Consider the following 56,947-nt stretch of genomic DNA (forward strand, 5'->3'; position numbering starts at 1 on the left):
CGCCAGGGCAAAGTCGCCTTTGCCCGTTTCCAGCGCAATCGCCGTGGTCAGCACCCGGGTTGCATGGTCAATATTGCCCCCCACAATCATGATCGCCCCGACCTCGCCAATGGCGCGGCCAAATCCGGCCAGTGATGCGGTCAACAATGCCCGCCGACAATCCCACAACAGCGTGCGGATTTTCTGGCCCTGGGTGACGTTCATGGAAATCAGCAAGTCATGATATTCCTGCCAAAGGTCGCGGATGGATTGATGGGCAATCGAGGCGATCAACGGCACAATGATAATGACCTGAGCAATCACCATCGCGGTCGGCGTGAACAACAACCCCAGCACCCCCAACGGCCCGGAGCGCGACAGCAAAAGATAGACGATCAGCCCGACCACCACCGGCGGCAATCCCATCAAGGCATTGAGCAGCGCAATCACCGTGCGGCGATAACGAAAGCGGCGCACCGCCAGAAATGCGGCCAGCGGCAAAGCGATCACCGAAGCAATGGCCAGCGCGATCCCGGTCACCTGCAAAGAGCGCAGGGCAATTTCCAACAGGTCGCTGTCGCGTGTCACCACCAGCCAAAACGCCTTGGTCAGCCCGCCCCAGAGAGTGTCCATTCTGCCCCCATCCGATTGCGCCCAGACCGTCCCGGCGCGGCGAATGCCGGAGGTCTATCAACGCGGTCCCGGTTTGAAAACCGCCGCAAGGGTCGAATATTGGCCCATGGGCAATTTCCGGCCCGAGATCCGGCCCGAGAATCGGCAGGCCCGCCTTGTCTCGGCCCGATCCATCCGCAGGACGCGGCGCGCCGCATGGCCCGTGATCGAAGCCATCAATACGCGCCGCTTTCTTGGGTGTATGTGTTTAGCCCCGACTGCTATCACTGGCCAAGCAACACCCCTGCCCCACCTAATTTGCGCGCGCGAGGATAAAACCCGCAAGATGCGATCAGCGCCTTTGACAGCCGTGCAAACCTGTAAATCTACTTGTTTTCAATGCCTTACATGAGATCCTGAAATAAACGATGCCTTTTCAGATTGTCAGGACACCGCAAATGGCGCTAGATCTTGCGCATTGGCTTTGATCTTTCGCTATCCATTGCGCCAACACCCACTCTGGCCCGCGAACGCCGTCGGCAAATGGCAAGAGCAATAATCGTTGTTAAGACTCATTTTTCCGTGTAGATAACACTTTAACAAGCGAATTCGCTGAAAAAGCGATATTTAGAGGGCGGCACATGCAGGACAGGTCTTTTGAGGCCGACACGAAGGATCTTTCCTTCGATGAGATCATCCTCCAGCAAGGAGAGCTGATCTCGGATCAACTCAATATGTTGCGGCAGGAACAATATCCCCCGAACGCCCAAAAAGGTCTACGCCAGTTTTCACTGGCCGAGGTCGCCTATTATCTTGGGGTCACGCAATCGACGATCAAGAAGCTGCATCTCGAAGGTAAGGGGCCCGAACCGGAAACCTCTTCATCGGGTCGGCGCAGCTATTCCGCCGAACAGATGCTGGAATTGCGCGCCTATCTGGACAAACATGGCCGCCCGGGAAAGCGGCGCTATGTGCCCGACCGGCGCGAAGGCGAAGAGCTGCATGTTGTGTCGGTCGTGAACTTCAAGGGCGGCTCGGGGAAAACCACAACCGCCGCCCATTTGGCGCAGCACCTTGCGCTGAAAGGACATCGCGTTCTGGCAATCGATCTCGACCCTCAGGCCTCGTTGACCGCGCTGCACGGCATTCAACCAGAACTCGACAATGTGCCGTCGCTCTATGAAACGCTGCGCTATGACGAACACCGCAAACCCATCGCCGATGTCATCCGCCCCACCAATTTCCCCAATCTCGACATCGTGCCGGCCAGTCTGGAATTGCAGGAATATGAATACGACACCCCCGTCGCCCTGACGAGCGCCGATCCCCACGAAGGGCGGTTGTTCTTTACCCGGATTTCCCGCGCGCTCGAAGAGGTCGACGATCGTTATGATGTGGTGGTGATCGATTGCCCGCCGCAGCTTGGCTATCTGACGCTCACTGCATTGACCGCCTCGTCCTCGGTCATTGTCACGGTTCACCCACAGATGCTGGACGTCATGTCGATGAGTCAAGTTTTTGCTGATGCTTGGCGGCATCATGAAAACGATACGCGACGCCGGGGCCGATATGCGGCTTAAATGGTTTCGGTACCTGGTCACCCGGTTCGAACCCACCGACGGCCCCCAGAAGCAGATGGTCGGTTTCCTGCAAGCGATGTTTCCAAATCAGATGCTGACCGCGCCGGTTCTGAAATCGACGGCGATTTCCGACGCCGGGATTACCAAGCAGACCCTTTATGAGGTCGAGCGGTCGCAATTTGTACGCACGACCTATGACCGGGCAATCGGTTCCTTGAACGACGTCAACGACGAGATCGCCGACCTGATCCACAAGGCATGGGGGCGGGAATGAGGACCGTTTTGACAGCCGTGCAGATTGCCGGGTTTGACAGCCGTGCAGAGCGCTGTTTGCCCCGTGACGTGACCGCCAGGATCACCCAGAAGGAGACGGTTTGATGGCGCGCAAAGACCTTTTGAAAAATGTGATGGCCGGTTCGTCGGACCAGCCAAAGGACGCTGGGCGCTCTGGCTATGCCATGCGGGGCGCATCGAAGTCGATGAAGGTGTCGATCGACAGTCTCGCCGAGAATTCGAAGCGTCTGCTCGAAGGGGAAACCATCGTCGAAATCGATCCGCAATTGATCGACGTTTCCTTTGTGTCGGACCGCCTCAGCGATGATGATGCCGCCTTTGATGAGCTGAAGGAAACCATTGCGGCCGGGCGCCAGGACACGCCGGTTTTGCTGCGTCCGCATCCCACCGCGAACGGTCGCTATATGATCGTGTTTGGGCACCGGCGCGTTCGGGTCGCGGCGGCACTGGACCGCAAGGTTCGTGCCGTTGTCAAACCCATGGATGACGTCGCACATATTCTGGCGCAGGGTCAGGAAAACACCGCGCGGGCCGATCTTTCGTTTATTGAAAAGGCGCTGTTCGCCAAGAACCTTTTGGACATCGGGCAGGCCAAGGATGTGATCCAATCCGCGCTGACCATTGATGGCACGCTTTTGTCGCGCATGCTGTCGGTCGCGCAAAATGTCCCGCGTCACGTGATTGAACGGATCGGACCGGCCAAACAAATTGGCCGCGACCGTTGGGAAGATTTCAAGAAGCTGGCCTCGGAACCGGCAAATGAAACCGTGCTGGATGGCGCTTTGGCATCCGAGGCCTTTCAAGACCTCGACAGCGATGCACGGTTCGAGTTTCTGCACAGCAAACTGGCCGAGGCGGGCAGGGCGCCCAAACGTAAGAAAGCCCGCGCCCAGCCCAGGAAACGGACATGGACCGCTGGCAAGGGCCGCATCAAGGGCGTCGTTGGCCGGTCGGGAAAAGCATATAATATTTCGCTGACAGCACAGGATTTAGCCGCCTTCGGGGATTTTCTCTCTGGGCAGCTGGACAAGCTTTACAGCGATTTCCTCGCAACAAAAGAGGAGCAATCGGGCCAATGATTTAGGCAAAAGAAAAGCCCCCAAGCGGTGTGGCCTGAGAGCTGATCTAATGGTTTGGTCGCCTTTAAGATAAGTCTCACAGCATGCACTGTCAACGAAGAACGCTTCTGAGCGAACGGCTTTCTTTTGCCTCCACATAACCGGAGGTGAGATACAGGCATGAAACATACAGGTTGGCGCAAGCCGACACCGGGTCTTGGGGTTGCAGAGCAGCATGCCCAAGCCGGTGAACGGGTAGGTGTACCCAAAACAAAGGCCTTTGTGGCCGTCAAACGGGTTGGGGCGTATATCGGTCTTAAGCCGGGCGATATGCTGCTGCTGGATACGCTGGCGGCCTTCACCCAGACGCAGGACTGGGAAGAGGGGCGGCGGCCGATTGTCTGGGCGTCAAACGCCTATCTTATGGAACAGACCGGGTTTTCCTTGTCTGCACTGAAACGTCATGCCCGACGTTTGGCAGAAATCGGTGTCATCTGTTTCAAAGACAGTCCAAATGGCAAACGCTGGGGGCGCAGGAATGCGGACGGCATCATTGTCGAGGCCTATGGTTTCGACCTCTCGCCCCTGTCCGCCCGCGTCGAAGAGTTCGAGCAGTTGCAAGCCGAATTGCGGGCCGAACGTGAGCTTTGCCAGCAGTTGAAACGCCAGATCACCATTGCACGCCGCATGATCCGTACGCGGATCGAAACGGCCGTCACCGGCGCGCTCAGCGGCCCTTGGGCGCAGTTGAACCAGCTTTTTGAGGGTCTGCTTGCCCAGCTCCCGAAACGCAAAATCGCGTCGGACCACCTGGCAAAGATCCTCCACCGGTTCACCGATCTACAGACGCATGTCGAAACCGCCTATCTTGGCGCGACAACCGTGATCGAAACTGAAGAAAACACTGAAAGGACCGTCGGGACAACTTCGGGACAACTGTCTAAAAAGCCCCAAGAAATGGCCCCCAAGCGGGCCATTTCCGGCCCCCACATACAAACTACAAATCAACCTAAATCAGTAATCGGTAATCGCTTGGAAAACATCCATCACGCCCCGATTGACGTTCATACAATTCCTGAGAAGCAAGCGGTCAGTGAAGAATGCGTTTCGCTTGGCCAAACGCAAAAAACGCCCAAGGCCCTGGATCTGGCAACGATCTTGCAGGCCTGTCCGGAATTTGCATCCTGGGCGCGAAATATCGGCGGGTTCCTGCGGGACTGGACCGATTACAACCGCATTGCAAGCCAATTGGCCCCGATGATCGGGGTTTCGGAACGCGTCTGGAACCTCGCCAAAGACCAGCTGGGCCCCCAATTGGCCACAACCGCCTTTGCGCTGGTCTTCGAAAAACATAACGCCGGAGAGGTGACCTCGCCAAGCGGATATCTGCGCGGAATTGTCAGGAAAGCCGGGGTAGGGGAGCTGCATCTGGAGCGTAGTTTCTATGGCAGGCTGAACAGAAAGGCTGCCTGATCAGATTCTGTTTGGGTGAAGGTTATCGGACGTAAATGTGGCCGCCGAGATGGGGCGCTTTCTCAGGGAATTTTGTGGTGAAAGCGCCGTGGCGATCAGGGCTTTGATCGCTACTGATCCGACGATGCCCCAAACCTAACCCAAGTCCCAAGCTCGGTCACTTCTGTATCAACAGAAACTCCAGCCAGTGTGGCGTTTTGGTCAGATGGCTGGCGCACCCGTGAATGCGCCCATTCAGCAAGGCCGCGCGCCAGGAATATCGGCCCGGGTGGGCACCTTATCCAGAAGCAAAACTTGGGCTACGAGAAATTCTTATTGATATTATGTTTGCATCTGAGGTAAGAATATCGGTAAAAGAGGAGATTACCGATGTTATCCCAGAGCCAGAGATCACAAGCGGCAGAAGCGCTGTTTCAGGCCGAACAAACCCGGGTTCAGGCCGAACGGCTGTCCGCCACCTATCCCCAAATCGAAATCGAAGACGCCTATGCCATAAGCCGCGAAGTGGCCGCCAACCGCGCCAAATCAGGTGATCGCTTGATCGGCCACAAAGTGGGGCTGACGTCCAAAGCCATGCGCGCGGCTTCGAAAATCGACGAACCGGATTATGGCCATGTCTTTGCCAGCATGCTGATCGAAGACGATGCCACGGTGGCGCATTCCGATTTCTGCGTGCCCCGGGTCGAGCCGGAATTGACCTTCATCCTGAAATCGCCGTTGCGCGGGCCTGGTCTGACGTTGGACGATGTGCTGGCGGCGACCGAATTTGTTGTGCCCTCGATCGAGATCATTGACGCGAGGGTGACCGAGCCCCGGCGCATCTTTGACACCGTTGCCGACAATGGCGCGGCGGCCGGATTGGTTTTGGGAACCAAACGGTTCCGCCCGGACGAGATTGACTGGCGCTGGGCCGGCGCGTTGTTCCGCCGCAATGGCGAGATCGAAGAAACCGGTATTGCCGCCGGTGTCATGGATCACCCGGCCAATGCGGTTGCATGGCTGGGCAACAAGTTGGCGACTTACGACGGCGGGCTGGACGCCGGGCACATGGTGCTTTCGGGCTCCTTTACCCGTCCGGTCTGGGCCGATCCCGGCGACCGGCTTGAGGCGGATTTTGGTCCGCTTGGCACCGTTTCTCTTTCCTTTTCTTGACCTTTCAGGAGCATATAATGTCCGCACAACAACCCAAATATCTTATTGGTGACACTTGGGGCACGGCCTCGGATTTGCCGCCGATGGCCGTGGTCAACCCCGCGACCGAAGAAACCCTTTATGATGTGCCGTGCTGCAGCCCCGATCACGTGGCGCAGGCGCTGGCCTATGCCGAGGCCCGCTTTGCCGAATGGTCGGCATTGCCCGGTTGGAAGCGTGCGCAATATCTGCGACGCATTGCCGAAGAGATTGTCAAACGCCGCGAAGATTTCGGCCGTGCCATCGCCACCGAAATGGGGCGGGTGCATTCCATGGCCGTCGGCGAAGCCGATTCCGCAGCCGAGCAATTTGTCTGGATGGCAGGCGAGGCAGAGCGTATTTTCGGCCAGACCATCACCTCGCGGTTTGGCGGGCATCTCAGCATCACGCCGGAGCCTGTGGGAATCGTCGCCGCGTTCAGCCCGTGGAACTTCCCGCTTGGCCTGCCCGCGCGCAAGCTGGCACCGGCGCTTGCGGCCGGGTGCGTGGTCATCCTGCGCCCGTCGGAACAGACGCCGTTGGTCGGCACCATTCTTGGCGAATGTTGTCAGGCGGCGGGGCTGCCCACGGGGTGGTTCAGATCCTGCAAGGTGATCCACAGGGGGTTTCGCCTGCATTGATGGACTCGGATGCTGTGCGCAAAATCTCGTTTACCGGCTCGACGCGTGTCGGGCGGTTGTTGATGGCGCAATCGGCGAAGACAGTGAAACGGGTGTCGATGGAATTGGGCGGCCATGCGCCGCTGATCATTTGCCCCGATGCTGACGTGCCTGCGGCGGCGAAACTGGCGGCGAAATTCAAATTCATGAACACCGGCCAGATTTGCGGATCGCCCAGCCGGTTCTTTCTGCATGAGGCCGTGGCAAACGAATTCACCGATGTCTTCATGGCCGAGGCCGAAAAGGTGCAGATGGGCGATCCGATGTCCGCGGCAACAACCATGGGTCCGATGGCCAGCCCGGCGCAGCTGGACAAACTGGAACGGCTGGTATCCGACGCGGTAGAGCGCGGCGCAACGCTGTTGCTTGGCGGCACGCGGGCGCGGGAACAGAACAAGGGCTTCTTCTTTGCGCCCACGGTTCTGGAAAACGTCACCGACGACGCCGAAATCATGTCAGAAGAACCCTTTGGCCCGGTCGCGTCGCTGACCACCTATTCCGATCTTGGGGATGCCATCACGCGGGCCAACAGCACGCAATACGGGCTTGCGGCCTATGCCTTTACCCGGTCCGAAGTGGTTGCGCGGCGGCTCTCGGCTGAGTTGCAGTCGGGCATGGTGGGGATCAACAATTTTCTGCTGTCGCATTACGAGGCGCCTTTCAGCGGCGTCAAACACTCTGGTGTTGGCATCGAAGGCGGGCAGATGGTGATCAACGAATATCTGACGTTCAAAACGACGCACGCCGAATTCGAAGTGCCTGCCGCCTGATCCGTTTCGGGTCTTTGGGGCAGGGGGGGATACCGCAGTGATGCGGTATCCCTTTTTTGTTTAATCCTTTAGCGGCAACCAGACCGCCATGGTGTTGTCGTCGCGGTTGTTCCACGCGAAGTAGGGGATCAATGTCGTGGTGACCGTGGCCTTTGGCGGTGTCGCCAGCGGGGCATAAAGCGCGTTGCCGGTCCAGGGCGCGCGCCGTGGCAGGTCCGCCTGCAACAGGGTGTTGCCCTTGAACAGCCCTTCGCCCGCAATGGGCGTCAGTTGGGTATGCGCGGTTAGCGCGACCTCGTCGATGCTGGTCCCGTCGGGCAGATCCGCCCCTTCAAGACAGTAGACCACCGGCCCCGCCATGATCGCCGCCTGACTGCGGGTTTCTTCGACCTCCGGGCGGGCGACCATGATGCGCGGTGTGATGTCGAGCACCATTGTGATGACGTCGCCCTTGGACCAACGCCGGGTCAACGGCAGGTATCGCGGCCCCTGTCCGGGGGTGGCAATCGTCTCGCCATTGATGGCCACGGCGGTGGACTGGCTCCACCCGGGAAGGCGCAAATGCACGGTGCATTCGTTTTCCGGCGCGGCATCCACCGTGATGCTGACATCACCCGACCACGGGAAATCCGACACTTGCGACAGCGCGAGGTGCCCACCGGCGACTTCGGCTGCAAGTGTGTTGGTACCATAGAGATGCACCCAAACCGCATCCGGGCCGGTGGAATAGGCCCAGCGATGCAGCCCGGCGATGGTGCGTGTGACCTGGGGTGGGCAACAATAACAGGTCCAGCGGGTCCAGCGACGTGGTGAATTGTTGTTGCCGATGAATTGCTTTTCACCATTGAACCGCAGCGGGTTGGAATAGGTGAAATGCGTGCCGGACAGCGACACACCGGACAGGCCGGTGTTATACATCACCTGTTCGATCACATCCCCATACCGCGCGTCACCGGTCAGTTGCAGCATCCGCCAGCTCCACATCGCGTTGGCGATATTGGCGCAGGTTTCATTATAGGCTGTGTCTGACGGCAGCTGATAGGGGCGACCATAGGATTCGGCGATCTGCTCGTATCTGGGGTGGCTGCGTTCCGATGTGCCTTTGTGCAACGCGCCAATTCCGCCGGTGATGTACATTTTGCGATAGGTCGAATCCTCCCAGATGCGGGTGATTGCCTGCATCAACGGCGCTTCGTCGGTTTCCATCACCAGATCCGCAGCCCCGGCCCAAAGATAGGGGCCGGTCACGGCATGGCCCACGGCCTCTTGTTCCTCAAGAAGCGGCACACGCGCCTGGCTTTGATCGCCGTTGTTGCCGGGCATGTCGGGATGCGCGCCCCGGTTTTCCACAAAGATGCGCGCCAGTTCGAGATAGCGGGACGTGCCGGTTTCACGAAACAATTCCACCAACCCCATGATCTGTGACGGGTTGAAACCAAACCGTGCCAAATCAGGGTCGCGGGTGATGAAACTGTCATAAAGATTGTCGGCGGCGTGAATGGCGATGTCCATCAAACTGTTTGCGCCGGTGACCTGGTGATGCAGGCAGGCCGTGGTGAAGAGATGGCCGAGGTTGTACATCTCGTGATGTTCGATGTCGGTCCAGCGGCCAAGATCGGTCAGGCTGATCTGTGTATTGAGATAACCGTCCTCCTCCTGTGCGGCGGCGATGATTTCGATGTAGCTGTCGAGCCGTTCGGTCAGCGCGGCGTCGGGGGAAACATCGGTCAGCAGCAGAATCCCGGATTCGAGCGCCTTGTAGCAATCGCCATCGCTCCAATATCGGCCGTGAAAGGTGCCGCCGCCGGCGGCCACGGCGCGGAAATTACCGAAATATGCTGCGTTTTCCGGGTCTTCCATGGCTTCCAGCACGCTGATGATCGACTCATGTCGGATCAGGTCCTGTTTTTCGGCCCAAAAGCCGCCGGTCCAGCGAACGTCTTTGTCGGCTGGTCGTTGCAATCGCGCGTGGGGGCTGATCGCTGTGACGGGTTTTCCATCCATATCCTTGGTCTCCAATGATTTTTGGCCGTTTCGGCCGGTGGTTTGGGCTGCTGTGCAATCGGGCAGGTCCGTAGAAATTGCATCCCAATCAAGCTTGACGGATGATGCATAAACATAATATGTTTGTTTTTATCGACAAAGCGCAATAGCAACGACAAAATTAAACGGAGGAGAACAAGATGAAGAATTTGAAGCAGAGCGTGGCAACCTTTTGCCTCAGCCTGCCGCTGGCTCTGGGTGGGTTGACCATGACCGCCGCCCCTGTCGCGGCAGAAGGTGTGGTTCACCTGTTCCACCGCTCGGCCGCAGAACCGATGCGGGTGCCGCGGATGGCGATGTGGGGGGCATGTGCCGAACAGCTGAATATCGAGATCATCGAAAACTTCTCTCCGCCCAAGCAGTACGAAGTGCAGCTGCCTGTGCAACTCTCCAGCTCGACCCCGCCAGACATCTATGCCTATTGGGCAGGCGGTCGGTCGCAGTTTCAGGCCGCCACCGGCAAGATCCGTGCGATGAACGACATCTGGGAAGAGATCAAAGACAACTATCCAGCGGGCGTTCAGGCCACCAGCACAGAGCCTGACGGCAATGTCTACACCATCCCGACCACGTTCCAGCCCAATGTTTTCTGGTACAACAAGCGCGTCTTTGCCGAACATGATATCCAGCCGCCACAAACCTGGGACGAGTTCGTTGCGGTCGCGGCCAAGCTGAAAGAGGCCGGTGTCACGCCCTTCCTTCTGGGGTCGAAATCCGGCTGGGAGCCGCTTTTGTGGTTCGACTACATGGTGCTGCGGGTGGCAGGATCGGAATTCCGCAGCGGGCTGATGGCCGGCACCGAGAGCTATCTTGATCCCCGCGTGATCGAGGCGATGGAACTGTGGAAGGATCTGCTCGAGGCGGGTTATTTCAACGACCGCACCTCGTCGCTGGGTTGGCAGGAAATGGCCACCAAATTCGTCAACGGCGAAGGCGCGATGGAGCTGATGGGCACATGGACCGTCGGCAACTTCATCACCGCGGGTCTAGAGCCGGGCACCGATTTCGACGTCTTCGATTTCCCGCCAATCACCGAGGGCATCGAACTGGCCGTCGAAGGTGCGGTCGAAGGTTGGGCCGCCAGTGGCGCGGGTGAAAACACCGAAAACGCGCTGGCGATGCTGAAATGCGTATCCGAACGTGGCCCGCAAGAGCTGTTTGCCAAACAGGCCCAGCGGATGGCTGCGAACAAGGATGTCCCGGTCGATATCTACGAACCGGCCTCGTTTCAGCCGACGATCGAGAAGTTTCAGGACATGCTGAATGCACCGTTCCACCAAAACCTGGAACTTGCGACACACCCCGGCGTGACCGAGGTGGCGAAGCGTGAATTGCCGCGGTTCCTTGCCTATCCGGATCAATACATGACCGTTTTGGAACTGCTGGAAGATCGCCGCACAGACGTGTTTGGCGGCAATTAAGCAAAGATTGGTCGGGCGGGGCACAGCCCCACGCCCGACCATACGCAAGAGGAGGACACTGCCATGAACGCCCGGCTTACGCCCTGGCTATTCCTGATGCCCGCGATTTTGATCTACGGCATCTTCGGCGCCTATCCGATTTTTCAGACCTTCGCCATCAGCCTGACGGATCAGGTTGGTGTTGCGGCACCGGGAAAATTCGTCGGGCTTCAGAATTATGCGGATCTGATCGGGGACGCATATTTCCTTAATTCCCTGAAAAACACCGGCATCTGGGTGATCATGTTCCTGATCGTGCCCAATTCGCTGGCCATCACCATCGCGCTTCTGGTCAAACAGACGTTCTGGGGATCGAGCCTGATCAAGACCGTGTTTTTCCTGCCTTTGGCGCTGTCTTTTGCGATTGTGGGTGTGGTCTGGGGCTGGATCTATGAACCGGATGTCGGCCTGCTGGACCAATTGTTGATCAGCCTGGGACTGGAAGGTCTGATTGTGGAATGGTTGGGCCCTGATGCGGCGACCTATTCGGTGATCGCGGCGGCGGCCTGGCGGCAGACGGCGTTTGCCACGGTGGTGTTCCTCGCGGGTCTGTCGGCCATCCCGCAAGAGCTGATCGAAGCGGCCAAGGTCGATGGCGGCACGCGGCGCCAGATCTTCTTCCGCATCATGCTGCCGCTTTTGAAACCGGCCAGCACCATTGCGGTATCATCGGCGTTGATCCACGCGCTTCTGGCGACAGAGATCGTGTTGACCATGACCGAAGGCGGCCCGTTCGGATCGTCCGAAGTGGTGGGATACCGGATGTATATGGAAACCTTCTGGAACTACAAATTCGGCTATGGCGCTGCGATTGGTGTGATTGTCACGCTGATGACAGCCATCATGGTGGTGCCCTATGTGCTCCGCATGGCCAAAGCCCAAGAACGAGATTGGAGCTGAGGGTCGGACCATGACACATGTAACCACAGAAATGACCAATGGGTCGGATGCCGCCCAGGCGATTGACCGCGGATCTCTGCGCGAACGGTTCGAAGAGCCGGTCGTGCGGGGGAGCCAGATCCTCTTGCTGTTGCTCTTGGCGCTGGTGTTCTTCCTGCCGGTGATGGGCACGCTTCTGACCTCGGTGCGCACCATCCCCGACATCACCCAGAACGGCGCCTGGGCACTGCCTTCGACCTATGAATGGGGCAACCTTGGCCGCGCCTTCATCGAGATGCTGCCCTATTTGCGGGCCTCGGTGATCATCACATTGCCCTCGGTTGCGGGCACGTTGATGGTGGCGATGATGGCGGGATATGCGCTGAGCCGGATGCAGTTTCGCGGCCGGATCTGGATGTTCCTTGTGATCGTCTCGCTCAGCTTCGTACCGATCCATACCCAGCTGATCCCGGTGTTCCGGTTGATGTCGGATCTTGGCCTGCATGACACTTTCATCAGCCAGATCATCGTGCACATCATGCGCCAGATCCCCTTTGCCGTGCTGATCATGACCAACTTCTTCAACACGGTGCCCGGTGAGTTGCGCGAAGCGGGTCGCATTGACGGGGCCAGCGAATGGACGATCTTCCGGCGGATCTATGTGCCGGTGGCACGGCCTGCCTTGTCGGCGCTGATCGTGCTGGAATTCACCTGGATCTGGAACGATCTGCTTTGGGGGCTGGTGCTGACCCAGGGCGCGGGCAAGAAACCCGTGACCGTCGGTATCCTGTCGTTCGAAGGCGAATACGAGATCGCCTGGAACATGGTGGCCTCGGGGGCGGTTGTCGCCGCAATCCCGACGCTGGCTGTCTTCCTCGCCTTCCAGAAACACTTCATCCGCGGGATGACAATGGGATCGGTCAAGGGCTGAGGCCCGGATCCGAATAGGAGATAAAAAATGGCACATGTTACCATCAATCAGGTGATCAAGAACTATGGCGCGGTGCAGGCGATCAAGGGCATCGACGTCGGTATCGAAGATGGCGAATTCGTCGCGCTGGTCGGCCCGTCGGGCTGTGGCAAGACCACGCTCTTGCGGATGATTGCCGGGCTGGAGGACATCACCGGCGGCACCATCGAAATTGGCGGCAAGGTGGTGAACAACCTGCAACCCAAGGCACGCGATATCGCCATGGTGTTTCAGAACTACGCGCTTTATCCGCATATGAAAGTGGCCGACAACATGTCGTTTTCGATGCAGCTTGCCGGCGCTTCGAAAGACGAGATCAAGGAAAAGGTCGAGGATGCCGCGCGTATCCTGAACCTTGAACCCTACCTCGATCGCTATCCGCGCGAACTCTCTGGTGGGCAACGCCAGCGGGTCGCCATGGGCCGCGCCATCGTGCGCAATCCCAAGGTGTTCCTGTTCGACGAACCCCTGTCCAACCTTGATGCCAAGCTGCGCGTTTCCATGCGGGCCGAGATCAAATCGCTGCACCAGCGGCTGGGCACCACGGCGGTCTATGTCACCCACGACCAGATCGAAGCCATGACCATGGCCGACAAGATCGTGGTGATGAGCGCGGGGCGGATCGAACAGGTCGGCACCCCGCTGGAACTGTACGACGAACCGGCCAATCTGTTTGTTGCGGCCTTTATCGGCTCGCCTTCGATGAACCTGCTCGAGGCCGAGATCTGTGACGGCGGTCTGCGGTTCGGCGATGGCACCATCCTGGCCGCGACCGATACCGGCGAATACGGAACGGGCCGCTCTGTCATTGCCGGCATTCGCCCCGATACGTTCGAGCTGGCCGAACGGGGCTTGACCGTGCAGGTCAATGTGACCGAGCCGACAGGCGCGGAAACCCAGGTGGTGGGCCAGATCGGCGACTCCCCCGTAACCTGTTTGATGCGCGAGCGGATCAGTGGCAGATATGGCGATGTGCTGCACGTCATGCCGCAGGGGCCGGTGCATTTGTTTGATCCCGACACCGGGCTGCGGTTGGGCACGGCCCGTACGGCCGCGATCAATTGACCAACGGTTGCCAGACATCCACGGGGGCGGCCTCGGTCGCCCCTGATTTGCCGCTGAATGCGCCAACGCCCCCCGCCGCGACGCGGTCGATGATTGCGGGCATGGGGCTGGTGGCGCTGGCGGGGTGCATTCTGGCCAGCCAGGATGCCGCGATCAAGGAAATGACGGCGCGGCAATCCCCGATCCAGATTTCCTTTGTGCGCTACTGCTGGCATGCGGTCTTTGTGGCGATCTTCCTTTGGGCGACCGGACGGCGGCGGATCTATCGCACGGCCCGTTTGCCGCTGCATGTGGCGCGCGCGGTTTTGTTGCTGACGGCGTCGACCGCGATGTTTATCGCCATTGCCTTTGTCCCGCTGTCACAGGCCACGGTGATTCAGTTCCTGAGCCCCTTGGTGGTCACATTGCTGTCGGTGGTGTTCCTGGGTGAACGTATCGGATGGCGGCGGATCACCGCATTGGCGCTGGGCTTTGCCGGCGTGTTGGTGGTGATTGGTCCGCAACTGGGTGCAGAGGCTGGATTTTCCGCGATCTGGCTTTTGCCCTTACTGTCGGCCTTTGCGGCGGCGGGTTACGTGTTGATGACCCGGCGTTTGTCGGAACCGGCGGAAACCGTCCCGGCGATGGCGCTGATGCCGGTGATCTGTGTGCTGGTCCTGCTGCCCGTGCAGCCGTTTTTCTGGTCACCGATTTCGGCGATGGATTTTGCGGTTCTGACGTTGCTTGGCTTCACCGGAACACTTGCCCATGTGGCCATCCAACTGGGGATGCAGGCCGCCCCGGCCTCGATCCTGTCGCCGTTTCTCTACAGCCAGGTGATTTTCGCCAGCTTGCTCGGGATTGTGTTTTTTCGCGAACCGATGAGCATCGGGTTTGTCCTTGGCACATTTTTGATTGTCGGGGCCGGGCTTGCGATCTGGTGGATCGAACGCCCCCCCGCGACATCTTCAACCAGGAAAGTAGCGCAATGACAGCCAGGAACATCATTCTGTTCATCACCGATCAATGGCGTTGGGACACGTTGAACCAGCCGGGGCATCCGTGCAAGCTGCCCAACCTCCAGGCGTTTCGCGCCGAGGCCACCAATCACGTGAACGCCTTTACCTCGGTGCCGCTGTGCACGCCCGCGCGCGGCAGCCTGTTCACCGGCACATGGCCGCATCAAAACGGCACGATGGACAATGTGCAGGGCTCGTCGTTTTATCCACATGGCAAGCTGCACCCGAGCCACAAAACCTATATGGAGCGGTTGCAGGACGCCGGATATGCGGTGTCGTTCATCGGCAAATGGCATCTGGGCGCGGGCACATTGACCGAACGCGGCATCGACGCCCCGCTGAGCGATGGCGGCGCCGAGGCGCTGATCCCGGCCGATGATCTGGAGTTCGCCACCCCGCGCAAGACACCGTTTTACGGCACGATCACCAAAGGCACGCATATGGACGAAAAGCGGGTCATGGCGGGGATCGAACGGCTGGAGTCGCTTGCGGCCGGCGACAAGCCATTTTGCCTGATCGTCTCGCTGCCGGGGCCGCATTTCCCGCATCACGTTCCGGCGGATTGGGTGGCGCTGTATGATGACCTGCCCGAAGATTACATGCCCGACAATTTCATCCCGCAGTTCACTGAGACCGGCAAACCCCAGGCCCAGGGCGCGCCTTACTGGCCCTGTCAGGACACCCGGGGGCTGGATCAGGCCGACTGGCGCCGCACCGCGCAGCATTATTTCGGCTTCTGTTCCTTCATCGACGATCTGTTTGGCCAGTTCCGCCGCAAGATGACCGATCTGGGGCTGGACGACAGCACCTCGCTGAGCTTCACCGCTGATCACGGCGAAATGCTGGGCGCGCATGGCTGGTTCGACAAGGGGCCGTTCTTCTACGAAGAGGTGATGCGCATCCCGATGCTGATCCGTGACGCGGGGCAGGCGGCGGCCAAGGTCGACGACGGTTTTGTCAATTTCCGCGATCTTTTCCCGACCATGGTGGCGAGCAGCGCGGGCGCCGGAATTCTGACCGAGGCAGAGACCGCACGCCGGTATGGCGCCACCCGGCAGGACCATGCGACCTATGGCTATGACGCCTATCAGGGCCGCCAGTTCAAGTTCCGCGGCATCCGCGAGGCGCGCTACAAATACGCCTGGAGCCCGCATGACATCGAAGAGCTGTACGACCTCGACACCGATCCGGGCGAACGGACCAACCGCGCCGACGACCCGACCCTGGCCGAGGAAAAAGCCCGGCTGAAAACCCGGCTGTTCGACTGGATGCGCGCCGAAAACGACGCCCTCGCCCATGGCGGTTACCAACTGCCCGTCGGCAGCTACATCGACGGCCGCCCCGCAAACGAACAACACGACCACCAACAACACCTAAACCCAGCGTTGAAACAATGAAAATCACTGAAATCAAAACTTATATGCAGCGGGTCGATGACCGTCCTCGCGTGCTTGTCGCCATCAAGACCGACGAAGGTATCACCGGCTGGGGCGAGACATATGCCCATGGTCCGGAACGTGCCGTTGCGCCGATCCTTGACTATTTTGCCACGCATCTTCTGGGCGAAGACCCGCGCCGGGTGACGTTTTTGCATGAAAAACTGATGCATGTCGCACGTTTTCCGCCCGGCGCATTGGGGCTGGCGGCGTTTTCCGCGGTCGATCATGCGCTTTGGGATATTGCTGCCAAGGCGATTGGCGTGCCGGTTTACCAGATGTTGGGCGGCCATATGCGCGACAAGGTGCGGGTCTATTGCACCGCCATCGGCGCGCCGGACAATGGTGTCGAGGTTCTGTCGAATCTGCACGCGGAATTCGGCTTTACCGCCTTCAAACTTTCGCCGTATCGCAAACATCCGTTTGAGCATCGCTGGGGCGAGGTCTGCGCCGCGACAGCTGATTATTTCCGCACCCTGCGCGAAGGCCTGCCTTCGCATTTCGAGATCGCCTTTGACGCCCATTCGGTGCTGATGGAGGGGATTGATGCGGTGCGTCTGGCGCGGGCGATCGAGCCTTATGATCCCTTCTTTCTGGAAGAGCCATTGCGCCCGGAACATATGCCGGCCTGGCGCGACATGAAGGCCAAGATGAACATCCCGCTGGCCACCGGCGAGGCGCTATATAATCGCCATCAATTCCTGGCGCTGCTTAATGCGGGCGGGGCGGATATCGTCCAGCCGGACATTGCCGTGGTCGGGGGGTTGACCGAAATGCGCCGCATTGCCGAGGTGGCGGATGCCCATTCCGTTCCGGTGGCGCCGCACAATCCGATGGGGCCGCTGGCCACCGCGCATAACGTGCATTTTTCGGCCGCCTGCACCAATTTCAAGATCCTTGAGTACAAGGTGCACCGCGATGTGCCGTGGATCAAAGATCCCTATATTCCGGTTGATGGCTATCTTGAGCTGCGCCCGGATCGCCCGGGTTGGGGTGTCGAGATCATCGAAGAGGCGTTGCAGACCGATGAATATACCCATTGGTCCCGGCCATTGATGCGCAAACCGGACGGCGCAACCAGCTACGCCTGACCCCGGTGCTGGCGCGGGGCAATGGCCCCCGCGCTTCACCCGCCTTAATGATTTTAGCCCTGCATCGCCTTGACCGCCGCCACTGTCGTCAGCTCGATATGGCGGGCGGTCAGCGCGCAGGTCGCGTCGATATCGCGCGCGATTGCCACCTCATAGATTGCGGCATGTTCGGCGGGGGTATCGCGCCCGCTGGGGCCGAAATTGCGCGACAGGTGGCGATAGCGTTCGTGATGGGCATAGATCTGGTCGCGCAGATCCAAAAGCCAGTCCGAGTTGGCCGCCGAAACCAGCGCATCGTGAAACGCCCGGTTGCGCGTTTCGATTTCCTGTAGGCTGGTGTTGCGGTCTTCGGCCAGCCGCAGACTATGATAGGCGGCGACAAGCTGCGCCTCCCAAGCGTCGTTGCCCCGGCTCAGGCTGTCGCGGATCGCTTCGTTTTCCAGCAGGATACGCACCCGGCCCAGATCCTCGACCTCTTCGGCGGTGGCGCTGCGCACATAAAAGCCGCGGTTGGAATGTTGCACGACCGACCGCTCGCCGATCAACCGCGACAGGGCCTCGCGCAGGGGCGCGGCCCCAAAGCCAAATTCGGCGCGCAGTTCCGCGATCTTGAGCTTGCGGTCCGGCGGAAGATCGCCGGTGACGATGGCCTGCCGCAGCGTGGCATAGGCGCTTTCGGCATCGGTGATAAAAGCGGGCTTTTCCATTGAGCGGCTGACAGGTCCATAGTTTAAAGGTGCCCTTATGTACGGGCAGGCGTGTTACAAGCCAAGCCCAAGCGCGCGGGTCGAAGTTTGTCGTAATAAGCTATTATAATTTCTGACGTTTTGCAGCACTTCAATCCGCCGCTTGCAACTGCGTCACATATTTGTCGACGCCGCGTATCGGACACTGCGCTGACCACCGCTTTCCTCAGCCATGACGCGATGGTGTGGCCCGTGCCGGTGCCCGTGCCTGGGGCGGCACGGGCGCAGTCCTTTGGTCCGATCCGTGTTAGCGAAAGGCCGCCATCCGGTCCCGAGTGTTGAAGTTCGACGCAACCAGCCATTCCAGCATCACGTCTTTCAATCGGGCCTTTTGCGCGCTGTGATCGGGGTCGTCCCACAGATTGCGCATTTCATCCGGGTCGGATTCCAGATCGAACAATTGACCCTCTTCACAGCCCAGAAGATGAACCAGCTTCCAGCGTTTTTCCCGCACCATGGTGATGAAATCCGCCCCGGTCATCACCATGTCGCCGGCTTGTTCACAAAACACATGTTCGCGTGGCGTGTGATCGGTTTCGGTCAAGGCCGGCAGCAGGCTCTGCGCCTCCATATCCGCCGCCGGGGTGACCCCGGCAAGTTCCAGGATCGTCGGCCCAAGATCGAACAATTGCACCAGATCATCGACCGTGCGATCGCCCCTAAACCGTTGCGGCGCCCAGACAATCAGCGGCACCCGCGTCACCACATCATACATCGACCATTTCTGCGACAGCCCGTGATCGCCCAGACAATCACCGTGGTCCGAGGTAAAGATCACCACCGTGTCATCCATATAATCGTTGCGTTCCAGCGCCTGCATGATGTCACCAACGGAATTGTCGATCATTTCGACATTGGCGTAATAATAGGCGCGCATGCGGCGTTCGTCTTCGGTGCTGCGATCCGGGTTCCAGAGGATGGAATCGTGGTCGACCTGACCATCGTGAACGCGCTTTTCCTCAAGGTAAGAGGGTTGCCCGGCGCGGTCTTCGACCGAGTCGACCGGCAGAGGGATATTGTCCTTTGCCATGTATTTTTCGGCCAGCTCGGGCGTCGGATCATAGGGCGGGTGCGGTCCGGGAAAGCCGACCTGCATGAACAGCGGCGCGGATTTGGGTTTGGTATCCAGCCAGAATTTCGCGAAATTGCCGACAAACATGTCGGAATGCAGATCCTCTGGCAAATCCCATTCAAACGCGCCAAGCCGCTGGCCGTAATCGTCGCGTTTGCGGTAATGTTCGCGCTGTTGCTTGACCAGACCATGCGCGGCCAGTGCCTTGTCCCATTCATCCAGATAGTGACGCCCCTGAAGGTAGCGATCCTTGTTCTCGACGTTGAAACGTTCGGTGAACCCGGCCTCGGCCAGAAATGGATTGGTGTGCATTTTGCCAACATTCACACAGGTATAGCCAAATCCCGCAGGCTGCTGACCCATGTTTTTGACCAATCTTGTTCATTCTCCATCACGCCGGTCACATGCGGATAATACCCGGTGAACAGGCTTGCCCGGCTGGGCACGCAGCTGGGGGCGGTGATGTGGCATTGGGAAAACGAAACGCCCTCTTTGGCAAGCCGATCAAGGTTCGGCGTGTCCATATGGGCGTGACCATGGGCGCGAATGGTATCAAAGCGCTGTTGGTCGGTGATGATCAAAAGAATGTTCGGTTGTTTTGGTGCCGTCGAATTGGGTGCTTTGGTCATGTGGCGGCCTGACGTTGGTATGAAAAGTTGCGCCCAAGGATAATTGGCAGGACCAAAATGTCAATGTTTCGTAACTGGTTTTTGTTGTGGTCTGGTGTTTTTCTGTATTGGCCCAACCAGCCAGCGAAGGGGCGATGACCAGTTAAGATGCTGAAACTGCGCGGTAAGTGGGTGGGTCATGGCTTGATCTGGCCGAGTTTGGCGATTTGCCCAATGATTTGGATGGACCAATATTGGGAATTGGGCTAGATTTGGATCAACCAATATGGATGGGGCCCCTTGACCGAAACCCCGCCGGGCATTGGAGGATTCTGATGACGCATTCTGACCTCGCGCCCTGGCCGCTTGCGGTTTTTGACTGGGGGACATCCAATCTTCGCGCCTATGCGGTGCAGGAAGATGGAACCATTTTGGGCCGGGTCGCCGGGCGCGGCGCCAAACAGACCGAGCGCGAGGAATTTTCCCGAGCCTATGATCGCACCTTGATGCGGTTGCGTCGGAAATATGGCTGTGAACAGGCGCTGCTTGTCGGCATGGTGGGCAGCAATCTGGGTTGGGTGGATGTCGACATGTGCACGGCCCCGCAAACGCGCGCCACGGTACAGGCGCGGCTTGTGCCGGTGGCCGGAACCGGGGCGCATATCGTGCCCGGCGTCAGTGCGAAATCCATCGGTGGCTTTCCCGACATGATGCGCGGCGAAGAGGTTCAGGTTTTTGGCGCCTTGGCACTGGCGGCCCGCGACGACGCGCTTTTGTGTTTGCCGGGCACCCATAGCAAATGGGTCACCTGCGAACAGGGGGCGATTTGCCGGATTTCCACCGCGATGACCGGAGAGATCTTTGACCTTCTGTGCCATGCCAGTGTGCTGAAAGGGCATGTGACCAGCGAATTGGGCGGAACCGGCCTTGCGGGGTTTGACGACGGGATCGAGGCGGCGAAATCCAATCTCGGTGTCTCTCTGTTGGCGTTTTCCACGCGACCGCGCGCCTTGCTTTCGGGGGCGGTCAATCCGGTTGATGGGCGCGGCTATCTGTCGGGGGTGTTGATCGGATCAGAGATCCTGTCCATGCAGCAGGCCAGCGGCGCGCAGGACGTGCTGATCGTCGGAGAGCCAGAGCTGGCGCGATTTTACGCGCGGGCGGCGGGCGCGTTGAACATGACGGCCCGGGTGATTGACGGCGCGGCTGCCATTGCCGCCGGTGCGGCGGCGATCCATCGCGCGCGGCTTGCGGCGGTCTCCGGGGTCAATAGCTGAGAAAGCGGGAAATCATCCAGTCGATGTGCCGTTGCATTGCGGTACGTGCGGCCTGGGGGCGGCGGGCGACGATGGCGTCGGTGACTTCCTGATTGTTGGCCAGCACGGCCAGCCGGTTTTGGCGCGACCGGGTGCCAGCATACCAATTTTCCCAAAGCGGGCCGCTTTTTTGGTCCCACAGATATTCCAGCAGCTCCACGAACAGGCTGTTTTCCGACCCCTGCGCAATGCTGAGGTGAAACTGTTTGGTGGCTTCGTGAAATTCCGGCGTGTCATTTGGCGGCACTTCGGCATTGGCGATATTGGCATCGACAATCGCGTCAATCGCCCGTTTCGATCCGTTCAGGGCCACCAGAAAACAGGCCTCGCCTTCGATCAGACGCCGCATCTGCAGGACTTCATGCGGGCCTGGTGTCGCTTCGATGGATTGCAGGACGCTGGCACTTTTACTAGCGGTAGGAAGGACATAGGCCCCCGAGCGGTCCTTGATCTTGATGACGTCCGCGGCCTCCAGCACCATCAGCGCTTCGCGAATTGTGGTTCGGCTGACTTCGAATTGCGCAGCAAGATCGCGTTCGGCCTGGCAGGCGGCTCATGGGTTTCAGCTCGCCTGACTGGATCATTTTTTCCAGGTCGCTGGCAATGCGTTGATAGACTTTCTGACTCATTCAACTGCCCTACATCGGTTCAGGGGACGATACCGTTTGGCTGGACCAGTATCCAGCCGAGAATTTAGGTTAGACCAAAATCCGCCCCTATTTCGTTTTGGACTAGACAAAAACCATACCAATTGATATTGGTTGGTCCAATTACTGGTACACAAGCCAGGTGAATTATCATCAAGGGAGGACTTCATGACATTCATTCAAGCCATGGTGCGCGGGATTGGCGCGGCATCCATTGCAGCAACGCTCGGGACGGCGACGCTTTTCGCCAGCGCGACCACCGCAGTGGCGGAATTTCCATCAAAGCCCATTCAGGTCTATGTCGGGTATCGCCCCGGTGGGCGCACCGACACGGTGGCGCGCAAGATCTCTACTCATATCAATGAAAACAACCTGTTGCCGCAGCCCTTGGTGATCGTGAACGTGCCCGGCGCGGCGTCGGCGAATGCCGCGCGCGAGGTTCTTGCAGCTGCGCCTGATGGCCATACCATCATGATGTGGTCGCACAGCATTCTGGTGTCCAATGCGCTTGGGGTGAATGAAATCCACCCCAGTGACTTTACCTCGCTGGGCTTTACCGGCGGCGGCAGCCCGGTTTGGACGGTGCGCGATGATGCGCCCTATCAATCCCTGGAAGAGCTGATCGAGGCGCTGCGCGCCGAACCCAAAAGCCTGACCGAAGCGGTTGGCATCGGCACCGTGCCGCATATCGTCGGCCTGATGCTGGCGGGTGAAGCCGGGTTTGAAACTCGTCTGATCGGTGCCCCGGGTGGGGCCGACCGTTTGGCGCGTCTGCTGGGCGGCAATGCCGATATCGCGCTGTTTTCGGGGTCTGAATACCTGAACTATCAACCCAACGGCATTCGCGCGCTGACCTATTTCGGGGCCAGCCGTCTGCCTGCGATTGGCGATGTGCCCACCGCCAAAGAGCTGGGATATGACGTGGTTTGGGCCAATCCGCTGTATTGGCTGGCGCCTGCCGGTCTGGATGCCGACGCCGAAGAAATGATCACCACCGCATTGCAAACCGCCGTTGAAAGCGATGAAATGCAGGCATGGTTCACCGAAAACACGCTTGAACCCTATTGGACGGATGGTGCTGCGGCGCTTGAAAGCTCGATCGAAGTGCTGGGTCAACTGGATGCTGTGGCAGAGAAGGCCGGGCTTAAGAACTAAGCCGGGTCATCCCGAAATCTCGCCTGCGCGCCCACCGCGCGGGCGAGGCCAACTTACAGGTGAGAGCATGGAAAAATCTGTTGCAAACCCCAAGGTCGAATTGGCGCTTGCGCTTGCGTTGATCGGCTTTTCCGGGGTGATCTTTGTCGGCGCATCGGGCCTGCCGGAACCACGGTTTGAACCGTTGGGCTCGGCGGCGGTGCCCCGGATGCTGGCCGGTCTTATGGCCTTTCTCTCGGCGATCTGGGTGGTCCGTATCCTGTCGGCCCTGCGGGACATCCCCGCCGTGCCGCAGCAACCGGTGGCGCGCGATCCCGAAACGCCCAAACCCCACCCCGGATTGGCGGTTGCGGTGTTGGCGTCGGTCTTTGCCTTTGTCGCGGTGATGGATTTCGGATTGGCCAGTTTCAAGGTCGCGGGGATTGGCTTTGTCATCCTTTGCGGGTTTCTCATGACCCACCGCGATCTGCGCAAACTGCCCTGGATCATCGGCTATGCGGTCGTTCTGGTCCTGGCCTGCGATTTCGCGTTCACGCGTCTTTTCTACATCAACCTGCCTTAAGCAGGAGGAACCCAAATGCCGTTTTTTGATGCGCTTTTCTATCTGTTGACGCCCTTGCCGTTTGCGCTGGTCTTTCTGGGGGTCGCTTTGGGCATTGTTGTGGGCTCGATCCCTGGTCTGACCACAACCATGCTGATCACCCTGACCCTGCCGCTGACCTTCTTCATGGACAGCGTGAATGCGATCATGCTGCTGGTCGGCATGTATGTCGGCGGGGTGTCGGGCAGCCAGATTTCGGCCACGCTGTTGCGGATGCCGGGCACGCCTTCGTCGATCATGACCACCTTTGACGGCTATCCCATGACGCAACAGGGAAGGGCGGCCCGCGCCCTGGGCCTTGGCATCACTGCGTCTTTTGTTGGCGGCATGATTTCCTTTCTCGTGCTGGCGCTGCTGGCGCCGCCGTTTTCGCGGCTGGCAATCACCTTTGGCCCTTGGGAATATTTCACCATGGTGTTGATGGCGCTGGTCATGTTGTCCAGCCTGAGCCAGGGATCGCTGCTCAAGGGGTTGATCGCCGCCTGTCTGGGCATGCTGATCCATATGCCGGGGATTGATCCGTCTTCGGGCACGCCGCGGCTGACCTTTGGCATTGACGCGTTTGAGGGCGGGTTGAGCCTGCTTCCGGTGCTGATCGGGGCCTTTGCCATCAGCCAGATCATCAAGGATATCATCAACATTGACATGCGCCCGCCAATGGCCGATTTGGCCGAGGGCCGGATGTTGTTGTCCTTTGCGGATTGCAAACGTCACAGCGGAAATTTCCTGCGCTCCAGCCTGATCGGGACGTGGATCGGCATTTTGCCGGGGATCGGGTCGAACATTGCCTCGATGCTCAGCTATTCCGCCGCCCGCAGCGCGTCAAAAGAGCCGGAAAAGTTCGGCACGGGGCATGAGCCGGGGGTCGTTTCGGCGGAAACCGCGAACAATGCGGCGGTCGGTGGCGCGTTGATCCCATTGATCACGCTGGGCATTCCCGGATCAGTGGTGGATGCCATCCTGATCGGCGCGCTGATCATTCACAACCTGGAACCCGGCCCGCTTCTGTTCATCAACGCGCCCGAGGTGGCCTATGGCGTGATCGCCGCTTATCTGGTCGGCAATATCATCATGTTCGCCATCATGATGCTGGCCGTGCGCCACATCGCCAAGGTGCTTTATGTGCCGCGTGCCTTCCTGCTGACCTCGATCCTCGTGTTCTGTGTCATCGGCATCTTTGCCGTCGGCAACAGCTTCTTTGATGTCTGGGTGATGCTGGGGCTGGGTCTGTTGGGCTTTGTGATGGAGCGGGCGAAAATGCCGCTTGGGCCCTTTGTCATCGGCTTTGTCCTGGCTCCGATCGCCGAGGAACATCTGCGCTCTGGTCTGATGTCCACCGGCGGCAGCCTTGAGCCGCTGTTCACCCGGCCCTTTGCCGCCAGCTTCCTGGCGATTTCCATCGCGTCCCTGTGCTGGCCGATGGTCAGTGGTTGGATCAGAAACCGCAAGACTGTGCGGACGGCCAATTGATGCCGGCGGAAAACCAAGAGGCGAAAACGCCAAATATCCTTTGGTTTTGCGCCGATCAGATGCGCTATGATACGGTTTCGGCATTGGGAAATGCCGAAATCCGCACGCCGAATATCGACCGCTTGATTGCGCGCGGCACGGCCTTTGAAAACTGTTATGTGCAAAACCAGATTTGCACGCCCAGCCGGGCCAGCTTTCTCACCGGGCGGTATCCGGCGGCGCATAATGTCTATCGCAACGGCAATGCCTTTTTCCCGACGTCGGAAAAGCTGGTGACGCGGACCTTGGCGGATGCGCGCTATGATTGCGGGTTGATCGGCAAATTGCATCTTTCCACGGCGTCAAAGCTGGAACAGCGGGTCGATGATGGATACCGACTGTTTGAATGGTGCCAGAACCCCGGTTGGGAACGGGTGCCCGACAGCAACGCCTATTGGCGGTGGTTGCGTGACAAGGGTGTCGATCCGCAGGAAATGTTCCCCGGCAAGCCGCAATATCTGTCCACCGGCACCCCGGCAGAGTTGCATCAAGCGGCCTGGATCGCGGAACGCACCATCAATTTCATTGACGAGGCCCGCGATGGTCCCTGGATGCTCAGCCTCAATCCGTTTGACCCGCATCCGCCGTTCAATCCGCCGCCCGAAGCACTGGCGCGGTTTGGCGGTGGCCGGGATCTGACGCCGCCCCTGTTTCGGCAAAGCGACATTGCCCATCAGGCGCGGTTTTTCGATGTGCGCACGCAAAAACGCCGTGCGGTGAACCCGGTCCTTTCGGCCGCCGAACGCGCGCAACATATCATCCCCGAAGGCGATGCGCGCGGTGCAAAACCGCCAGAGAATTTTGACGGTATGGCCGTCAAGGCCGCCTATTACGCGATGATTGAAAATCTCGACACCCAGTTTGGTCGCATTCTCGATCATCTTGAGGCAACCGGCGAAATCGACAATACGATCATCGTCTTCACCAGCGATCATGGCGAAATGCTGGGTGATCATGGTTTGCTATACAAAGGCTGCCGGTTCTTCGAAGGTCTGATCCGGGTGCCGTTGATCATGGCGGGCCCCGGCATTCCCGCCGGCCAGCGGTCGCGGGCCATGGTGGAAAGCATCGACATCGCCCCGACCTTGCTGGATCTGATCGGTCAGGATGTGCCCGACGTCATGCAGGGGCAGAGCTTTGTCAAAACCGTCTTTGCGGGCGCATCGACGCATAAGGAAACCGTTGTCACCGATTTCAACGATTCCCTTGGCAGCAGCGAGGTCACCCATGACACCCGCGCGACGATGACCTGTGATGGGCGGTACAAGCTGGCGATCTATCATTCCCATCCCGGTCTGGGTGAGTTGTTTGACCTGCAAGAGGACCCGGACGAATTCAACTGCCTGTGGCAGGATCCGGGCTATACGGCGTTGAAGGCCGATCTTGTCGCCCGGCATCTGGACCGCATGATGGGAACCATCCCGGCGGGCCCGCATCGGGTGGCGGTTGCCTGACGATCTGGCTTCGTCGTCGCTCTACCTGTCTTTGTTTCCGCGTTGTTTGATGCTGAGTTTGTCGACGAGGTGTTGTCCTGCGTCGGAGACGTGTTTGTAGAGGGTTTTTGCGGTTGCGTCGGCGTCTTGTTTTCGGATGCAGTCGATCAGGGCGCGGTGTTCGGCGAAGATGGCGTCGCGGCGGCCGATGGAGACGGGGACGCGGGTCGAGATTGCCCAGAGGATTTCGCGGTGTTGTTGCCAGAGCTTGAAGGCGACGCGATTGTAGTGGTTCTGGTACATCGTCATGTGGAATTGTTTGTCGAGCCTGGCGTGGGCCTGTTTGTCGGCAAAGTTGAGGAATTCGATCTCGTCCTGGATCCGCACCAGCTGGTCGATGTCTTCCTGGCTGACGGTTTCGACGAAATAGCGCACCAGATAGGGTTCCAGCTGCTGGCCGACCTCGCTGACGTCGCGGACGAAATCGGTGTCGATAGAGCGCACGCGCGCCCCCTGATTTGGCACGAAATACACCAGCCCCTCGCCGCGCAGCTGTTGCAATGCTTCGCGCACCGGGTTGGTCGACACGCCGAACCGCTTGGCCAGATCGCTGACTTTCAGCCGTTCGTTGTTGTCCAGCTCTCCGGCCAGGATTTCGTGGCGGATCTGGTGAAAGATCGTGTTGCTGCCGGGATCATCGTCTTCGGTCACCACGCTGATCGTAAGGGGAAGGTTCGAAGCTGTCATCCTGGGCCATGTCGTGTTGCGCGATATCGGGGGCAATCGCGGAGTTTTCGGGGGCGGTTCAGATCGTGTATCATAACCCGGTGATTTGTACAAATGCGCTGGTGCGGGTGGCGGATTGGGCCGCTTATGCCGTTTTGAAACATATTATGAATGCGCGCGACAAGGCAATCGTTGACAGAATAGGCAGATATCGTCACATACATACTACACACAGTATCATGTATTAAAGTTGATCTTTAGTGTGCAATGCCGTTCGGAACGCAAAAGGGGCCGCCTGTGACACGCAAACCAAACATCATTCTGATTTCGACCGACCAGCAGCGCGGCGATTGTATCGGCCCCGAAGGGCGCGGGGTGAAGACGCCGGCGATTGACCGGATTGGCCAGTTGGGCACCCGGTTTTCGAAATGCATCACGCCGCATCCGATGTGCCAACCGGCGCGGGCCTCGATCCTGACGGGCAAGCTGCCCTATAGCACCGGCGTGCGCGACAATGGCCGGGATCTGGATTATGGCTTTGGAGAGCAGGGGCTGGCGGGGATGCTGGCCAGTGCCGGCTATGACACGCATTTCATCGGCAAGGCGCATCTGTCGAGCCAGCAAACCTTTGCCCCGACGGGGCGGCCGGAATGTTATTCCAGCGCCAAGGATTATCCGGCGGATTGGAGCGGCAGCTATTTCGGCTTCGACAATGTGCAAATGATGCTGCGCCCGCATCACCACACCAAATGGTATGACGCGCCGGAAACGCTGCATTATGAAAACTGGCTGGATCAGGATGGTCAGGGGCGGGCGCGCTGGGATCTGGCCAAGGAACATCTGCCGCCCGAGACGCGCAACTTTCAGGCCTGGCGCTCGGCGCTGGACGCGGAATATCATTCGACGCCGTGGATTGGCGACCGCGCCATTGAAATGCTGGAGGATCAGGGCGACAAGCCGCTGTTTGCCTGGGTGTCCTTTCCCGATCCGCACCCGCCGTTTCTGGCGCCGAAACCCTGGTGTGACATGTATGATCCCGATGCGGTCGAGATCACGAAATGCCCGGATCTTGACCTTGAAAACCGGCCCTGGTGGCATGGCGCCTTTATGGAGGGTCGCGAAAAGATCAAGCAGGGCGCGGAACATAATGCGGGCGGCACCGATTGGGGCAACCGCGGTGACATGTCCGAAGCGGCAATGCGCGAGATCACGGCGATCTATTTCGGCATGATCTCGGCGGTGGATGCCCAGGTCGGCCGGATTCTGGACACGCTGGAGGCCAGGGGCGAGCTGGACAATACCATCATTGTCTTCATCTCGGATCATGGTGAATGGATGGGCGATCACGGGCTCTTGCTGAAGGGGCCGATGCTCTATGACGGGCTGCTGCGGGTGCCCTGTCTGATCTGTGGTCCCGGCATCAAGGGCGATCAGGTGATTGATGCGCCGGTGTCGACGATCGACATCCGCCAGACATTGGCCGAGCTTTGCGGGCTGACGGTCGAAGAGGACAATGGCACCTCGTGGATCGGGCTGATCAATGGCGAGGACAGCCGGGAATTCGCGCTCAGCGAATTCGAGGTCGACGCCAAACGCAGCGCCGTGGATCTGGACCTGCGCACCGTGCGCAGCGCGCGCTATCGCATGTCGGTCGATCTGAACACCGACACGGGCGAGCTCTATGACATGCAGGAAGACCCGACCGAAATGGTCAACCTGTTCGACGACCCCGCCGCAGCCCCCATCCGCCGCAGCCACATGGACATGATCCACAGCCGCGCAAACACCATCATCCCCCGCGCAGAACGCGTCGGTTGGCACTAACCAGTGAAAATCGCGACGAATATCATCGCGGTGCGCATCGACCCAGAGTTCGGGGCGCGGATTACTGAGCTGACTGATCTGAGAAGCGGGCGCAATTGGATTGTGCCCGCCGAAGACCCCAGACCGCCCGCCACCGAGAGTTATATCGACGGGCGGCCCAGCGGCTGGGATGAATGTTTCCCCACCGTGGCAAGCGCAGAGCATCCTGCCTGGGGCGGGGCCATTCGGGATCACGGTTTCCTGTGGGGCCGACCGTGGCGGTGCCAATATGCCCCTTGCGGGATTGTCGCCACATATGATGATCCGCGCTTTCAATTCCGACGGGCCGTTCGACTGGCCGGTGATCGGGTTTTTGTCCGCTATACGCTTCTGTCCCGTCATCACGCTCCGCTGCCCTGGCTTTGGAGCCAGCATTGCCTGCTGGACTGTCAGCCGGGCGAGCGGATCGAGGCGCGGGGCATTGGGCCCTGGAAAGATGGCGATGGCCAGATCGCCGAACTCGGTCCGGTGCAGGATCCATCGGCGGGCGTGGCGGGCAAGTATTTCGCCGCAGTTACCGGGCGGGCGGATGTGGCGCTGACCGGAACGGGCGGGACCATTCAGTTTTCATGGCAGAGCCGCTCTGCGTCTCATGTGGGTTTCTGGTTCAGCTATGGCGGTTGGCCGAAGAATCGACCTTTGTATCAACTGGGAATCGAGCCGACAAATGCGCCGCGCAATCTGGTCCCAAATGGCACCGAAATCGGTGATCCGATGGTGTTGCAGCCTGGTCAGGCGAAACATTGGCAGATCCAGATCAGGTTAACCGGCAGATAAATAACGTCTTTTCAATAATCGTACATTATTTCGAAAAAATGTGTACGAACAGGAAAAGAATTGATATTATGTTTGCAGGAGGACGTATCTCATGAAGCAACTCAATATCTCACACATCGGTTTGGCGCTGGCCGCCGCCGTATTGCCCGCGATGGGGTCTGCGGAAACCACGCTGGAAGTTATTTCCTGGAAGGGAAGCGAGGCCCAGCCTGCCGGCTGCCGCAGCTGATCGAAAAATTTGAATCCGAAAACCCCGACATCAAGATCGATCTGACCTTTGTCTCCCGCAAAGACATCGACAAGGTGATGCCGCCCCGTCTTCAGGGCGGGAACCCGCCCGACGTCTCCATGGTCGACAGCTCTCTGGTCCAGCTTTGGGGCGACGTCGGATTCCTGGCCGATTTGGGCACCGACAGTGAATGGTATTCGAAGCTGAACCCCGGCTTGCGCGACATCATGACCAGCGGCGACGAAATGTATGTGCTGCCGCTTGAAGTGATTGGGATGGGCAATTTCGTCAACCTCGACCTGCTGGCGCAGGTAGGGATCGAAAACGTGCCGCTGACAGTCGAAGACACCAAGGCCGCCTGCACCGCGCTGGCCGCCGCCGACATCAGCCCGATGATCTTTTCCGGCACCTTCCCGGCCATGCTTTGGGTTGGGGCCAACGGGATTGATCCCAACGGAACCGCGCCCGGCGAATACGGGTCCGGCGCTGTGACATTCGAAGGCGACCCGGCGTTCGAAGGCTCGCTGGATTCGGTGCGTGATCTGGTAGATTCGGATTGTTTCGACCCCAAACTTCAGGCCGGGCTTGATCCCTGGTCAACCGCGCTTGAGGAATTCAAGGCCGGTCGTGTCGCCATGTTGCCGCAAGGCGCCTGGAACATCGGCAGCTTTTCCAAGATCGAGGGGCTGAATTTTGCCTTTGCACCGATGCCGTCGCGGTTCGCCGAGGTGGGGTTGGCGCTTGATCTGGTTGGTCCCGGCTGGTCGATCCCGCGCGATGCGAAAAACAAGGAAGCTGCGCGCAAATGGGTTGATTTCTTTGCCCGTGACGATGTGATTTCCGTCTTTCTGGCCGAAGAAGGCGCATACAACCCCTTCACCGGTGGCACCGACGGATTGCCCGAACTTGCCGCGTTGTATGGCGCTGCGCGGGATGCCGACAGCATGATCCTCTGGCCGTTCTCGACGCTGGAATTTCCCAAGCAGTTGCAATTCACTTGGGAAGAAAGCCTGACCGGGTTCCTTTTGAACCTTGATGCACCCAACTCCAAGACGTTGGAACGTTGGGACGAGGCTGTCGAAGACTCTCTCTGACAGCTCTCACGAGTGGCCCACCCGGCGTATCCTCCCGCGCTTGGGTGGGCCATTGACCCCCTCATATCTATCGGAGAACGCCATGCGATCTCGTAAGTCCCTCTATCTGTTCACGATCCCGGCGCTGCTGGTGATTGCTGTCTTCTTTGTCTATCCCATTGGGCTGACCTTGCAGATGAGCTTTACCAATTATTCCGGGATTGGCGTGGCCGAGACGGTTGGCTGGAAGAATTACGACCGGATTTTCAGCCGCAGTCGCTATCTGGATGAAATCAAGATCACGCTTTGGTTTACGGTGATCGTGGTTACGGCGCTGACCGTGACGGGCCTGTTCTTTGCGGCCATGCTGCACCGGTTGCCGTTGATCCGCAACTTCGCCCGGGCCGCGCTTTATACCCCGGCGATGATGTCCTTTGTTGTGGTCGGCTATATCTGGCAATTCATCTATTCGCCGCTCAATGGCGGCTTGAATGTGGCTTTGCGCCAAATCGGGTTGGGGGCATTGGAACAGAACTGGCTGGGTGATCCGGCCATCGCGCTTTATGCTGTGGCCGCGACCCAGATCTGGATGTTCAGCGGGTTCACCTGTGCGATCTTTCTGGCCGGGTTCGCCGGTATTCCCGAAGAAATTAACGAGGCCGGCCGCCTTGAGGGCGCGTCATCCTGGCAGCGTTTCCGTTATCTCGAACTGCCGCTATTGGGGCCAAGCTTTACCGTCAGCATCATCCTGACGACGATCGGCACGCTCAAGACGTTTGAGCTGCCTTATATCCTGACCAAGGGCGGACCGGACGGCGCGACCCGCACCCTGAGTATCGAGATCATCGACAACCTGTTTGGCCAATACAAATTCGGCTTCGCCAGCGCGCTTTCGATCATCATGTTGATTGTCGTTCTGGCCGTGGCCTTTGTTCAGAATAAGGTCCTGCGCGACCGGGAGAATGTGACATGAGCCTGAGCGACACAGCCACCCCGTTGCCGCGCGACCGCAAGGCCGCCAGGGATCTTTTGCAAAAGCAGGCGAAATCCGTGCTGGTGCATGGTGTGATCCTCTTCCTTGTGGCGCTGATGCTGCTGCCGCTGTTTTACATGCTGATGATGTCGTTCAAGACCGGCACCGAGATTGCCCAGGATCCTCTGGGGCTGCCCAACAGCCTGTATTGGGGCAATTACATGAATGCGCTGGCGTCCATGGGCTATGTCCGGTCGGTGGCGAATTCGCTGGGGATCACGATTTCGGTGATCATTGTCGTGGTATTGGTGGGGGCCATGGCCGCCTATCCGTTGGCGCGCATTCCCAACCGGGCCAGCCGGGTGATTGTGATGATCATGGCGCTGGGTCTGGCGACACCGAATTTCGTCACCATCACCCCGATCTATGTGATCTTCCGCGATCTTGGTCTGCTGGACAGCTATCTTGGCATTGTGCTGGCCTTTGCTGCGCTGAAACTGCCGTTGGCGGTGTTCTTCTACACCGGGTTCATTGCCGCCATCCCGATGGAGCTGGAAGAAGCCGCGCGGCTGGACAATTGCACCAACTGGCAGGTGTTCTGGCATGTGATCCGGCCGATGCTTGCGCCGGTGACCGCCACATTGTCGCTGTTTGTGATGCTGATGGTGTGGAACGATTTCACCTATCCCCTGCTGCTTTTGACCGACAAGGACAAGTTTACCGTGATGATCGCCGTTTACCGTTTCGTGGGGGCCACGGGCATTGATCCGACAATGCTGTTCCCGGCCGCTGTTCTGGGGTCGCTTCCCTTGCTGATCCTGTTTGCTGTCTTCCAGCGTCAGATCGTGTCGGGTGCAACCGCGGGGGCCGTGAAATGAACACGTTGCAAGGCAAGACCATCATTGTCACCGGGGCCGGCGCCGGTATCGGGCTTGGCATTCTGCGCCAGGCCGTGGCGGCGGGGGCGGATGTCACCGGGTTCGACATCACGCCGGATGCAAAGGCGCGGGTCGAGGCCGAGGGCGGAACATATGTTCAGGCCGATGTCACCGATCTTGATGCGTTCGAGGCCGCAATCCAGAATGTGCGCGACCGGGCCGGGCGGCTGGACGGTCTGGTCAATAATGCCGGGTTGACGATCCGGGTGCCGTTTCTGGAAATGACCCGCGACCAGATGGAGGCGATGTGGACGATCAACCACCGCTCTGTCCTTGCGGGTTGTCAGACCGCCGGGCGGATCATGGCGGCGGATGGCAATGGCGGGACGCTGGTCAATATCGGCTCGAACCATGCCCGTTGTACCAATCCCGGCCACGAGGCCTATGCCGGATCAAAGGGCGCGATCAGCGCCATGACCCGCGCAATGGCTTGGAGCCTGGGCAGCCACGGCATCCGCGTCAATGCGCTCTGCCCTGGTTTGACCCGGACCGAAATTGTGCTGGGCGCCGAAGAAGACCCCGAAATATCAGCCAAGTTCAAAAGCTGGCATGCCACGGGGGATGTGAACACAGTCGAGGATATCGGCAATCTGGCGGTGTTCCTGTTGTCCGATCTGTCGCGGTCCATGACCGGGGCCGAGGTGATTGCGGATCAAGGAATGTCGGCCCTTCTGGGCGTGCTGGATCTCTGAAAGGGAGAATGAATATGTCTCAGGTACTGCTTCGGGATGTGGTGAAACGCTATGGCGCGACGCAGGTCGTCCATAATGTCGATCTGGAAATTGAACCGGGTGAATTCTGTGTCTTTGTGGGCCCGTCGGGCTGTGGGAAATCGACGCTTCTGCGGATGATTGCCGGGCTGGAGGAAACCACCGAAGGCCGCATGTTGATTGGGGACAATGACGTGACCCATGCCGACCCTGCGGCGCGGGGCGTGGCGATGGTGTTCCAGACCTATGCGCTTTATCCGCATATGACGGTGCGCGAAAACATGGGGTTCGGGTTGAAAATCGCCAAGACCCCCAAGGCCGAAATCGACGATCGGGTGAGCAAGGCCAGCGAAATCCTGAAACTTCAGGATTACATGGACCGCAAGCCCAAGGCCCTGTCGGGGGGCCAGCGTCAGCGGGTTGCCATCGGCCGCGCGATTGTGCGCGAACCCGAGGTGTTCCTGTTCGATGAACCGCTGTCCAATCTGGACGCCGAATTGCGGGTGCAAATGCGGTTGGAGATTGCCAATCTGCACAAGGCGCTGGGGGCGACGATGATCTATGTCACCCATGACCAGGTCGAAGCGATGACCATGGCGGACAAGATTGTTGTGCTGCGCGATGGCCGGATTGAACAGCATGGCCGTCCGATGGATCTTTATGGCGATCCGGACAATATGTTTGTTGCGGGTTTCATCGGCTCGCCGCGGATGAATTTCCTGCCCGGCAAGGTTCAGTCGGTCGATGCGGGGGTCGCCAATGTAGTGATCCCGGCGTTTGAAAACGTGACCCTGCCCATCCAGTTCGATGTGCCGCCCTTGTCCGGCAGCGATGTGGTTGTGGGGCTGCGCCCGGAACATTTCGCGGATGACGCGCCGGTGCGGATTCAGTTGGAACCAGAGGTCGTCGAAAATCTTGGCGGCGTGTCTTATGCCTATACCAAAGTGGCGGGCGTGGATTTGCCGATTGTGGTGGAAATGCGCGGCCAACAGGGCGTTGGCACTGTGACCACCGGCATTGATCCAAAGGCCGCCTTGGTTTTTGACCCGAAAAACGGCCAGCGGTTGCGCTGATCAAACGGCGGGCCACCGCGCCCGCATCCTGGCAATTGCTGCGGCGAAAACAATTTCACGTTTTCGCCGCAGCTTTCCATTTCAATGCTGCCAAGTGTGGGTGCCTTAGCGGGTTCTGCCTTTGCCCCACATGTCGATATTGCCGCCCAGATCGGTTTTGAGCCGGTCTGACGCCTCGGTCAGAGCGTTCAGAACATCGGCGCTGAGGTCGACATCCAGCAGTTTTTTCAAACCCTGGCTTTGGGCACCATTGCGTGTGCCGACAATGACACCGCCAACAGCCGTGCGGGATTTCAGCCAGCCAATGGCCAGTTCTTCCATCGACAGACCGGTTTCGCCAACAAGGCGCCACAAGGCATCCAGCAGCTCCTGACCGGCGTCTTCTGCGCCGTCTTCCTTGTGCGTTACCTCGGCCCATTTGCGATGGTTGAACATGCGGGTGCGGGCGCGGTCGACCGGGAAATCCTGAAGCGATTTGTATTTGCCCGCCAGAAGCCCCTGCATCAGCGACGAATAGCACATGATCGGAACGCCGGCGGCCTCGCATTTGGGCTGCACGACAAATTCGATAGAGCGATAAAACAGGTGATAGGGCAGCTGGTTGACCGACACTTCGCCCAGCGAAAGCGCCTCGTCGATATCCTTGTCACCAAAGTTCGACACGCCGTACCAACGGATTTTGCCGTCTTCTTTCAACTTCTTCAGCGCGCCAATGCTGTCGGCCAGCGGCACATCGCGATTGGGCCAATGCAGCATGTAAAGATCAATGTAATCCGTGCCGAGGTTTTTCAAACTGCGGTCGCAGGCGGTGATAATGTCATCGGGGGCCAGATTTTCCTTGGCAACCTTCGACGAAATCACCAGCTCTGCGCGTTTGTCGCCCAAAGCCTTGTGCAAAAGCTGTTCGGAATAGCCGGCGCCATAGGCTTCGGCGGTGTCGAAAAAGTTGATGCCCACATTATGCGCCTCTTGCAGCGCCTCGATGGAATCTTTTTCCTCTTGTGCGCCAAACGCCCCGGCGCCGCCCATGCAGCCATAGACGACCTTGCTTGTCACCAGATCGGTTTTGCCAAAAGTTGTGTTCATTCTCAGTTACCTTATAGTTTGATTTCAGTGGCTTGGCGCGGCTGGGCCTACCAGCTCCACAGGGTGCCATCCTCAAGCTGGCTGACCGGCAGATAGGAACGTTTGTAGGGATATTTCGCGGCGGCGTCTTCGTCGAAGTCAACGCCAAGTCCGGGGCTGTCGCCCACATGTATCATGCCGTTTTCCAATGTGAGATCATACGAGAATACCTCGTCCGAGGCATCGGTGCCAAAACCCACGAATTCCTGAATGCCAAAGTTGGGCGCCCAGAGGTCAAGGTGCGATTGCGCCGCGAAACAGATCGGCGACAGATCCGGCGCGCCATGCGGCGCAATGCGGACATGAAACAGCGCCGCGAAATCCGCGATCCGCCGCAGCCCGGTGATGCCCCCGGCATGGGTGGTCGCGGTGCGGATGTAATCAATCCATTGGTTCTGGATCATATCCTTGCAATCCCAGATCGTATTATAGATCTCGCCAATGGCCAGCGGGGTTGTGGTGTGATCGCGCAGCACCCGATAGCTGTCCTGATTTTCGGCGGGCACCGCATCTTCGAGGAACAGAAGGTCATAGGGTTCCAGCATCTTGCCCAGCCGGGCCGCTTCGATTGGGGTCAGACGGCTGTGCACATCATGCAGCAGCGCGACCTCGTCCCCGAAACGCGCCCGCGCATCGCGAAACAGCGCCTCGATCGAATTCATGTATTTGCGGGTCGACCAGGGTTGTTCCGGCGGCAGCGGGCGGCTGCTTTGCTGTTCGAAATAATCTTTCTTGTCGCCCAGCACACCATAGGTGCCTTCCAGCCCCGGCACGGCGGTTTGCAGACGCACGGCGGTAAAGCCCTGATCAATCAGCGCCGCCGCCCGGTCGAGCGTGCCCTCGATGGTTTCGCCGGTGGCATGGGCATAGGTGGTCACGGCCTTGCGGCTTTTGCCCCCCAAAAGCTGATAGACCGGCAGGCCGGCGGCCTTGCCCTTGATATCCCAAAGCGCGACATCAACGGCGGCAACACAGGCCATGTTGATCGGGCCCTTGCGCCAGTAGACACCCTTGTAGAGATATTGCCAGATATCCTCGATATCATGGGCGTTACGACCAATCAGACAGGGCGCCACATGTTCCTGAAGATAGGTCGCCACCGCCATTTCGCGGCCATTCACAGTGGCATCGCCAAGCCCGTAGAGGCCACATTCGGTGACGATTTTCAGGGTCACGAAATTTCGGCCCGGGCAGCTGACGATGACCCGGACGTCCGTGATTGTAAGATCTTTTGCCGTGCTCATCGGTCTTCCTTTGTTTGGGGGGCGGGGGGCAATCTGTCAGGCATAGATCTCTGCAATCAATGCTTTCAGATGCGCGATATCCTTTTTCACGAAAGGAATGACATCATCCCCCATCCTTTGGCCGTGAACCCCGGCCTGTTTGCTGTATTCGGCGGGCATGCAGAATGTGCCCTCGACCCCGGTGCGGTGCAATTCACTGACCAGTTCGCGCCAGTTGTACCCGCCGTGGTCATGGGTGGTCCAATGGACCTCGTATCTGGCCTCAAGCTCGGGCCCATTGGCGCGCAGGTGGCAGGCGCTTTTGAAATTCACCAGCCCGTTCATATGCGGGCGGGCGATGTCGACAGCCATTTTCACCGGTTCACCGTCGACCGCGCAATGGCCCATGTCAAGCACACCGCAGACCTGTTTTGGATCGTAATCCGCCAGCAGATGCGCCAGCCCCAGCGCGCTGCCGATGTTGGTGCCATAGTGGTTTTGCACGCCGATGGCGACATTGTTGCGCTCCAGCGCGGGCAGCACCGCATCAAAGCTGCGGCGATAGGCGTCGACCGACGCGCGATACCCCAGGGCCAGATCAATCGGCGCACATATGCGGATGATGCCCACCCCGGCGGCGCCACAGGCCTCGATCATGGTGTCATTGAAATCGCCGGCGATGCTGGGGGTTTTCAGCCCATGATCGGCCAGCAGCGCAACCGCCCTTGGCAGATCGGCCACGACATTGTCCGGCGTGACCTGATAGCCGGGGCGCACCGCCAGTTCGACGCCGTCAAAGCCCAGCCCGGCAAGTTTCGCGGCCATCTCTGGCAGCGGGTCGGTCCAGGGTTTGGTGAATATGGTAATCAACGGTTGTCCCATCGGGTCACACGTCCTTTTGTTGATCTGTAGAAAAGGGGAAGGGCGTTAGCCCTTCAACCCGGTGGTTGCGATCCCGTCGATCAGCTTGCGCTGAAAGATGAAGAAGACGATGAACATCGGCACCAGCGACAAGAGGGACATCGCCAGCATCGCGCCCCAGGTGCTTGCCCCGCGCGACGCTTGCAGCAGACGCAGGCCCTGCGGCACGGTGTAATTCTCGATCGAGGTCAGATAGATCAGCGGCGTCAGAAAATCCTCGTACGTCCACAGGAAGGTGAACACCGCTGTTGTGACCAAGGCCGGGGTCAGAAGCGGCAGGATGATCGCGAAATAGATGCGGATCGGCCCCGCGCCGTCAATCGCCGCGGCCTCGTCCAATTCACGCGGAATACCGCGAATGAACTGGATCATCAGAAAGACAAAGAAGGCCTCAACCGCGAGGAATTTCGGCGTCACGATCGGCAGGATCGTGTTCACCCAGCCCAGATAGTTGAACAGGATGTATTGCGGGATCAGCGTCGCATGCACCGGCAACATGATGGTCATCATCATCAGCGCAAACAGCGGTGCCTTGAAGCGGAAATCAAGCCGGGCAAAGGCATAGGCGACGAAAGAACAGGACAACACATTGCCGATCACCGCGATGGTGGCGATGACAAAACTGTTGGTGAAAAACACCTTGAACGGTGCGGCCACCCCGGCCCAGCCGTTGGCATAGTTCTGCCAGACGAAATGCCGGGGGATGATGCTGGTGTCGGAAAAGATGATGTTTGACGGTTTCAGCGAGCTGACCGCAAGCCAGACCAGCGGATAGAGCATGATCAGTGCAAAGAAGATCAGGAAACCATGCATCATCAGCTTGGACCGCGCCTTGGATCGGGCGGTGGTCTGGTTCACGTCGGCGGTGGCGGGTTGGGTGTCTGTCAAAGTCATATGTCTTACCCCTCGTCCCCGTAGTGCACCCAGTATTTGGCGCTGAGGAAGGAAAACGTTGTTGCCAGGCCGATGATGGCGACCAGAACCCAGGCAATGGCCGAGGCATAGCCCATCTCAAAGTTCGTGAACGCCTGTTCATAGAGATAAAGCGTGTAAAACAGCGTCGAATCTGCCGGGCCGCCGGTGCCATCCGAAATGATGTAAGACGGCGTAAAGGCCTGAAACGCGCCGATGGTCTGCATCACGAAGTTGAAGAATATGATCGGCGTCAACAGCGGCACAGTGACATAGAAAAACTGTTGTACCGGGCGGGCGCCATCAATGGCGGCGGCGTCATACATATCCTGGGGGATCTGTTTCAGACCGGCCAGAAAGATCACCATCGGCGCCCCGAATTGCCATGCCGCCAGCAACACCAGCGTGCCAAGCGCATAGTCGGGATTGGTGATCCAGCTGGGGGCGTCATAGCCGAAATAGGTCCAGAGGAATTGGTTGATGATCCCGTCATAGGAAAAGATCTGACGCCACATCAGCGCAACCGCCACGCTGCCGCCCAGAAGCGACGGAAGGTAGAAGACAGAGCGATAAATCCCCAATCCCCGCAAACCGCGATTGAGGATCAGCGCGATGAACAAGGCAAATCCCAGCTTCAACGGCACCGAGAACACCACATAGGACAACGTCACCTTCAGCGACGCGACATATCGCGGATCATCGTTCAACAGCTTGGCGTAATTGTCCAATCCCGCCCAATTCGGCGCACTGAACAGATCGTAGTCGGTGAAGGACAGATACAGGGAGCCCAGCATCGGTCCCATCGTCAGAACAACAAAGCCAAGCAACCACGGCGACAGGAACAGAAACGCGATGCCGTTTTGCTTTTTCGAAAGGTTTTTGGTCTTGCTCATGGGGCCTTACCTTTATTGAAGCCAACAAATGCCAACCGCACATGCGGAACAGGACACGCAGGACGGGACATGCAGGACAGGACATGCGGGACGGGGCAAATCCCGTCCCGCGCCATTCCGCAGCCGCCGTTACTTGAGCGCCTTGAGCTTGCCGTCGATTTCCGCAGTCAGCGAATTGCCAGCCTCAAGCGCGGTCATGTCACCAAAGGCCACGGCCTCGTTATGGCGACGGAAGATCCCGCCAAGCCCGCCCACACCCGGACGCCGTGACGGCGCCGGATCTTCGCGCAGCATCTTGAGGTAGGCGACCAGCTTCTTTTCCTCCGGCGTGCCGGAAGAGCCGAATTTTTCCAGCCCGGCGGTCGAGGCCGGGATCATGCCGCTGCCGGTGTAATACAGTTCGACACCTTCGGGATCGAAGTGCATGAAGCGGATGATGTCGACGCAAAGCTCCTTGTCCACGGCGTTTTTCCAAATCCCGGTGGAATTGCCGGCGTAGTCATAGAGATGCTGTTTCATCTCGCCGCCCTCATACCCGTTGGGCAGCATCATCAGATCAAGCGGCCCATCCATCAGTGCGCCAATGCCGATAAAGCTGTCGGTGGTTTGTACCAACATCGCCGAACGGCCCCGAACAATCCCGAGCGAGGCTGAATTGTCGCCAGGCCTGGGCCTGGACATCTGCGGGCGGTGCGCCGCCAGCCTTGCGCATGTCTTCCCAATATTGGAACCACTTGGCCATGTCTTCGCCGGTGAAGCCGATGGTATGTTCCGGGGTGAACAACGCGGCGCCGGCCGCCCGCAAGAAGATGTCGCAGGCAAGGTTGTTGCCGCCGCCGTCTTCGATGCCCCAGAAGCCGCGCCCATGCTCTTTGCCAAGCGCAACCGCCGTTTCATGCAGTTTTTCCCAGGTATAGAATTTGTCGGGAACGGCGACGCCAACCTCTTCGAACTTGGCCGGGTTGAAGAAGATCGCCGTGGCGATCGCATCATTGGGCATGGCGTACATTTCGTCCGCATAGGTGCAGGAAAACACACTGCCGGCGGCCTGATATTCCGACACGTCAAGCGGATCGGGAATCCAGTCTGTCAGCGGGGTCAGGACGCCGCGGGCCGCGTATTCGGCCAAAAGATCGACGTTGACGCTGAACATATCCGGGGCATTGCCGCCGGCCGCTTCGGTTGCGAGTTTGTCGGTAAAGGCGCGGTAGCTGGAAAATTCCGGTACGATTTCGACATTCGGGTTCTTCGCCATATAGGCCTTGAGAACCTTGAGTGTCGTGCCGAGTTGTTCCTCCAATTCAACGAAGCCACTGAAGCGAACGGTGGTTTTCCCCTGCGCCAAGGCGCCCCCCGCGACAACCGTCAATGCAAATCCGCCAAATGCGGCGGAGCCCTGTTTTAGAAATGCTCTGCGTGAATGCGTCATGGTTTTTCCTCCCTGAAGTGCGCGACCTGACTGCGGATCGCCAATACAACGGATCGCGATTCGTGACCCCCTGCACTGTGACGATAGTAAAACGATACACTAATGTCGACACAAAATTCCGGGCCGCGGTTTTTGCGGGCAGGGACGGCGCGAATTTTGGGTCACCCTGGGTGGAGGAGTGATTGTAATACATTATAATTGTTCAATATTCGTGAAGGCCATCAAGGAATATGGCCGATGTGGCTAGGTGGATTCGTGGCGAATCTTCGGGAGGTCGGCCCAAAAATTTTGCAGAAATGAAAAATTTCTCTGGAATACTTTGCTGGGAAGTGGGTAGTGTGTGTAACGTATTACTAACCAGACCCCAATGCGATTCCAGCCGCCCGTTCTGTGGCTGGCGCACCCGTGGGCCATGTAGGGTAGAGACGATGGCAGGTATCAAGGATGTGGCGAAAAAGGCGGGGGTGTCCGTCAGTACCGTGTCGAACGTCATCAATGGCCGACATGCCAAAATGGGGGCCCGTACCCTGCGCCGGGTGCAGGAGGCGATTGCCGAACTCAATTACACCCCCAGCGCCGTCGCCCGTCAGCTGAAATCGGGGCACATCAAGACGCTTGGTCTTGTGGTGCCTTCGGTGGCCAACCCGTTTTGGGGCAATGTGTCCCAGCTGATTGAAAAAGCCGCCCTGAAACGGGGGTATCAGGTTCTGATCTGTAACGCGGAACGCGATCCAGAGCTTGAGGCGAATTACATGACCTCGCTTCAGGGGTCTTTGATCCGTGGAACGATTTTGGGGTCTTCGCCGGTTTCCTTTGACCATCTGCGCGAGCATTCCGAAAAAGGCATGCATATCGGCGCATTTGATCGCGCATCGCGCGGGGCAGAGGGGATTGTGTCCTGCTCTGTCAGTGTGGATCAGGATCTTGGCGCGCGACTGGCCACCCGGCATCTGATTGGTCTGGGGCACAAGAAGATTGCCTTTATCTCGGGGCCGATCGGCACGTCGAGCAGGATCGCGCGACTTGAGGGTGTGCAGCGCGAGCTGTCCAAGGTTGGGCTTTCTATTGATGAGGATCTGATCTGGCTTGGTCCGCAAGCGGCGGGGTTTGGTGACAGTCAGGCGGCCGAACTTGGCCGGACTGCGGCGCGTGAATTGCTGACACGGGACGATCCGCCAACCGCCATTTTCGCCGTGAACGACATGTATGCCATCGGCGCATGTTCCGGCGCCCGGGAACTGGGCTATCGTGTGCCTGATGACCTGTCGGTGGTCGGTTTCGACGACATCATCATGGCAAAGGTGATGGAGCCACCGCTGACGACAGTACGCCAACCGGTTGAACAGATGGCGGAATTGATGGTCGCGCGGCTTATCGAAACGCTGGAAGACGAAGACGGCCCAGCGGAACCGCATGTCATTCTGCGGCCGGAATTGATCGTCCGCAGCTCCACCGCTGCGCGAAAAAATTCTGACAGCATCAATTCAGGGACAGAAAAATGACCACAGAAAAGAGCCTGTCAGGCCGCAAGATCCTTATCGCTGGCGCGACAAGCGGCATGGGGCGGGCCACGGCCCGGTCCGCCGCTGCCGCCGGGGCAGAGGTGCTGCTGCTGGGCCGGGACAAGACCCGGCTGGAGGCCGTCGTCGCCGAAGCCACGGATCTTGGGGCGCCGCGGGCGATTGGCCTTTTGGCCGATGCCGCGGACCCGGACGATCTTGCCCGTGCGCTGGCCTCGGCCGAGGCGGACCTTGCCCGCGTGGATACATTGGTCAATTCGATTGGCGTCAACATCGTCAACCGGGCGTTTTTTGACCTCTCGGCCGAGAGTTGGGCATCGATGATCGACATCAACCTCAATGCCGCCTTCAACCTGGCCAAGGTGATTGTCCCGCTGTTTCGCCAACGGGGGGGCGGGCTGTTGATCAATGTGTCCTCGACGGCGGCGCGCAAGCCCGATCCATCTGGTGCGGCCTATCAGGCGACCAAGGCCGGTGTGATGGCGATGACCCATGCGATCATGGAGGAAGAATGGCACAACGGCCTGCGCGCCACCGTGATCCTGCCGGGCATGACCGAAACGCCGCTGCTTGAAAAGCGGCCCACACCGCCGACCGACGAAATGCGCGCCAAGGCGCTGCAACCCGAAGACATCGCCGAGGCCTGCATGTTCGTGATGACATTGCCGAAGCGGGCGCATGTTTCGGAATTGATGATTCAACCGGCGATCCGCTGATCGCGATGCAGAAAATAGGCCAAAGCAAGATGGAACATATGTCCAACAGTCCCAAAAGCCCGGCGTCGGACGAAGGTGCAACCGGCAATCCAGGCCCGAAGGTTGGCGTTCTTATCCCCGCGCATATGCGCGCCAAGATCTTTCCTGAAATTGTCGAAAAGGCGCTTTTGGATTTTGCCCAGCCGGTGATCATCAGTGATGACGTTTTGGCGTCGGGCGATGTGGGCGGCAAGCTGGCCGATGCGCTGACCGGTGTGACGGCGGTGATCACCGGCTGGAGAAGCCCGGAAATCCCGCAAGCGGCATTGGCCCCGCAGGGCAGCGTTGCTTTTGTGTCCCATGCGGCGGGATCGGTCAAACGGCTGGGCGTGCAAAGCGCGCTGGAGGCCGGCGATATTCGCGTCAGCCACGCCGCCCCGGTGATTGCCCAGGCGGTGGCCGAATTCACCGTGACACAAATTCTGGCCCATTTGCGGCGACACCGAGAGTTTGATGCCGGGCTGCGCACCGGAATGGAATGGCAGGCGATGCGCGACGCTTATCTGGGTCAGCTGCTGGCGGCGCAGGATGTCGGAATTGTCGGGCTTGGCTATGTCGGGCGGCTGGTGCTGAACCTCTTGCGGCCCTTTGGATGTACCATCTGTGTTTACGATCCCTTTATCAGCGCGGAAGAGGCCGACAGGCTTGGGGTTGTGCTGGTCAGCCTTGAAGAGATGTTCGAACGCTGCTCCGTGGTCAGCTTGCATGCCGCCAATCTTCCGGCAACCGAGGGCATGATCACACGCGCGCATCTGGATGCGTTCCGCCCCGGCGGGCTGTTGGTCAATTCCGCGCGGGCCGGGCTGATCGCGCCGGGGGCCTTGGTCGGGGCGCTGGACCAGGGCCGGATCTTTGCGGCGGTGGATACGTTTGACACCGAACCGCTGCCCGAGGGGGACGCATTGCGCGGACGGGCCAATGTCTATCTGTCGCCCCATTGCGCCGGTCACACCCACGACAGCTATATCATGCAGGGGCTTGCGGCGGTGGAGGATGTCCGCCGGTTCTTTGCTGGTGCGCCACTTAAACAAGAAATTCTTCGCGAAAAGGCGGCCGTCCTCGCGTGAGGTGGGCAATGACCTGACAGTTGCGAAATCAGACATAGGGAATAGGGGAATGTCATGGCTTCAGTAGAAATCTCCGGGCTTAAAAAGAGCTTTGGTGCGGTGGATGTGATCCACAGCATTGATCTAGAGATCGAAGATGGTGAATTCGTCGCGCTTGTCGGCCCGTCCGGCTGTGGCAAGTCCACGCTTCTGCGGATCATTTCCGGGCTTGAGCCTGCTTCTGGCGGTGAAATTCGGATTGACGGCAATGTGGTCAACCACCTCAACCCGCGCGAACGCAACATCGCGATGGTGTTCCAGAACTATGCGCTTTACCCGCATATGACGGTGGCGAAAAACATGGGGTTCAACCTGAAACTGTCGGGGATGAGCCGCACTGAAATCGACGAAAAGGTCGAGGGCGTCGCCAAACTGCTGGAGCTTGATAAGTTGCTGGACCGAAAACCCGGGCAGCTTTCGGGGGGTCAGCGCCAGCGGGTTGCCATGGGGCGCGCCATTGTGCGCGATCCGGCGGCGTTCCTGTTTGATGAGCCGCTGTCGAACCTTGATGCCAAATTACGCGTCCAGATGCGGTCCGAAATCAAGACGCTGCACCAGCGGGTCAAGACCACCTCGATCTATGTGACCCACGATCAAATCGAGGCCATGACACTGGCGGATCGGGTGGTCATCCTGAATGGCGGCAATATTGAACAGGCCGGGCGGCCCATCGACCTTTATAACAAGCCCGACAATCTCTTTGTGGCGGCGTTCATCGGCACGCCGTCGATGAACCTGATCGAGGCCACGATTGTCAAAACGGACACCGGTCCGGCGGCGATGTTCGCCTGCGGTCAATCCATCCCGGTGCAAAGCGATCATCCGAAGATGGCCGAGCATGAAAAGGTGATCGTTGGCATGCGACCAGAGCATTTCACGACCGATGCCACCGGCGTGCAACTGACCGGCGCGACCTCGCTGGTCGAACCGACGGGGGCACAGACCCATATCACCTTTGATCTGGCCGGGGCTTCGGCCACTGCGGTGCTGGATGGTGGGGTCGATCTGGCGGTTGGCCAGCCTTTGACGGTGTCCATTGACCCGGCCAAGGTGCATTTCTTTGACAAGGAAACCGGTCATCGCGTCTGACGCTGCCCCTTTTCGCCCCCCTTTTTACCTGTCCATAGCGTAGGGGCGGCCCCCAACATCGCGGCGCGACAGCGCGCCCACGGCGTCCCGTGCGCCAAACACATAGGAGAGTGAGCCATGCTCAAAGTTCTGATTTCAGGAACCGGATTTGCCGGTCAGGGCCATGCTGACGCCTTTCGCGGGGCCGGGGCCGAGGTTGTCGGCATCGTTGGCCGGACACCGCATGTTGTCACGGAAGTGGCGGAAAAGATGGGCATTCCCTATGCCGGGGTTGATTGGCAAGAGGCGCTTGCGACCTGTAAACCCGACATCGTGTCCATCGCCACGCCGGGCGGCGCCCATTATGAACCGATCAAACAGGCCATTGCCGCAGGCTGTCATGTGTTTTGCGACAAACCGATGACCGATAGCGCAGATACGGCAATCGAGCTGAACGCATTGGCACAGGCAAAAGGCGTGAAAACCGCCTATGCCGCCAGCTTTCGCTATGCGCCCAGCGTATTGCATGCCAAGCAATTGGTGGCCGAAGGCGCGATTGGCGAACCCACAGAGATCGAGTGCATGTCGCATTTCAATCTGGAACGAAACATTCCCTTTGGCTGGTCGCATCGCAAAAAGGATGGCGGCGGGCGGTTGAACAACAATTTCACCCATACGCTGTCGATTGCCTGTTCTGTTGTTGGCGAAAAGATCCTGTCGATCATCGGTGAAGTGCGCGACGACCTTGGCCGCGCGCCGATTGTCGAAGGTGTGCACAACTTTGCCACCAGGCGCGATTTCATCCCCAAGGATTTGAACGATCCCAACCTGAAATGGGGCGAAAGCGATGTGGAATGGTCCTATACCGTGCTGGCCCAGCTAGAGAGCCCGTTTGCCGAAAAGCCGGTGTCGGTTCTGTTCAAACACGGCGGGCTGGTGCCACGGTTTCACGAAGATCACATCGTGATTTATGGCACAAAAGGCGCGATCTATATCAAGGGCCACTACGGCAGCGGCCAGCTGTCTCATTATGGCGCGGACAAAAGCTGGCAGGAATTGCCCCTGCCAAAGCCGATTGCCGACGCCGTGCCGGATGTGGCGGGCGAGACCGAGCAATGCTGGCATTATCTGGCGCGGGAATTCGTGCGCGATATTTCCGGCGAAACGGTGGAACCCTATCCCACCTTCCAGGAAGGCAGCCAATATCAGCAGATCATCGAATTGATCCGCAGAAATGACAATTGGACGCCTGTCACCGATTTGCGCTGATCCCTGTTGCGGCGCCATTTGGCGGCCAGACCAATTGGCGATCAGCTGTCCACAAGCGCATCGCCATGGGCCGCCTGCCATTGCCGCAACGCCCCGGCCATTGCGTGGCGGCGATCCTGCTGGGCTGGTGCAAAGGCCAGGTTGACCTGTTCAAAAGGGTCCGTATTCAGGTCAAAAAGCTGCTCGGTGGCGGATCCCGGCGTGCATTCGATAGGATCAGGTGCCGGGTTGGCGGATGCGGGATAGTAGCGCACATATTTGTACCGGGCGTCGCGGATCATACGCTGGGACATCCTGTAAACCGCGCCAAATGTGTCGCGCTGGGGCGTGGGGGCCTGCGCCGCCAGCGACAGGTTGCCATGATCCTGCGGCGGGGTGATACCCGCAAGATCCAGCACCGTTGCCCGTGTGTCACCGTGCCAGACCAATGCGTCTGACTGCTGTCCGGCCTCTATGCCCGGACCGGCCAGGATCAGGGGGATGCCAAGACTGTGTTCGTAGAGGTTCTGCTTGCCCATCAACCCGTGACTGCCAATCCCCAACCCATGGTCCGAGGTGTAGACAACCACCGTGTTTTCCAGCAGCCCCTGTGCCTCGGCGGTGGCCAGGATGTCGCCAATGGCAGCATCAAGATGGGCAATCATGCCATAATATTCCGCCAGATGGCGGCGCACCGCTTCCGGGCTGCGGGGGTAATCCTCAAGCAATTCGTCGCGCAGCGCGGCTTCGCCATTGTCGAAAGGGTGCAGCGGCAGATAATCGGCGGGCAGGGCGATATCATCCGGGTTTGGCATAAAGGCGGGCGGCGGCGTGCGCGGATCATGCGGCGCGGTAAAGGCCGTATAGAGCAGAAACGGCTCCTCTCCGTCCTGTGCGCGCAGGAAATCCTTGGCAGCTTCGCTGAACAGATCGGTCGAGAATCCGGGCATGTCGGACGTGGTGTCCGATGGAAAGACGCCTTGGGGATCAAATGGCGTTACCGGCACTTTGTCATGGTCGCACATGCCGCCAAAGAAGATCGCCGACCCCGAACTGAACGACCGCCCGAAAGAAGCGCGGTCGTTGTGCCATTTGCCAACACCATGGGTGCGATACCCTTCGGCGCGCAGCAATTCGGGGAAGGTCGGCATGTCGGATGGAATTTCCAGAAACTGTGGCGGTGTCTCTGATGAGGATGCTTTGCGCGCCTCTTGCGCCAGTCGCAGGGCAAAGACATCGCGACCCGTCATCAAGGTGGCGCGGGATGGCATACAGACCGCACGATCGAACCCGCCCTGACAATGGGCATTGCGATAAAACGTCCCGCGTGCCGCAAGCGCATCAAGGTTTGGCGTCGTGACCGCATCACAACCACTCGCCCCAAGCGAGCGGGCGCGATGGTCGTCAGCGATCAGGAAAATGAAATTCGGCCGACGTGTCATTTCGGAAAAGCTCCTGTTTGAATGCCGCGGACATGTGGCAATTGCGATGCCGGGCGCGGGCCCGGCGATCTCTATTCGACATCCGTCATGCGGTCAGTTCACTGATCTTCTAGCTGCTCTGCATGGTGGCACAACACCATATGATCACCCTTCAGATTGCGCCATTCCGGAACTTCGCTGCGGCAGCGGTCGGTGGCCAGCGCACAGCGCGGGTGAAAATGACACCCCGTCGGCGGGTTCAGCGGGCTTGGGATCTCGGCCTGCTCGGCGTCGCTGGTGTCTGGTGTGATCCCGCCCTCATGCCGCAAGCGCGGCGCAGACGACAACAAGGTGCGGGTATAGGGATGGCGTGAGTGATCAAAGATCGTGTCGCTATCCGCCAGTTCCACCATGCGCCCAAGATACATCACCCCAACCCGGTCAGAGATATGGCGAACAACCTGAAGGTCATGGGCCACGAACAGCACAGTCAGCCCAAGATCCCGTTGAATGTCTTTCAGAAGATTCACGATCTGAGCCTGAATCGACAGATCCAGCGCCGAAACCGGCTCGTCACAAACCAGGAATTTCGGGTTGAGCGCCAGGGCACGCGCGATGCCGATCCGCTGTCGTTGGCCACCCGAAAACTGATGCGGATAGCGGCTTGCATGTTCGGGCGCCAACCCGACAAGATCAAGCAGCTCTGCCACCCGCGCCCGCCGCTCTGTTGCGGTCATCTCGGTTGACGTGATCAAAGGTTCCGCAATCACCTGTTCGGCTGTCATGCGTGGGTTAAGCGACCCAAATGGATCCTGAAACACAATCTGCACCTGACGGCGAAACGCCCGCAGCTCCTGACCCTTGAGTTCCAGCAGCGGTTTGCCGTCGAATGTCACATCGCCCGAGGTCGCATCCAGCAGACGGATAAGCAGGCGGCTGGTCGTGGTCTTGCCGCAGCCGCTTTCACCCACCAGACCAAGGGTTTCGCCCCGGTGGATGTCAAACGCCAGTTTGTCGACCGCCCGGACCACACGGGTTGGCGGGGTGAAAGGCAGCAAAGGTTTGTTTGCAAAATGCTTTGAAAGACTGCGAATGCGAAACATCGGCTCTGCGGTGATGGGTGTCTGATCTGTCATTTGCGTCATTCCGTCTTGAAATCGATATGGCGGTAGCAGGCAGATTCGTGCCCCGCCGCCAGCGCGTAACGCGGCGGCGGCACATGCCGGCACACCTCTTGCACATGGGCGCAGCGGGTTGAAAAACGACAGCCTTTTGGAAAGCGGTTCGGTGTCGGCACCTGGCCTTCGATCGTGGGCAGTCGTTCCATTCGATCTTCGAGCCCATAGGCGCAGCGCATCAAGCCCTCGGTATAGGGATGGGCCGGGGTCGAAAACACGGCCTCGGCTGTGCCGCATTCCGCCAGCCGCCCGGCATACATCACCTGAACCCGGCGCACGAAATTCGACACCAGCGCAAGATCGTGGCTGATGAACATCACCGCGACGCCGGTTTCCTTTTGCAGGCGGGCCAAAAGCCGCATGATCTGCAACTGGATTGTCGCATCCAATGCCGTTGTCGGCTCGTCCGCGATGATAAGGCGCGGATTACAGCACAGTGCCATGGCAATCATCACCCGTTGGCGCATCCCGCCCGACATCTGATGGGGATAATCATCAAACCGGTCCGCAGGCGAGGGGATGCCAACCTGGCCGAACAATTCGATCACCCGGGCGCGGGCGGCCTTTGGCGACAGGCCCTCGTGACGGCGCAGCACCTCGACCAATTGGGCGCCGGTGGTGAAGACAGGGTTCAACGCGGTTGAAGGTTCCTGAAACACCATCGCCAGCTCTTTGCCGCGCAGGCGCTGCATGTCGCGCTGTGACAGCGATTGGATCTCTTTGCCGTCAAACAGGATCGTGCCGCTTGTGATTTTCAACGCCTTGGGCAACAGGCCCATGATCGCAAGGGCGATCATGCTTTTGCCGCTGCCGGATTCACCCACGATCCCAAAGGGTTCGTTTGGCTGGACGGAAAAGCTGACCCCATCCACGATATCAATTTTTGCGGCCGTTGATCCGATCGAGATCGTCAGGTCACGGACTTCCAGAAGTGGTTTCGACATCAGCTCAGGCCCTTCAATCGCGGATCAAGTTGGTCACGCAACCCATCACCGACCAGGTTCAATGACATGACAGTCAGGAAGATGGCGATGCCGGGAAACAGGGTGATCCAGGGTGCGGAATACAGATAGGTGCGCCCATCCGCGATGATGTTGCCCCAGGTTGGCGAGGGCGGCGGTGGCCCGACCCCGATAAAGCTGAGCGCAGCTTCGGCCAGAACGGCATCGGCAAAGACAAATGTCATCTGCACAATCACCGGCGCGAGCGCATTGGGGATCAGGTGGTACAGAATGATCCTGAGATTGCTGGCCCCACTGGCGCGGGCCGCTTCGACAAATTGCTGCTGCGCCAATGTCAGAACAGAGGCCCGCACGATCCGTGCCGTCCGGGGCGCATATGCGATCCCCAGCGCCAACACCACGTTCACAACCCCCGGTCCCAGGACCGCGGCCAGCGCAATGGCCAGCAACAGGGTCGGAAACGCCTCTCCGGCATCCATCACCCGCATGAAGATATTGTCCAGTTTCGGAAAGAAGCCCGCGATCGCGCCGATGATGATGCCCAGGACCATTGTGATGATGACCACGAACAAACCGATCAACAGCGACACATGCGCCCCTTCAAGCACCCGCGTCATGACGTCCCGGCCGAAACTGTCCGTGCCCGCCAAATGGGTCAGGCTGGGCGCCTTGAACCGGTCCATAAGGGACGTATCCTCGGCGCCATATGGCATGATGAACGGGCCGATCAGTGCCGCCAGCACAATGAAGGTCAGAACTGAGCCGCCAATGATCAGGATTTTATTGGCCGAGGCCAGTTTGCGAAGCCACGAGGTCCGTGCAGCCGTGATTGCGGGGCGGGATGTGGTCAGATCAGTCATAGCGCACCCTTGGGTCCAGCCAGGAATACAGAATATCCACCAGCAAATTGATAAAAACGAACGAGAATGCGATGACGACAAGCCCGCCCTGAAGCACGGGGTAATCACGCCGCGTGATCGCGTGCAGCATCAGCCGTCCCAATCCGTTCAGCGAAAAGATTGCCTCGATCACGATGGCGCCCGCCATGGTCAGCGAAAAGGTGATGCCAATCACCGTAAGGATCGGAATCATCGCGTTTTTCAGCGCGTGCTTGCCGATCACCTCGCTGCGATACATGCCTTTGGCGTGGGCGGTGCGGACATAATCCTGGCCCAGCTGTTCCAGCATCACCGACCGCGTAAACCGCGAGATCAGGCCCATCGTGGCGGTGCCAAGCGTGATGGCGGGCAGGGTCATGGCGTGCAGCCATCCGAAAAAGGAGTCTGAAAGCGGGACATAGCCACCGGGCGGGAACCAGCCCAGACCGACCGAGAACACCAGAATGGCGATCAGCCCGAACCAGAAATTCGGGACCGATACCCCAATCAGCGAAATGGACATCACCAGCCCATCCACCCAGGTCCGGTGAAAAACTGCGGCCAGCGTGCCGATCAGGATGCCAAAGAAAGAGGCAAAAACGATCGACAGAAACGCCAGCGACAGCGTGACGGGAAGCCGTTCGATGATCGCCTCGGACACCGGGCGTTTGAGGATATAGGAATAGCCCAGATCCCCATGCGCAAGCCCGGTGACCCATTCGCCCAGCCGGATCGGCCAGGGCGCGTTCAGCCCCAGTTGTTCGCGGACAAATTCCACCTCTTCAACAGAGGCGTCCTGTCCGGCGATAACCGAAGCGCCATCGCCGGGCACCAACATGATGATCAGGAATGCGATCACGCTGACAACAAGCAGCACCGGTATGGCACTTAGTATTCGTTTGATGATGTATCTTATCATTGGCTTTCCTCGGCCCTGGCAGTCTGTGATGCGGACTGCGGGCCCATTGGATTGTTCTCGGATGCAATTGTGCGGACGGTGTCCATCAGGAATTGCAACCCGGGTGCGATTGCCCGTTCCTTGCGCCAGATCATGCCGGTTCCGCGCGGCTTCCCAAGAGTTTGCTCAGACAGAACGACGATTTCCCCGTTGCGCACGGCGGGCGAATCCCCTGGCTCGAAGGCCAGCAGATTTGAATTTTTGACCATTTCGACCATCAGATATTTCTGATGTGTTTCCAGTGCGATGTTGGGTCGTGGCAAGCCCAGTTGCGCGGCGGTCTTGATCAGCCAGGCATAGGGCAGGTCGGTGTTGATCGCCTCGCCGATGATCCAGCTGTATTCAAGCATCTGTTCGATGGTGGGGCGGCTGTCCTGCATCGACAGCGGGTGATCCCGGCGTGCCACGATGCGCAAACGGTCGCGGATCAATTCTTCTGCGATCAGATCCTCGCTCAGCGGGATTGTCATCGACACAAAGGCCAGATCGACCTGCCCGGCAACAAGCTGATCGACAAGCTCCGGCACGCTGCCGGTGACAACACTGAACGACAGGTTGGGGCGCGCCGCGTGAACGGTGTGCAGAATCCGTGGCATCAGATCGTGAATCCAGGTCTGCCCGGCGCCGATCCGGAAATGGCCGCTTTCGCCTTTGCGCATCGACAGCGCGGTGGCCAGAAGATCATTGGTTTCGCGTTCGATGACCTGGGCGAATTCCAGGAAAAGCCGCCCAAAAGGCGTCAGCGACGTGCCCTGCGGACCGCGATCAAACAGGGCGACGCCAAATTCGTCTTCGATACGTTGCACAATCTTGCTGAGGGCAGGCTGGCCAATTCCGATCCGTTCGGAGGCCAGCGAAATACGGCCGGTTTCGGCAATTTCGCGCACCATCCTGGCGTGTCGCGTTTCCATGAACAAAGGCCCTCCCTGCCTGATCTGCACACCAACCCTAGGCAGGCGCTACATTCCGATCAATGGCTATTTCGCAAACTCATCATTCCAATATGGAATGTCATAGCCTCGACCTTGTCGTTGCGCGATGGGCAAACAAAGTGTTGGTTTGAGGTAGAAAAACCGCAGGACCTTGGGAGGAAACCATGCATTACCATCAACGATTCGGACTTGCTTTGGCGATTGGCGCGGGGCTGTCGATGACAGCGCCCTTGTCGGCCTCAGCGCAGACACCGGTGGACGGCGGCGAATTGATTATCGCCAGCGCCGGCAGCCTCGGCGAGCTTGACCCGCACGCGTCGACCAGCGGCGAAACCCGCGATATTGCGTCTCATATCTTTGAAAGTGTCATCACGATTGACGAGACCGGCAATATCATTCCGCAGCTGGCCGAAAGCTTTGAAGCGGCGCAGGACGCCATGAGCTATACCTTCCATATCCGCGATGGCGTGCCGTTCCATTCGGGTGATATTCTGGACGTCGATGATGTGATCGCATCCTGGCAGCGCATGAAGGATTACGGCATCGACCGTGGCATCATGGGTCTGGTCGAGTCGTTCGAACGGGTTGATGACGACACCGTCACGGTTCACATGGAACGCGCCTATCCGACCTTTCTTGAAAACCTCAGCTCGCCTCGGGTGATCGTTGGCATCATGCCGCAAGAGATCGCCGAATTGCCAAAGGACGCGTTCGAACCCATTGGCACCGGCCCGTTCAAATTCGTCGAATGGGTGCCCGACAGCCATATCACGCTGGATAAATTTGCCGATTACGTGCCTAGCCCCGACTTTGACGGGCCGTCAGGCTTTGGTGGGCATCGCACCGCCTATGTCGACCGCGTGACCTTTCGCAATGTCCCCGAACAGGGATCGCGTCTGGCAGGGATTTTGACCGGCGACTATCACATTGCCAACCAGATCGCGCAGACCGATGTGCCCCGGATCGACGCCAGCGGCGAAGCCAAGGCCATGGCGATGTTGCCCTGGATGATGCTGCATCAGACGTTCAATGTGTCCAGCGCACCGGGCGAAGACATCAATTTCCGTCGTGCGGTCCAGATCGGGCTCGACCTGGAAACGCTGCTCGATTTTGCCACTGGCGGCAATTATCAGCTTGGCCACGGCTGGCAATACGAAGGGTTCCCCTATTATTCCGAGGTCGGCAAAGACACGTATAATGTCGGCGACAAAGAGCGCGCCGCAGAGCTTCTGGCCGCGAGCAGCTATGACGGTGAAACGGTTCGTATCCTTGTCCCCAGTGACCAGCAGGTTACCCGTGACTATGCAATCGCGCTGGCCGATCAGCTTGGTAAAATGGGGATCAAATCCCAGATCATGGGCGTCGATACCGCGACCTGGACGGCCTTGCTTGGCCAAAAGGACAAATGGGAAATCGTGGTTGGCGGATTTGGACTTGCCCCCTCGATCGGTCCCTTCGGGATGCTGCGCCACTTCTCCGGTGAAAACAACCTGCAGGGCTATATGGACCCCGCGCTGGAAGATGCCGCAGACCGCACCCGCACCGGGCTGAGCTTTGAAGACCGCAAACAGGGGTTCGAAGACTATCAGGCAGGTGTGTTGAACAACGCCTATGCGATCCGGGTTGGTGCAACCGGCGTCTATAACGCCGTCCGCAACGAGGCCCATGGCTATCGGCCCTACCGCGTGCTGCGGGCCTGGGACGTCTGGATCGATCCCAAAGGCTGATCCCCCTACACAATCAACGCTAAGTGCCGACACAAGGTCGGCACTTAGGACATCTTACCGAGAGCGGAGCTATGCCTGTGACATCCACGACCCAAACTCAAGACATGGTGCTGATCGTCGGCGATCATCATCGCGCCGATTTTCTGGGCAGCGCCGGGAACGTGCTGGTCCACACACCCAATCTTGATGCGCTGGCGGCGTCTGGGGCCTCTTTTGAGCGGGCGGTGACCGTTTATCCGGCGGCGGCACCGGCGATGACAGCGCTGTTGTCGGGCGCTTACCCGGATGCGTCTGCTTCTGCATCTGACACAGCCACGCTGGCCAACAGCCCGCTTGGCACATCGTTGAAGACGGCGGGATACACACTCTTCCAGATCGACCCGACCGACAGCCTTGCGGCGACCACATCCGCGGCGGCCGATCTTTTGGCGCAACCCGGAACCGGCCCACGGGCGGTCCTGATCCAGCTGCCGCCGATCTGGTCGTTTGAGGACATCGAGCAGACCTGTTTCACCCCGTACCGTGGGAACGGCGTGCCCATGGCCAGCTACTTTGCCGCCGTGACGGCCTATGATGATGCCATCGGCAAGATGCTGACTGCGCTTGATAAAAGCGGCCGGCGCGACAGTACGGTTGTGGTCTACACATCGTTGAGCGGCGAACAGTACAAATACCGCGATTTCGTGAACCACGCGAATACCTGCCACGACGATTTAATTCGCGTGCCCCTTCTGATTTCTGCCCCCGGAATGATTGCTGCGGGCAAAACAAGTGACGCGCTTGTCGGATCGCATGACATTTCGCCCACGCTGGCCGCCCTGGCGGGCACCACGATTTCCGGCGCGCAGGGGCGTGATCTCTTGCCGCTGTTGATGGACGACACCGCCGCATCCGATTGGCGCAAGCTTATCTATCTGCACAACACGTTTCTGCGCCATATCGACGTCATGTTCGAAGACGGAATGGCCGATTTTGCAATTTTCCCTGACTGGGAACAGCGCGCAATCTGGGATGGGCGGCACAAGCTGATCCTGAGCGCCGATGGCGGCGAATGCCGGTTGTACGACCTGCTGATCGACCCCGAAGAAGAGTTCAATCTCTTTGGTCTGCCCAACCCATCCCCGCAGGGTCTGACGGATCAATTCGCCAGCCGCCGTGACCAGATCGAAGTCATGGCCGCAACGTTGCGCGACACCGCCACTGAATTGGGTGATGCGCTTGGGGTCAGGCTTGCGGATTTGGTCATCGCGCAACCGGCCTACGGAACCCGACCGCAGGGCGACCGCATCTAGGCCCACGCGCCGGCCAACACACCAAAAATTTGAATTGGAGACTGACATGGGCAAGCGACCTAACATTATCCTTTTGTTCAGCGATCAGCAACGCGCAGACACTCTGCCCTGCTACGGAAATACCTTCGTCGAAGCCCCCTATCTGGATACCATGGCCAAATCCGGCACGGTGTTCAGCGATTGCCGCACCGTTTTCCCGGTTTGCACACCTGCGCGGACGTCGATGTGGACAGGGCTCTATCCCCATGCCCATACCGTGATCCGCAATGCCTATGGCATCGACGATCTGTTGTCGGATCGTGGCCTGCTGGATCAAAGCGTGTTCACCCTGCTGCAAAACGGCGGCTATGAATGTGCCTATTACGGCAAATGGCATCTTGGGGTGCGCAATC

Annotated in this window: 52 protein-coding genes and 3 pseudogenes (2 of these 55 running past the window's edge); 33 read left to right on the top strand and 22 right to left on the bottom strand. The window is 59.1% G+C overall.

From position 1 onward, the window contains the following. Positions 1-612, bottom strand: the 5' portion of a protein-coding gene (locus AC0L4F_RS20290; RefSeq protein ID WP_244691195.1) for an ABC transporter permease. 93 nt of this gene lie to the left of the window's left edge; the window shows 612 of its 705 coding nt (coding positions 1-612); the start codon lies at positions 610-612; its stop codon lies beyond the left edge, outside the window. Between the two features lie 57 nt (positions 613-669). After that, on the bottom strand, positions 670-828 hold the full coding sequence (locus tag AC0L4F_RS20295) for a hypothetical protein (RefSeq protein ID WP_244691196.1): 159 nt from the start codon (positions 826-828) through the stop codon (positions 670-672). 404 nt (positions 829-1,232) lie between these two features. On the opposite strand from AC0L4F_RS20295, the pseudogene repA reads away from it, so the two are divergent. From repA to AC0L4F_RS20320, 5 genes and pseudogenes are all read left to right on the top strand, one after another. Continuing rightward, positions 1,233-2,445, top strand: a pseudogene (repA, locus tag AC0L4F_RS20300) (plasmid partitioning protein RepA). A 103-nt stretch (positions 2,446-2,548) separates the two neighbouring features. Further along, entirely contained in the window at positions 2,549-3,544 is a 996-nt protein-coding gene (gene repB, locus AC0L4F_RS20305; protein WP_244691197.1) for a plasmid partitioning protein RepB, read from the top strand. Positions 3,545-3,703: 159 nt separating this feature from the next. Continuing rightward, entirely contained in the window at positions 3,704-4,996 is a 1,293-nt protein-coding gene (repC, locus tag AC0L4F_RS20310; protein WP_244691198.1) for a plasmid replication protein RepC, read from the top strand. Between the two features lie 369 nt (positions 4,997-5,365). Further along, the gene (locus AC0L4F_RS20315) at positions 5,366-6,148 is read left to right on the top strand and encodes a 2-keto-4-pentenoate hydratase (protein ID WP_244691199.1); all 783 of its coding nucleotides are present in this window, start codon (positions 5,366-5,368) and stop codon (positions 6,146-6,148) included. An 83-nt stretch (positions 6,149-6,231) separates the two neighbouring features. Next, positions 6,232-7,616: pseudogene (locus AC0L4F_RS20320) on the top strand (NAD-dependent succinate-semialdehyde dehydrogenase). Positions 7,617-7,676: 60 nt separating this feature from the next. On the opposite strand, the gene AC0L4F_RS20325 reads toward AC0L4F_RS20320, so the two are convergent. Continuing rightward, a complete protein-coding gene (locus AC0L4F_RS20325) occupies positions 7,677-9,620 on the bottom strand; it encodes a glycoside hydrolase family 127 protein (protein WP_244691200.1) in 1,944 nt (647 codons plus the stop codon). 179 nt (positions 9,621-9,799) lie between these two features. Here AC0L4F_RS20325 and AC0L4F_RS20330 point away from each other — a divergent pair, with 179 nt between their 5' ends. The 7 genes from AC0L4F_RS20330 (at position 9,800) to AC0L4F_RS20360 (ending at position 17,558) form a co-directional block, all read left to right on the top strand. Beyond that, a complete protein-coding gene (locus AC0L4F_RS20330; RefSeq protein WP_244691201.1) occupies positions 9,800-11,080 on the top strand; it encodes an ABC transporter substrate-binding protein in 1,281 nt (426 codons plus the stop codon). A gap of 63 nt (positions 11,081-11,143) precedes the next feature. Next, positions 11,144-12,019 carry a carbohydrate ABC transporter permease gene (locus AC0L4F_RS20335; protein WP_244691202.1) on the top strand — a complete coding sequence of 292 codons (876 nt, stop codon included), beginning with the start codon at positions 11,144-11,146 and terminating at the stop codon, positions 12,017-12,019. 10 nt (positions 12,020-12,029) lie between these two features. After that, positions 12,030-12,929, top strand: coding sequence for a carbohydrate ABC transporter permease (locus AC0L4F_RS20340; protein WP_244691203.1), 900 nt, complete (start codon positions 12,030-12,032; stop codon positions 12,927-12,929). 27 nt (positions 12,930-12,956) lie between these two features. Then, complete coding sequence (locus tag AC0L4F_RS20345; protein WP_244691204.1) at positions 12,957-14,033, top strand: ABC transporter ATP-binding protein; 1,077 nt, start codon at positions 12,957-12,959, stop codon at positions 14,031-14,033. Further along, on the top strand, positions 14,030-15,004 hold the full coding sequence (locus AC0L4F_RS20350) for a DMT family transporter (RefSeq protein ID WP_244691205.1): 975 nt from the start codon (positions 14,030-14,032) through the stop codon (positions 15,002-15,004). Before AC0L4F_RS20345 ends, AC0L4F_RS20350 begins: the two co-directional genes overlap by 4 nt. Then, the gene (locus AC0L4F_RS20355; RefSeq protein ID WP_244691206.1) at positions 15,001-16,428 is read left to right on the top strand and encodes a sulfatase-like hydrolase/transferase; all 1,428 of its coding nucleotides are present in this window, start codon (positions 15,001-15,003) and stop codon (positions 16,426-16,428) included. The genes AC0L4F_RS20350 and AC0L4F_RS20355 overlap by 4 nt, the downstream gene beginning before the upstream one ends. Next, positions 16,425-17,558, top strand: coding sequence for a mandelate racemase/muconate lactonizing enzyme family protein (locus tag AC0L4F_RS20360; RefSeq protein WP_244691207.1), 1,134 nt, complete (start codon positions 16,425-16,427; stop codon positions 17,556-17,558). Before AC0L4F_RS20355 ends, AC0L4F_RS20360 begins: the two co-directional genes overlap by 4 nt. A 53-nt stretch (positions 17,559-17,611) precedes the next feature. Here the strand turns inward: AC0L4F_RS20360 and AC0L4F_RS20365 are convergent, their stop codons facing one another. The 3 genes from AC0L4F_RS20365 to AC0L4F_RS20375 form a co-directional block, all read right to left on the bottom strand. Continuing rightward, on the bottom strand, positions 17,612-18,265 hold the full coding sequence (locus AC0L4F_RS20365) for a GntR family transcriptional regulator (protein ID WP_244691208.1): 654 nt from the start codon (positions 18,263-18,265) through the stop codon (positions 17,612-17,614). A 286-nt stretch (positions 18,266-18,551) separates the two neighbouring features. Beyond that, positions 18,552-19,739 carry a sulfatase family protein gene (locus AC0L4F_RS20370; RefSeq protein WP_280520704.1) on the bottom strand — a complete coding sequence of 396 codons (1,188 nt, stop codon included), beginning with the start codon at positions 19,737-19,739 and terminating at the stop codon, positions 18,552-18,554. Continuing rightward, positions 19,700-20,005: a sulfatase-like hydrolase/transferase gene (locus AC0L4F_RS20375; protein WP_280520705.1), complete on the bottom strand. Its 306-nt coding sequence runs from the start codon at positions 20,003-20,005 to the stop codon at positions 19,700-19,702. Before AC0L4F_RS20375 ends, AC0L4F_RS20370 begins: the two co-directional genes overlap by 40 nt. Before the next feature lie 314 nt (positions 20,006-20,319). Between AC0L4F_RS20375 and AC0L4F_RS20380 the strand changes: the two genes are divergently transcribed. Beyond that, positions 20,320-21,261 (top strand): 2-dehydro-3-deoxygalactonokinase, encoded by a 942-nt coding sequence (locus AC0L4F_RS20380; RefSeq protein ID WP_244691209.1) that lies wholly within the window; start codon positions 20,320-20,322, stop codon positions 21,259-21,261. Here AC0L4F_RS20380 and AC0L4F_RS20385 read toward each other — a convergent pair. Both AC0L4F_RS20385 and AC0L4F_RS20390 read right to left on the bottom strand, forming a co-directional pair. After that, entirely contained in the window at positions 21,251-21,649 is a 399-nt protein-coding gene (locus AC0L4F_RS20385; RefSeq protein ID WP_280520708.1) for a FadR/GntR family transcriptional regulator, read from the bottom strand. The two genes, AC0L4F_RS20380 and AC0L4F_RS20385, sit on opposite strands and share 11 nt — an antisense overlap. Positions 21,650-21,736: 87 nt before the next feature. Then, a pseudogene (locus tag AC0L4F_RS20390) lies at positions 21,737-21,829 on the bottom strand (GntR family transcriptional regulator); the annotation flags it as partial. A 286-nt stretch (positions 21,830-22,115) separates the two neighbouring features. Here AC0L4F_RS20390 and AC0L4F_RS20395 point away from each other — a divergent pair. From AC0L4F_RS20395 to AC0L4F_RS20410, 4 genes are all read left to right on the top strand, one after another. Continuing rightward, entirely contained in the window at positions 22,116-23,102 is a 987-nt protein-coding gene (locus tag AC0L4F_RS20395; RefSeq protein ID WP_244691211.1) for a Bug family tripartite tricarboxylate transporter substrate binding protein, read from the top strand. 67 nt (positions 23,103-23,169) lie between these two features. Beyond that, positions 23,170-23,664 (top strand): tripartite tricarboxylate transporter TctB family protein, encoded by a 495-nt coding sequence (locus tag AC0L4F_RS20400; RefSeq protein ID WP_244691212.1) that lies wholly within the window; start codon positions 23,170-23,172, stop codon positions 23,662-23,664. A 15-nt stretch (positions 23,665-23,679) separates the two neighbouring features. Then, complete coding sequence (locus AC0L4F_RS20405; RefSeq protein ID WP_244691213.1) at positions 23,680-25,173, top strand: tripartite tricarboxylate transporter permease; 1,494 nt, start codon at positions 23,680-23,682, stop codon at positions 25,171-25,173. Further along, on the top strand, positions 25,173-26,666 hold the full coding sequence (locus tag AC0L4F_RS20410) for a sulfatase family protein (protein ID WP_244691214.1): 1,494 nt from the start codon (positions 25,173-25,175) through the stop codon (positions 26,664-26,666). Before AC0L4F_RS20405 ends, AC0L4F_RS20410 begins: the two co-directional genes overlap by 1 nt. A gap of 21 nt (positions 26,667-26,687) precedes the next feature. On the opposite strand, the gene AC0L4F_RS20415 is transcribed toward AC0L4F_RS20410, so the two are convergent. After that, positions 26,688-27,392 carry a GntR family transcriptional regulator gene (locus tag AC0L4F_RS20415; RefSeq protein ID WP_244690823.1) on the bottom strand — a complete coding sequence of 235 codons (705 nt, stop codon included), beginning with the start codon at positions 27,390-27,392 and terminating at the stop codon, positions 26,688-26,690. A gap of 276 nt (positions 27,393-27,668) precedes the next feature. On the opposite strand from AC0L4F_RS20415, the gene AC0L4F_RS20420 reads away from it, so the two are divergent. From AC0L4F_RS20420 to AC0L4F_RS20455, 8 genes are all read left to right on the top strand, one after another. Continuing rightward, entirely contained in the window at positions 27,669-29,195 is a 1,527-nt protein-coding gene (locus AC0L4F_RS20420) for a sulfatase family protein (RefSeq protein WP_244690822.1), read from the top strand. Positions 29,196-29,198: 3 nt separating this feature from the next. Next, entirely contained in the window at positions 29,199-30,011 is an 813-nt protein-coding gene (locus AC0L4F_RS20425) for an aldose epimerase family protein (protein WP_244691215.1), read from the top strand. A gap of 91 nt (positions 30,012-30,102) precedes the next feature. After that, a complete protein-coding gene (locus tag AC0L4F_RS20430) occupies positions 30,103-30,240 on the top strand; it encodes a hypothetical protein (RefSeq protein WP_244691267.1) in 138 nt (45 codons plus the stop codon). 41 nt (positions 30,241-30,281) lie between these two features. Then, the gene (locus tag AC0L4F_RS20435) at positions 30,282-31,334 is read left to right on the top strand and encodes an ABC transporter substrate-binding protein (RefSeq protein ID WP_244691263.1); all 1,053 of its coding nucleotides are present in this window, start codon (positions 30,282-30,284) and stop codon (positions 31,332-31,334) included. 82 nt (positions 31,335-31,416) lie between these two features. Beyond that, entirely contained in the window at positions 31,417-32,286 is an 870-nt protein-coding gene (locus AC0L4F_RS20440; RefSeq protein ID WP_244691216.1) for a carbohydrate ABC transporter permease, read from the top strand. After that, positions 32,283-33,164 (top strand): carbohydrate ABC transporter permease, encoded by an 882-nt coding sequence (locus tag AC0L4F_RS20445; RefSeq protein ID WP_244691217.1) that lies wholly within the window; start codon positions 32,283-32,285, stop codon positions 33,162-33,164. The genes AC0L4F_RS20440 and AC0L4F_RS20445 overlap by 4 nt, the downstream gene beginning before the upstream one ends. After that, complete coding sequence (locus AC0L4F_RS20450) at positions 33,161-33,916, top strand: SDR family NAD(P)-dependent oxidoreductase (protein ID WP_244691218.1); 756 nt, start codon at positions 33,161-33,163, stop codon at positions 33,914-33,916. The genes AC0L4F_RS20445 and AC0L4F_RS20450 overlap by 4 nt, the downstream gene beginning before the upstream one ends. Positions 33,917-33,930: 14 nt before the next feature. Beyond that, a complete protein-coding gene (locus AC0L4F_RS20455) occupies positions 33,931-35,007 on the top strand; it encodes an ABC transporter ATP-binding protein (RefSeq protein WP_244691219.1) in 1,077 nt (358 codons plus the stop codon). 105 nt (positions 35,008-35,112) lie between these two features. On the opposite strand, the gene AC0L4F_RS20460 is transcribed toward AC0L4F_RS20455, so the two are convergent. The 7 genes from AC0L4F_RS20460 to AC0L4F_RS20490 form a co-directional block, all read right to left on the bottom strand. After that, the gene (locus tag AC0L4F_RS20460; protein WP_244691220.1) at positions 35,113-36,093 is read right to left on the bottom strand and encodes an aldo/keto reductase; all 981 of its coding nucleotides are present in this window, start codon (positions 36,091-36,093) and stop codon (positions 35,113-35,115) included. Positions 36,094-36,140: 47 nt separating this feature from the next. Then, complete coding sequence (gene manD / locus AC0L4F_RS20465) at positions 36,141-37,376, bottom strand: D-mannonate dehydratase ManD (protein WP_244691221.1); 1,236 nt, start codon at positions 37,374-37,376, stop codon at positions 36,141-36,143. Between the two features lie 36 nt (positions 37,377-37,412). Beyond that, positions 37,413-38,237, bottom strand: coding sequence for a sugar phosphate isomerase/epimerase family protein (locus AC0L4F_RS20470; RefSeq protein ID WP_244691222.1), 825 nt, complete (start codon positions 38,235-38,237; stop codon positions 37,413-37,415). Between the two features lie 45 nt (positions 38,238-38,282). Next, positions 38,283-39,170 (bottom strand): carbohydrate ABC transporter permease, encoded by an 888-nt coding sequence (locus tag AC0L4F_RS20475; protein ID WP_244691223.1) that lies wholly within the window; start codon positions 39,168-39,170, stop codon positions 38,283-38,285. A gap of 5 nt (positions 39,171-39,175) precedes the next feature. After that, positions 39,176-40,081 (bottom strand): carbohydrate ABC transporter permease, encoded by a 906-nt coding sequence (locus tag AC0L4F_RS20480; RefSeq protein ID WP_244691224.1) that lies wholly within the window; start codon positions 40,079-40,081, stop codon positions 39,176-39,178. 129 nt (positions 40,082-40,210) lie between these two features. Next, positions 40,211-40,699 (bottom strand): type 2 periplasmic-binding domain-containing protein, encoded by a 489-nt coding sequence (locus AC0L4F_RS20485; protein WP_244691225.1) that lies wholly within the window; start codon positions 40,697-40,699, stop codon positions 40,211-40,213. Then, the gene (locus AC0L4F_RS20490) at positions 40,638-41,510 is read right to left on the bottom strand and encodes an ABC transporter substrate-binding protein (protein WP_244691226.1); all 873 of its coding nucleotides are present in this window, start codon (positions 41,508-41,510) and stop codon (positions 40,638-40,640) included. Before AC0L4F_RS20490 ends, AC0L4F_RS20485 begins: the two co-directional genes overlap by 62 nt. 428 nt (positions 41,511-41,938) lie before the next feature. Between AC0L4F_RS20490 and AC0L4F_RS20495 the strand changes: the two genes are divergently transcribed. From AC0L4F_RS20495 to AC0L4F_RS20515, 5 genes are all read left to right on the top strand, one after another. Further along, entirely contained in the window at positions 41,939-43,012 is a 1,074-nt protein-coding gene (locus tag AC0L4F_RS20495; RefSeq protein ID WP_244691227.1) for a LacI family DNA-binding transcriptional regulator, read from the top strand. Next, positions 43,009-43,746 carry an SDR family oxidoreductase gene (locus AC0L4F_RS20500; RefSeq protein WP_244691228.1) on the top strand — a complete coding sequence of 246 codons (738 nt, stop codon included), beginning with the start codon at positions 43,009-43,011 and terminating at the stop codon, positions 43,744-43,746. Before AC0L4F_RS20495 ends, AC0L4F_RS20500 begins: the two co-directional genes overlap by 4 nt. 38 nt (positions 43,747-43,784) lie before the next feature. Beyond that, on the top strand, positions 43,785-44,852 hold the full coding sequence (locus AC0L4F_RS20505) for a hydroxyacid dehydrogenase (protein ID WP_244691229.1): 1,068 nt from the start codon (positions 43,785-43,787) through the stop codon (positions 44,850-44,852). 54 nt (positions 44,853-44,906) lie between these two features. Then, positions 44,907-45,980 carry an ABC transporter ATP-binding protein gene (locus tag AC0L4F_RS20510; RefSeq protein ID WP_244691230.1) on the top strand — a complete coding sequence of 358 codons (1,074 nt, stop codon included), beginning with the start codon at positions 44,907-44,909 and terminating at the stop codon, positions 45,978-45,980. Between the two features lie 117 nt (positions 45,981-46,097). Continuing rightward, positions 46,098-47,228 (top strand): Gfo/Idh/MocA family protein, encoded by a 1,131-nt coding sequence (locus AC0L4F_RS20515; protein ID WP_244691231.1) that lies wholly within the window; start codon positions 46,098-46,100, stop codon positions 47,226-47,228. Between the two features lie 41 nt (positions 47,229-47,269). Here the strand turns inward: AC0L4F_RS20515 and AC0L4F_RS20520 are convergent, their stop codons facing one another. From AC0L4F_RS20520 to AC0L4F_RS20545, 6 genes are all read right to left on the bottom strand, one after another. Continuing rightward, positions 47,270-48,649 carry a sulfatase family protein gene (locus tag AC0L4F_RS20520; RefSeq protein WP_244691232.1) on the bottom strand — a complete coding sequence of 460 codons (1,380 nt, stop codon included), beginning with the start codon at positions 48,647-48,649 and terminating at the stop codon, positions 47,270-47,272. Between the two features lie 98 nt (positions 48,650-48,747). Next, positions 48,748-49,764 carry an ABC transporter ATP-binding protein gene (locus AC0L4F_RS20525; RefSeq protein ID WP_280520706.1) on the bottom strand — a complete coding sequence of 339 codons (1,017 nt, stop codon included), beginning with the start codon at positions 49,762-49,764 and terminating at the stop codon, positions 48,748-48,750. A gap of 5 nt (positions 49,765-49,769) precedes the next feature. After that, positions 49,770-50,750 (bottom strand): ABC transporter ATP-binding protein, encoded by a 981-nt coding sequence (locus AC0L4F_RS20530; protein WP_244691233.1) that lies wholly within the window; start codon positions 50,748-50,750, stop codon positions 49,770-49,772. After that, complete coding sequence (locus tag AC0L4F_RS20535) at positions 50,750-51,628, bottom strand: ABC transporter permease (RefSeq protein WP_244691234.1); 879 nt, start codon at positions 51,626-51,628, stop codon at positions 50,750-50,752. Before AC0L4F_RS20535 ends, AC0L4F_RS20530 begins: the two co-directional genes overlap by 1 nt. After that, entirely contained in the window at positions 51,621-52,565 is a 945-nt protein-coding gene (locus tag AC0L4F_RS20540; protein WP_244691235.1) for an ABC transporter permease, read from the bottom strand. Before AC0L4F_RS20540 ends, AC0L4F_RS20535 begins: the two co-directional genes overlap by 8 nt. Further along, positions 52,562-53,515: a LysR family transcriptional regulator gene (locus AC0L4F_RS20545; RefSeq protein ID WP_244691236.1), complete on the bottom strand. Its 954-nt coding sequence runs from the start codon at positions 53,513-53,515 to the stop codon at positions 52,562-52,564. The genes AC0L4F_RS20540 and AC0L4F_RS20545 overlap by 4 nt, the downstream gene beginning before the upstream one ends. A gap of 185 nt (positions 53,516-53,700) precedes the next feature. Here AC0L4F_RS20545 and AC0L4F_RS20550 point away from each other — a divergent pair, with 185 nt between their 5' ends. The 3 genes from AC0L4F_RS20550 to AC0L4F_RS20560 form a co-directional block, all read left to right on the top strand. After that, positions 53,701-55,263, top strand: a complete 1,563-nt coding sequence (locus AC0L4F_RS20550; RefSeq protein ID WP_244691237.1) for an ABC transporter substrate-binding protein — start codon at positions 53,701-53,703, stop codon at positions 55,261-55,263. Between the two features lie 77 nt (positions 55,264-55,340). Next, entirely contained in the window at positions 55,341-56,555 is a 1,215-nt protein-coding gene (locus AC0L4F_RS20555) for a sulfatase family protein (RefSeq protein ID WP_244691238.1), read from the top strand. Between the two features lie 46 nt (positions 56,556-56,601). Beyond that, on the top strand, positions 56,602-56,947 hold the 5' end (the start) of the coding sequence (locus AC0L4F_RS20560) for a sulfatase family protein (protein WP_244691239.1). The gene runs 917 nt beyond the window's last position; 346 of the gene's 1,263 nt are visible here — the first part of the coding sequence; its start codon is at positions 56,602-56,604; its stop codon lies off the right edge, out of view.

The organism is Marinovum sp. J2-8 (genome assembly GCF_055808435.1).

Excerpts from the sequence above, each read along its gene's own strand:
- AC0L4F_RS20295 (WP_244691196.1), bottom strand. The coding sequence starts at position 828 with ATGGCTTCGATCACGGGCCATGCGGCGCGCCGCGTCCTGCGGATGGAT.
- repB (WP_244691197.1), top strand. The coding sequence starts at position 2,549 with ATGGCGCGCAAAGACCTTTTGAAAAATGTGATGGCCGGTTCGTCGGAC.
- repC (WP_244691198.1), top strand. The coding sequence starts at position 3,704 with ATGAAACATACAGGTTGGCGCAAGCCGACACCGGGTCTTGGGGTTGCA.
- AC0L4F_RS20315 (WP_244691199.1), top strand. The coding sequence starts at position 5,366 with ATGTTATCCCAGAGCCAGAGATCACAAGCGGCAGAAGCGCTGTTTCAG.
- AC0L4F_RS20325 (WP_244691200.1), bottom strand. The coding sequence starts at position 9,620 with ATGGATGGAAAACCCGTCACAGCGATCAGCCCCCACGCGCGATTGCAA.
- AC0L4F_RS20330 (WP_244691201.1), top strand. The coding sequence starts at position 9,800 with ATGAAGAATTTGAAGCAGAGCGTGGCAACCTTTTGCCTCAGCCTGCCG.
- AC0L4F_RS20335 (WP_244691202.1), top strand. The coding sequence starts at position 11,144 with ATGAACGCCCGGCTTACGCCCTGGCTATTCCTGATGCCCGCGATTTTG.
- AC0L4F_RS20340 (WP_244691203.1), top strand. The coding sequence starts at position 12,030 with ATGACACATGTAACCACAGAAATGACCAATGGGTCGGATGCCGCCCAG.
- AC0L4F_RS20345 (WP_244691204.1), top strand. The coding sequence starts at position 12,957 with ATGGCACATGTTACCATCAATCAGGTGATCAAGAACTATGGCGCGGTG.
- AC0L4F_RS20355 (WP_244691206.1), top strand. The coding sequence starts at position 15,001 with ATGACAGCCAGGAACATCATTCTGTTCATCACCGATCAATGGCGTTGG.
- AC0L4F_RS20360 (WP_244691207.1), top strand. The coding sequence starts at position 16,425 with ATGAAAATCACTGAAATCAAAACTTATATGCAGCGGGTCGATGACCGT.
- AC0L4F_RS20365 (WP_244691208.1), bottom strand. The coding sequence starts at position 18,265 with ATGGAAAAGCCCGCTTTTATCACCGATGCCGAAAGCGCCTATGCCACG.
- AC0L4F_RS20370 (WP_280520704.1), bottom strand. The coding sequence starts at position 19,739 with ATGGGTCAGCAGCCTGCGGGATTTGGCTATACCTGTGTGAATGTTGGC.
- AC0L4F_RS20375 (WP_280520705.1), bottom strand. The coding sequence starts at position 20,005 with ATGACCAAAGCACCCAATTCGACGGCACCAAAACAACCGAACATTCTT.
- AC0L4F_RS20380 (WP_244691209.1), top strand. The coding sequence starts at position 20,320 with ATGACGCATTCTGACCTCGCGCCCTGGCCGCTTGCGGTTTTTGACTGG.
- AC0L4F_RS20385 (WP_280520708.1), bottom strand. The coding sequence starts at position 21,649 with ATGCGGCGTCTGATCGAAGGCGAGGCCTGTTTTCTGGTGGCCCTGAAC.
- AC0L4F_RS20395 (WP_244691211.1), top strand. The coding sequence starts at position 22,116 with ATGACATTCATTCAAGCCATGGTGCGCGGGATTGGCGCGGCATCCATT.
- AC0L4F_RS20400 (WP_244691212.1), top strand. The coding sequence starts at position 23,170 with ATGGAAAAATCTGTTGCAAACCCCAAGGTCGAATTGGCGCTTGCGCTT.
- AC0L4F_RS20405 (WP_244691213.1), top strand. The coding sequence starts at position 23,680 with ATGCCGTTTTTTGATGCGCTTTTCTATCTGTTGACGCCCTTGCCGTTT.
- AC0L4F_RS20410 (WP_244691214.1), top strand. The coding sequence starts at position 25,173 with ATGCCGGCGGAAAACCAAGAGGCGAAAACGCCAAATATCCTTTGGTTT.
- AC0L4F_RS20415 (WP_244690823.1), bottom strand. The coding sequence starts at position 27,392 with ATGACAGCTTCGAACCTTCCCCTTACGATCAGCGTGGTGACCGAAGAC.
- AC0L4F_RS20430 (WP_244691267.1), top strand. The coding sequence starts at position 30,103 with ATGAAGCAACTCAATATCTCACACATCGGTTTGGCGCTGGCCGCCGCC.
- AC0L4F_RS20440 (WP_244691216.1), top strand. The coding sequence starts at position 31,417 with ATGCGATCTCGTAAGTCCCTCTATCTGTTCACGATCCCGGCGCTGCTG.
- AC0L4F_RS20445 (WP_244691217.1), top strand. The coding sequence starts at position 32,283 with ATGAGCCTGAGCGACACAGCCACCCCGTTGCCGCGCGACCGCAAGGCC.
- AC0L4F_RS20450 (WP_244691218.1), top strand. The coding sequence starts at position 33,161 with ATGAACACGTTGCAAGGCAAGACCATCATTGTCACCGGGGCCGGCGCC.
- AC0L4F_RS20455 (WP_244691219.1), top strand. The coding sequence starts at position 33,931 with ATGTCTCAGGTACTGCTTCGGGATGTGGTGAAACGCTATGGCGCGACG.
- AC0L4F_RS20460 (WP_244691220.1), bottom strand. The coding sequence starts at position 36,093 with ATGAACACAACTTTTGGCAAAACCGATCTGGTGACAAGCAAGGTCGTC.
- manD (WP_244691221.1), bottom strand. The coding sequence starts at position 37,376 with ATGAGCACGGCAAAAGATCTTACAATCACGGACGTCCGGGTCATCGTC.
- AC0L4F_RS20470 (WP_244691222.1), bottom strand. The coding sequence starts at position 38,237 with ATGGGACAACCGTTGATTACCATATTCACCAAACCCTGGACCGACCCG.
- AC0L4F_RS20475 (WP_244691223.1), bottom strand. The coding sequence starts at position 39,170 with ATGACTTTGACAGACACCCAACCCGCCACCGCCGACGTGAACCAGACC.
- AC0L4F_RS20480 (WP_244691224.1), bottom strand. The coding sequence starts at position 40,081 with ATGAGCAAGACCAAAAACCTTTCGAAAAAGCAAAACGGCATCGCGTTT.
- AC0L4F_RS20485 (WP_244691225.1), bottom strand. The coding sequence starts at position 40,699 with ATGTTGGTACAAACCACCGACAGCTTTATCGGCATTGGCGCACTGATG.
- AC0L4F_RS20490 (WP_244691226.1), bottom strand. The coding sequence starts at position 41,510 with ATGACGCATTCACGCAGAGCATTTCTAAAACAGGGCTCCGCCGCATTT.
- AC0L4F_RS20495 (WP_244691227.1), top strand. The coding sequence starts at position 41,939 with ATGGCAGGTATCAAGGATGTGGCGAAAAAGGCGGGGGTGTCCGTCAGT.
- AC0L4F_RS20500 (WP_244691228.1), top strand. The coding sequence starts at position 43,009 with ATGACCACAGAAAAGAGCCTGTCAGGCCGCAAGATCCTTATCGCTGGC.
- AC0L4F_RS20505 (WP_244691229.1), top strand. The coding sequence starts at position 43,785 with ATGTCCAACAGTCCCAAAAGCCCGGCGTCGGACGAAGGTGCAACCGGC.
- AC0L4F_RS20510 (WP_244691230.1), top strand. The coding sequence starts at position 44,907 with ATGGCTTCAGTAGAAATCTCCGGGCTTAAAAAGAGCTTTGGTGCGGTG.
- AC0L4F_RS20515 (WP_244691231.1), top strand. The coding sequence starts at position 46,098 with ATGCTCAAAGTTCTGATTTCAGGAACCGGATTTGCCGGTCAGGGCCAT.
- AC0L4F_RS20520 (WP_244691232.1), bottom strand. The coding sequence starts at position 48,649 with ATGACACGTCGGCCGAATTTCATTTTCCTGATCGCTGACGACCATCGC.
- AC0L4F_RS20525 (WP_280520706.1), bottom strand. The coding sequence starts at position 49,764 with ATGACAGATCAGACACCCATCACCGCAGAGCCGATGTTTCGCATTCGC.
- AC0L4F_RS20530 (WP_244691233.1), bottom strand. The coding sequence starts at position 50,750 with ATGTCGAAACCACTTCTGGAAGTCCGTGACCTGACGATCTCGATCGGA.
- AC0L4F_RS20535 (WP_244691234.1), bottom strand. The coding sequence starts at position 51,628 with ATGACTGATCTGACCACATCCCGCCCCGCAATCACGGCTGCACGGACC.
- AC0L4F_RS20540 (WP_244691235.1), bottom strand. The coding sequence starts at position 52,565 with ATGATAAGATACATCATCAAACGAATACTAAGTGCCATACCGGTGCTG.
- AC0L4F_RS20545 (WP_244691236.1), bottom strand. The coding sequence starts at position 53,515 with ATGGAAACGCGACACGCCAGGATGGTGCGCGAAATTGCCGAAACCGGC.
- AC0L4F_RS20550 (WP_244691237.1), top strand. The coding sequence starts at position 53,701 with ATGCATTACCATCAACGATTCGGACTTGCTTTGGCGATTGGCGCGGGG.